At 43.7% G+C, this 57671-nt stretch carries 48 protein-coding genes, 5 tRNA genes and 3 rRNA genes (2 of these 56 cut by a window edge); 22 read left to right on the top strand and 34 right to left on the bottom strand.

The window, feature by feature from the left end; genetic code table 11:
- Positions 1–49 carry the 3' end of a DNA mismatch repair endonuclease MutH gene (mutH, locus tag OCU38_RS02475; RefSeq protein ID WP_390625233.1) on the top strand. It extends 629 nt beyond the left edge of the window, so only the last 49 of its 678 coding nucleotides appear in the window; the start codon falls outside the window, past its left edge; the stop codon is at positions 47–49.
- Between the two features lie 9 nt (positions 50–58).
- Here the strand turns inward: mutH and OCU38_RS02470 are convergent, their stop codons facing one another.
- Together OCU38_RS02470 and OCU38_RS02465 are read right to left on the bottom strand one after the other, a co-directional pair.
- Positions 59–370 carry a DUF6482 family protein gene (locus OCU38_RS02470; RefSeq protein ID WP_261823636.1) on the bottom strand — a complete coding sequence of 104 codons (312 nt, stop codon included), beginning with the start codon at positions 368–370 and terminating at the stop codon, positions 59–61.
- A 114-nt stretch (positions 371–484) separates the two neighbouring features.
- Positions 485–1396 carry a hydrogen peroxide-inducible genes activator gene (locus OCU38_RS02465; RefSeq protein WP_152822492.1) on the bottom strand — a complete coding sequence of 304 codons (912 nt, stop codon included), beginning with the start codon at positions 1394–1396 and terminating at the stop codon, positions 485–487.
- Positions 1397–1588: 192 nt separating this feature from the next.
- Here OCU38_RS02465 and OCU38_RS02460 point away from each other — a divergent pair, with 192 nt between their 5' ends.
- From OCU38_RS02460 to OCU38_RS02445, 4 genes are all read left to right on the top strand, one after another.
- Entirely contained in the window at positions 1589–2197 is a 609-nt protein-coding gene (locus OCU38_RS02460; RefSeq protein WP_023404762.1) for a peroxiredoxin C, read from the top strand.
- A 227-nt stretch (positions 2198–2424) separates the two neighbouring features.
- Positions 2425–4518: a polyphosphate kinase 1 gene (gene ppk1 / locus OCU38_RS02455; protein WP_261823635.1), complete on the top strand. Its 2094-nt coding sequence runs from the start codon at positions 2425–2427 to the stop codon at positions 4516–4518.
- Positions 4493–6046: an exopolyphosphatase gene (ppx, locus tag OCU38_RS02450; protein WP_261823634.1), complete on the top strand. Its 1554-nt coding sequence runs from the start codon at positions 4493–4495 to the stop codon at positions 6044–6046. The genes ppk1 and ppx overlap by 26 nt, the downstream gene beginning before the upstream one ends.
- A gap of 56 nt (positions 6047–6102) precedes the next feature.
- Complete coding sequence (locus OCU38_RS02445; RefSeq protein WP_261823633.1) at positions 6103–6849, top strand: copper homeostasis protein CutC; 747 nt, start codon at positions 6103–6105, stop codon at positions 6847–6849.
- Here OCU38_RS02445 and phoU read toward each other — a convergent pair.
- The 7 genes from phoU to phoB all read right to left on the bottom strand — a co-directional run bounded on the left by phoU (position 6846) and on the right by phoB (position 15443).
- Complete coding sequence (phoU, locus tag OCU38_RS02440) at positions 6846–7553, bottom strand: phosphate signaling complex protein PhoU (RefSeq protein ID WP_152822481.1); 708 nt, start codon at positions 7551–7553, stop codon at positions 6846–6848. The two genes, OCU38_RS02445 and phoU, sit on opposite strands and share 4 nt — an antisense overlap.
- A 15-nt stretch (positions 7554–7568) precedes the next feature.
- Positions 7569–8387 (bottom strand): phosphate ABC transporter ATP-binding protein PstB, encoded by an 819-nt coding sequence (gene pstB, locus OCU38_RS02435; RefSeq protein WP_152822479.1) that lies wholly within the window; start codon positions 8385–8387, stop codon positions 7569–7571.
- The gene (gene pstA / locus OCU38_RS02430; protein ID WP_449357635.1) at positions 8377–10074 is read right to left on the bottom strand and encodes a phosphate ABC transporter permease PstA; all 1698 of its coding nucleotides are present in this window, start codon (positions 10072–10074) and stop codon (positions 8377–8379) included. Before pstA ends, pstB begins: the two co-directional genes overlap by 11 nt.
- Positions 10071–12260, bottom strand: coding sequence for an ABC transporter permease subunit (locus OCU38_RS02425; protein ID WP_261823632.1), 2190 nt, complete (start codon positions 12258–12260; stop codon positions 10071–10073). Before OCU38_RS02425 ends, pstA begins: the two co-directional genes overlap by 4 nt.
- A gap of 190 nt (positions 12261–12450) precedes the next feature.
- A complete protein-coding gene (locus OCU38_RS02420) occupies positions 12451–13377 on the bottom strand; it encodes a PstS family phosphate ABC transporter substrate-binding protein (protein WP_390625250.1) in 927 nt (308 codons plus the stop codon).
- Between the two features lie 26 nt (positions 13378–13403).
- Positions 13404–14717, bottom strand: a complete 1314-nt coding sequence (phoR, locus tag OCU38_RS02415) for a phosphate regulon sensor histidine kinase PhoR (protein WP_152822473.1) — start codon at positions 14715–14717, stop codon at positions 13404–13406.
- A 36-nt stretch (positions 14718–14753) separates the two neighbouring features.
- Positions 14754–15443, bottom strand: a complete 690-nt coding sequence (phoB, locus tag OCU38_RS02410; RefSeq protein ID WP_152822470.1) for a phosphate regulon transcriptional regulator PhoB — start codon at positions 15441–15443, stop codon at positions 14754–14756.
- Between the two features lie 184 nt (positions 15444–15627).
- On the opposite strand from phoB, the gene rdgC reads away from it, so the two are divergent.
- The 5 genes from rdgC to OCU38_RS02385 all read left to right on the top strand — a co-directional run bounded on the left by rdgC (position 15628) and on the right by OCU38_RS02385 (position 19777).
- Positions 15628–16536 carry a recombination-associated protein RdgC gene (rdgC, locus tag OCU38_RS02405; RefSeq protein WP_261823630.1) on the top strand — a complete coding sequence of 303 codons (909 nt, stop codon included), beginning with the start codon at positions 15628–15630 and terminating at the stop codon, positions 16534–16536.
- Positions 16537–16675: 139 nt separating this feature from the next.
- The gene (gene trhP / locus OCU38_RS02400; RefSeq protein ID WP_152822464.1) at positions 16676–18049 is read left to right on the top strand and encodes a prephenate-dependent tRNA uridine(34) hydroxylase TrhP; all 1374 of its coding nucleotides are present in this window, start codon (positions 16676–16678) and stop codon (positions 18047–18049) included.
- Between the two features lie 3 nt (positions 18050–18052).
- A complete protein-coding gene (locus tag OCU38_RS02395) occupies positions 18053–18307 on the top strand; it encodes a YfhL family 4Fe-4S dicluster ferredoxin (protein ID WP_023404775.1) in 255 nt (84 codons plus the stop codon).
- Positions 18308–18467: 160 nt separating this feature from the next.
- Positions 18468–18923: a DUF6314 family protein gene (locus OCU38_RS02390; protein WP_261823629.1), complete on the top strand. Its 456-nt coding sequence runs from the start codon at positions 18468–18470 to the stop codon at positions 18921–18923.
- Between the two features lie 2 nt (positions 18924–18925).
- The gene (locus OCU38_RS02385; RefSeq protein WP_261823628.1) at positions 18926–19777 is read left to right on the top strand and encodes a DMT family transporter; all 852 of its coding nucleotides are present in this window, start codon (positions 18926–18928) and stop codon (positions 19775–19777) included.
- An 80-nt stretch (positions 19778–19857) separates the two neighbouring features.
- Here the strand turns inward: OCU38_RS02385 and OCU38_RS02380 are convergent, their stop codons facing one another.
- The 13 genes from OCU38_RS02380 to rluD all read right to left on the bottom strand — a co-directional run bounded on the left by OCU38_RS02380 (position 19858) and on the right by rluD (position 31356).
- Entirely contained in the window at positions 19858–20259 is a 402-nt protein-coding gene (locus OCU38_RS02380; RefSeq protein ID WP_261823627.1) for an ArsR/SmtB family transcription factor, read from the bottom strand.
- 3 nt (positions 20260–20262) lie between these two features.
- On the bottom strand, positions 20263–20535 hold the full coding sequence (locus OCU38_RS02375) for a hypothetical protein (protein ID WP_261823626.1): 273 nt from the start codon (positions 20533–20535) through the stop codon (positions 20263–20265).
- A 164-nt stretch (positions 20536–20699) separates the two neighbouring features.
- Positions 20700–20776 (bottom strand) — tRNA-Asp (locus OCU38_RS02370).
- Positions 20777–20860: 84 nt separating this feature from the next.
- Positions 20861–20976, bottom strand: a 5S ribosomal RNA gene (rrf, locus tag OCU38_RS02365).
- 124 nt (positions 20977–21100) lie between these two features.
- A 23S ribosomal RNA gene (locus OCU38_RS02360) occupies positions 21101–23988 on the bottom strand.
- Between the two features lie 439 nt (positions 23989–24427).
- Positions 24428–24503: transfer RNA gene (locus OCU38_RS02355), tRNA-Val, on the bottom strand.
- Between the two features lie 37 nt (positions 24504–24540).
- Positions 24541–24616, bottom strand: a tRNA-Ala gene (locus OCU38_RS02350).
- A 33-nt stretch (positions 24617–24649) separates the two neighbouring features.
- Positions 24650–24725, bottom strand: a tRNA-Lys gene (locus OCU38_RS02345).
- Between the two features lie 2 nt (positions 24726–24727).
- Positions 24728–24803, bottom strand: a tRNA-Glu gene (locus OCU38_RS02340).
- A 92-nt stretch (positions 24804–24895) separates the two neighbouring features.
- A 16S ribosomal RNA gene (locus OCU38_RS02335) occupies positions 24896–26448 on the bottom strand.
- The 16S, 23S and 5S rRNA genes sit together here with 5 tRNA genes alongside, the layout of an rRNA operon.
- A gap of 506 nt (positions 26449–26954) precedes the next feature.
- Positions 26955–29531, bottom strand: coding sequence for an ATP-dependent chaperone ClpB (clpB, locus tag OCU38_RS02330; protein ID WP_261823625.1), 2577 nt, complete (start codon positions 29529–29531; stop codon positions 26955–26957).
- A gap of 125 nt (positions 29532–29656) precedes the next feature.
- Positions 29657–30379, bottom strand: a complete 723-nt coding sequence (pgeF, locus tag OCU38_RS02325) for a peptidoglycan editing factor PgeF (RefSeq protein WP_261823624.1) — start codon at positions 30377–30379, stop codon at positions 29657–29659.
- A 2-nt stretch (positions 30380–30381) separates the two neighbouring features.
- Entirely contained in the window at positions 30382–31356 is a 975-nt protein-coding gene (gene rluD / locus OCU38_RS02320) for a 23S rRNA pseudouridine(1911/1915/1917) synthase RluD (RefSeq protein ID WP_261823623.1), read from the bottom strand.
- Between the two features lie 139 nt (positions 31357–31495).
- On the opposite strand from rluD, the gene bamD reads away from it, so the two are divergent.
- The 5 genes from bamD (at position 31496) to yjjX (ending at position 36270) form a co-directional block, all read left to right on the top strand.
- A complete protein-coding gene (bamD, locus tag OCU38_RS02315; protein WP_261823622.1) occupies positions 31496–32221 on the top strand; it encodes an outer membrane protein assembly factor BamD in 726 nt (241 codons plus the stop codon).
- Between the two features lie 89 nt (positions 32222–32310).
- A complete protein-coding gene (locus OCU38_RS02310) occupies positions 32311–33762 on the top strand; it encodes an MltF family protein (protein ID WP_261823621.1) in 1452 nt (483 codons plus the stop codon).
- Between the two features lie 303 nt (positions 33763–34065).
- Positions 34066–34413, top strand: coding sequence for a ribosome hibernation-promoting factor, HPF/YfiA family (hpf, locus tag OCU38_RS02305; RefSeq protein WP_261823620.1), 348 nt, complete (start codon positions 34066–34068; stop codon positions 34411–34413).
- Positions 34414–34545: 132 nt separating this feature from the next.
- On the top strand, positions 34546–35724 hold the full coding sequence (locus OCU38_RS02300) for a chorismate mutase (protein WP_261823619.1): 1179 nt from the start codon (positions 34546–34548) through the stop codon (positions 35722–35724).
- Positions 35725–36270, top strand: a complete 546-nt coding sequence (gene yjjX / locus OCU38_RS02295; RefSeq protein WP_261823618.1) for an inosine/xanthosine triphosphatase — start codon at positions 35725–35727, stop codon at positions 36268–36270.
- Positions 36271–36285: 15 nt separating this feature from the next.
- Here yjjX and trpR read toward each other — a convergent pair whose 3' ends face one another.
- Complete coding sequence (trpR, locus tag OCU38_RS02290; protein WP_261823617.1) at positions 36286–36582, bottom strand: trp operon repressor; 297 nt, start codon at positions 36580–36582, stop codon at positions 36286–36288.
- A 32-nt stretch (positions 36583–36614) separates the two neighbouring features.
- Positions 36615–38537, bottom strand: a complete 1923-nt coding sequence (gene sltY / locus OCU38_RS02285) for a murein transglycosylase (protein ID WP_261823616.1) — start codon at positions 38535–38537, stop codon at positions 36615–36617.
- 214 nt (positions 38538–38751) lie between these two features.
- Between sltY and ettA the strand changes: the two genes are divergently transcribed.
- Complete coding sequence (gene ettA / locus OCU38_RS02280) at positions 38752–40419, top strand: energy-dependent translational throttle protein EttA (RefSeq protein ID WP_261823615.1); 1668 nt, start codon at positions 38752–38754, stop codon at positions 40417–40419.
- Between the two features lie 92 nt (positions 40420–40511).
- Here ettA and tyrA read toward each other — a convergent pair whose 3' ends face one another.
- Positions 40512–41642 carry a bifunctional chorismate mutase/prephenate dehydrogenase gene (gene tyrA, locus OCU38_RS02275; protein WP_261823614.1) on the bottom strand — a complete coding sequence of 377 codons (1131 nt, stop codon included), beginning with the start codon at positions 41640–41642 and terminating at the stop codon, positions 40512–40514.
- A 15-nt stretch (positions 41643–41657) separates the two neighbouring features.
- Positions 41658–42728: a 3-deoxy-7-phosphoheptulonate synthase gene (locus tag OCU38_RS02270; protein ID WP_261823613.1), complete on the bottom strand. Its 1071-nt coding sequence runs from the start codon at positions 42726–42728 to the stop codon at positions 41658–41660.
- A gap of 264 nt (positions 42729–42992) precedes the next feature.
- On the opposite strand from OCU38_RS02270, the gene OCU38_RS02265 reads away from it, so the two are divergent.
- Entirely contained in the window at positions 42993–44678 is a 1686-nt protein-coding gene (locus OCU38_RS02265) for a sensor histidine kinase (protein WP_261823612.1), read from the top strand.
- Positions 44671–45396: a two-component system response regulator BtsR gene (gene btsR / locus OCU38_RS02260; RefSeq protein WP_261823611.1), complete on the top strand. Its 726-nt coding sequence runs from the start codon at positions 44671–44673 to the stop codon at positions 45394–45396. Before OCU38_RS02265 ends, btsR begins: the two co-directional genes overlap by 8 nt.
- Here btsR and nagZ read toward each other — a convergent pair.
- Positions 45370–46359, bottom strand: a complete 990-nt coding sequence (nagZ, locus tag OCU38_RS02255) for a beta-N-acetylhexosaminidase (RefSeq protein WP_261823610.1) — start codon at positions 46357–46359, stop codon at positions 45370–45372. The two genes, btsR and nagZ, sit on opposite strands and share 27 nt — an antisense overlap.
- 93 nt (positions 46360–46452) lie before the next feature.
- Between nagZ and OCU38_RS02250 the strand changes: the two genes are divergently transcribed.
- From OCU38_RS02250 to OCU38_RS02240, 3 genes are all read left to right on the top strand, one after another.
- Positions 46453–47571, top strand: a complete 1119-nt coding sequence (locus OCU38_RS02250; protein WP_261823609.1) for an anhydro-N-acetylmuramic acid kinase — start codon at positions 46453–46455, stop codon at positions 47569–47571.
- An 8-nt stretch (positions 47572–47579) separates the two neighbouring features.
- Positions 47580–48479 carry an N-acetylmuramic acid 6-phosphate etherase gene (gene murQ / locus OCU38_RS02245; protein ID WP_261823608.1) on the top strand — a complete coding sequence of 300 codons (900 nt, stop codon included), beginning with the start codon at positions 47580–47582 and terminating at the stop codon, positions 48477–48479.
- Between the two features lie 267 nt (positions 48480–48746).
- On the top strand, positions 48747–50261 hold the full coding sequence (locus tag OCU38_RS02240) for a hypothetical protein (RefSeq protein WP_261823607.1): 1515 nt from the start codon (positions 48747–48749) through the stop codon (positions 50259–50261).
- An 84-nt stretch (positions 50262–50345) separates the two neighbouring features.
- Here OCU38_RS02240 and OCU38_RS02235 read toward each other — a convergent pair whose 3' ends face one another.
- On the bottom strand, positions 50346–50690 hold the full coding sequence (locus OCU38_RS02235) for a DUF2799 domain-containing protein (protein ID WP_261823606.1): 345 nt from the start codon (positions 50688–50690) through the stop codon (positions 50346–50348).
- Positions 50691–50906: 216 nt separating this feature from the next.
- Here OCU38_RS02235 and OCU38_RS02230 point away from each other — a divergent pair, with 216 nt between their 5' ends.
- Positions 50907–52391: a carbon starvation CstA family protein gene (locus OCU38_RS02230; protein ID WP_261823605.1), complete on the top strand. Its 1485-nt coding sequence runs from the start codon at positions 50907–50909 to the stop codon at positions 52389–52391.
- Between the two features lie 91 nt (positions 52392–52482).
- Here the strand turns inward: OCU38_RS02230 and ispH are convergent, their stop codons facing one another.
- The 6 genes from ispH to tgt all read right to left on the bottom strand — a co-directional run.
- Positions 52483–53433: a 4-hydroxy-3-methylbut-2-enyl diphosphate reductase gene (ispH, locus tag OCU38_RS02225; RefSeq protein WP_261824219.1), complete on the bottom strand. Its 951-nt coding sequence runs from the start codon at positions 53431–53433 to the stop codon at positions 52483–52485.
- Between the two features lie 164 nt (positions 53434–53597).
- Positions 53598–54029: an FKBP-type peptidyl-prolyl cis-trans isomerase gene (fkpB, locus tag OCU38_RS02220; RefSeq protein ID WP_261823604.1), complete on the bottom strand. Its 432-nt coding sequence runs from the start codon at positions 54027–54029 to the stop codon at positions 53598–53600.
- A gap of 88 nt (positions 54030–54117) precedes the next feature.
- A complete protein-coding gene (secF, locus tag OCU38_RS02215) occupies positions 54118–55065 on the bottom strand; it encodes a protein translocase subunit SecF (RefSeq protein WP_261823603.1) in 948 nt (315 codons plus the stop codon).
- Between the two features lie 14 nt (positions 55066–55079).
- Positions 55080–56933 (bottom strand): protein translocase subunit SecD, encoded by a 1854-nt coding sequence (gene secD / locus OCU38_RS02210; RefSeq protein ID WP_261823602.1) that lies wholly within the window; start codon positions 56931–56933, stop codon positions 55080–55082.
- Between the two features lie 22 nt (positions 56934–56955).
- Positions 56956–57291, bottom strand: coding sequence for a preprotein translocase subunit YajC (gene yajC / locus OCU38_RS02205; RefSeq protein WP_261823601.1), 336 nt, complete (start codon positions 57289–57291; stop codon positions 56956–56958).
- A gap of 145 nt (positions 57292–57436) precedes the next feature.
- A protein-coding gene (gene tgt / locus OCU38_RS02200; RefSeq protein ID WP_261823600.1) for a tRNA guanosine(34) transglycosylase Tgt crosses the window boundary here: on the bottom strand, positions 57437–57671 show its final stretch. It continues 899 nt past the right edge of the window; the window shows 235 of its 1134 coding nt (coding positions 900–1134); the start codon falls outside the window, past its right edge; it ends in the stop codon at positions 57437–57439.

The following is a 57671-nucleotide window of genomic DNA, read 5'->3' as shown; positions in this document are numbered from 1 at the left end:
TAACTTTACCCACTCTATATTGCTAGAGCTGAATAATCTGGTTGAATAGAGATCAGTTTTAATAACTTTTTAATGATAATTCAATATCATAGTAAGGCTGTCCCTCTAAAGTACCGCACTCGTCATACGCGTTATGCAAACGTAAATAAGCACTGTCTAATCCCAACTTGATCAACTCTTCTTTAACCACTTCTAACGAGGCGAAAGACATTGGCTTATCGTCTTCACGAATCGGTTCAAGTTTATGTTTAAATTCAACCGCCAGTTGATAAGTAGACAGATCAGCACAGCCAATAACGAACACTTTTGGCACTTCCATATGCCGCTCGATATCAGCATGAATCCATTGGTCGAACTGATGTTTTTGCATGATAAACCCCCACTGCTCTTTTTCAGTAAAGACCACACACTTTATAGGATCAAATAAATAGTGGATCTTTCTGAAAAATAGCCGAGATATCAGCATTAGATATGGCGTGAATAATTACTTGTCTAAGAGCTTTTTTATCACTTGAGCCAATTGCATAAAGGTTTCGGTGCGGGTATTGCTTGGTCGCCAAACTAAGCCAATATCGCGATAAGCTTGTCGTCCAGGAGGATCAATCACTATTAAAGAGTGTTTGGCGAGTAAGCCGTGATCTATCGCCATTTGTGGGATAAATGTAGTGCCAAGTCCATTTGCCACCATCTGCACTAAAGTGTGTAAGCTGGTGGCGGTAAAAGGATTAATCTTACTTTTCTCAGTCAAGTTACACGCCGATACCGCATGATCGGTTAAGCAATGCTCTCTCTCTAATAGAAACACGGACTCATCAGGAAGATCGTCATAATGTAGCGGTATCTTAATACTGTTTACTTGCGACTCACTGATCACCATTTTAAATTGATCTCTGCCAACCACTTTGCTAGCTAAGTTACCAATATCCACAGGAAGCGCTAACACCAGCACATCTAGCTGACCATTTTGTAAGGCCGTTAATAAATTAGCTGTGGTATCTTCGCGCAGTAGCAAGGTGAGATCTGGAAAGCTCTCATTTACTTCCCGTACCAAGCCGCCCAACAAGAAAGGAGCAATAGTAGGGATCGCACCTAGCCTTAACTGCCCTTTCATTGCGCCGCCACAAGCCAGTTGCCCAAGAGCGGTAAGATCTTGGCTTTTGGTCAGCAGTTCACGACCTTGCTTGACCACCATGTCCCCCACATGGGTAAACACTAGCGCGCTTTTTTTATCTTGCTTCTCATATAAGGTACAGCCAAAGTGTTTTTCAAGATTTTGAATACCTTTACTTAACGTGGATTGGCTGACAAAACATTGCTGGGCTGCTTCGCCAAAGTGGCGTGTTTCATGCAAAGTGATCAAATAATGAAGCTGTTTTAAGCTGGGCCATTTATTCATGAAAAATTTTAAATTACCTATATAGAAGCATGACTTTGTGCGCGAGTTAACAATTTTTATACATCGCTTTTTTCGATTAACTCAATCTATTTAATTCGCTTTTTTCAATAGTATATTCTGTATTATAGTTTGTCTTGTAAAACATGGAACCGACCTGAAACTCAGGCACAATTACATATTTAGGAGCTCAAAATGGTATTAGTAGGCCGTCAAGCACCAGATTTCACAGCATCAGCTGTACTAGGCAACGGTGAAATCGTCGATAACTTTAACTTCGCAGAATTCACTAAAGGTAAGAAAGCGGTAGTTTTCTTCTACCCACTAGACTTCACTTTCGTATGTCCTTCAGAGTTGATCGCGTTCGACAACCGTTTCCAAGACTTCCAAGATAAAGGCGTTGAAGTAATCGGTGTATCTATCGATTCTCAGTTCTCTCACAACGCATGGCGTAACACTGCTATCGATGATGGCGGTATTGGTCAAGTTAAATACCCTCTTGTTGCTGATATCAAACATGAAATCTGCAAAGCATACGACGTTGAGCATCCAGAAGCTGGTGTTGCTTTCCGTGGTTCTTTCCTAATCGACGAAGATGGCCTAGTTCGCCACCAAGTAGTTAACGACCTTCCACTAGGCCGTAACATCGATGAAATGCTACGTATGGTTGACGCTCTAAACTTCCACCAAAAGAACGGGGAAGTTTGTCCAGCACAGTGGGAAGAAGGTAAAGCCGGTATGGACGCATCTCCAACAGGCGTTGCAGCATTCCTATCTGAACACGCTGAAGACCTAGGTAAATAATTTAAGTCTTACCACAGCAATAAAAAATTCTAAGCCAGTCAATGCTTTGCATTGACTGGCTTTTTTTGTTTGCTTTTCACTCAACCTGCTTCCTTTTTCACCGCAAGACATATTTATTTACAGCTTATGTGGTAATTGTCACACAAATGAAATCCAACGGTAATAATATTTTCGCTATCCAATGTTTGACATTTCCCCGCATTGTAATTTAGAAAAACGGAATAGCGATGAGCACAGAAAAAATATATGTAGAAAAAGAACTTAGCTGGCTTTCTTTCAATGAGCGCGTGCTGCAAGAAGCTGCGGACAAATCAGTACCATTGATCGAAAGAATCCGCTTCCTAGGTATATTCTCTAATAACCTAGATGAGTTCTACAAAGTGCGCTTCTCTGATGTAAAACGCCGGATTTTGATCAACCAAGAACACAAACGCCAAGACAAATCCAAACGTCTACTCAGCAAAATGCAAAGTAAAGCTATGAAACTCAATCAAAAGTTTGATGAGCTTTACGGCGAATTGCTACTAGAAATGGCACGCCGTCGAATCTTCTTGGTAAATGAATCTCAAATTGATCAAACTCAGCAACAATGGATCAAGAAGTTCTTTCGCAAAGAGGTGCTTCCTCATATCACTCCTATCGTGATGCACGAAGAAATCAACGTATTAGATTTCCTTAAAGATGAGTGCGCCTACCTTTGTGTTTCCCTAGTGAAGAACAATGTTTCTCAATATGCACTTTTAGAAATCCCAACCGACCATTTACCTCGATTTGTGATGGTTCCTGAGCAAAAAGGCAATCGTAGAAAAACCATTATCCTTCTCGACAACGTCATACGTCACTGCCTTGATGATATTTTTAGCAACTTCTTCGAATACGATGAAATCAACTGCTATTCAATGAAGATGACTCGTGATGCTGAATATGACTTAAGCTACGAAGTCGAACACAGTCTCTTAGAGCAAATGTCTGAAGGACTTAGCCAACGTCTTTCGGCTATGCCTGTTCGTTTTGTGTATGAAAAAACCATGCCCGCAGAAATGCTTGAGTTTTTATGCCGTAAACTAGAAATCTCTAACTACGATAGTTTAATTCCCGGTGGTCGTTACCATAACTTTAAAGACTTTATTGGCTTCCCTAATGTGGGGCGTGATTACTTAGAAAATAAACCACTTCCTCCACTAAAAGCGGCAGTATTTGAGAATTATCGCAACAGCTTTGATGCAATTCGTGCCGAGGATATTCTTCTTCATTATCCGTACCACACCTTTGATCATATCTCTGAGCTTGTTCGTGAAGCCTCTTTTGATCCCAAGGTCATTAGTATTAAGATCAATATCTATCGTGTTGCGAAAGGTTCAAGATTAATGAACTCACTTATCGATGCCGTCAACAACGGTAAGAGCGTAACGGTAGTGGTAGAGCTGCAAGCTCGCTTTGATGAAAAAGCCAATATCTTATGGTCAAAACGTTTAACTGACGCAGGTGTGCACGTTATCTTTGGTGCTCCGGGCCTTAAAATTCACTCTAAGTTATTGCTTATTAACCGTAGAGAAGGCGAAACCATCAAACGCTACGCGCATATTGGTACAGGTAACTTCCATGAAAAAACCGCGCGTATTTATACCGATTTCTCACTACTAACGGCTAAGCAAGAAATCACTGACGAAGTACGCCAAGTATTTGGCTACATTGAAAACCCTTATCGTCCAGTGAAATTTAAACAACTGATTGTTTCACCTAGAAACTCTCGTGAGCGTTTATACGAATTGATCGATGGCGAAATTGAGCACGCCAACGAAGGTCGCAAATCAGGCATTACTTTAAAAGTAAACAACTTGGTTGATAAAGGCTTGATCAACAAACTCTACCAAGCAAGTACCGCTGGCGTACCTGTGCGTATGATTATCCGCGGCATGTGTTCACTAGTCCCTGGCGTAGAAGGCGTGAGTGACAATATTCAGGTAATTAGCGTCATTGACCGATTCCTTGAACACCCACGAGTGCTTATTACCGAAAATGGTGGAGACCAGAAAGTCTACATCTCTTCTGCTGACTGGATGACTCGAAATATCGAGAACCGTATTGAGGTTGCTGCCCCAATCAATGATCCAGTATTAAAGCAGAGAATTATTGATATTATCGAGCTACAATTCACGGACACAGTTAAAGCTCGATGGATCGATAAAGAAATGTCGAATGCTTATGTGGCACGAGGTAATCGCCGTAAAGTTAGATCTCAAGTGGCGACCTACAATTACATTAAGCAAACAGAAAAACAGGTAAGAAAACTGAGTGAGCCAGCAATTGAAACAGCCTAACTCAATACAAAACAGTGAAGCTGCTCTAGAAGAAAAGGATATCGCCGCCATCGACCTTGGCTCTAACAGCTTCCATATGGTAGTTGCCAAGGTTGTTGGACAAGACTTGCAAATTGTCAGTCGCCACAAGCAGCGAGTTAAACTCGCCAGTGGATTGGATGAGCACAACCTCTTATCTGAAGAATCGATGCAACGTGGGCTAGATTGCCTAGCCATGTTTGCTGAACGACTGGAAGGCTTTAAAGTCAATAACGTTAGAATTGTGGCTACCCACACTTTGCGTATTGCCAAAAACGCCAACCAGTTTATTCAGCGAGCGCAGAAGGTGCTGCCCTTCCCTATCGAATTGATTCCTGGGGAAGAAGAAGCGCGTTTGATCTATCTTGGCGTTGCACACACTCAGCCGGTATCAAAGAACAAATTAGTGATTGATATCGGCGGTGGCAGCACCGAGCTTATCATTGGTGAAGGTTTTGACTCTGAACTAGTCAACAGCCAACAAATGGGGTGTGTTAGCTATGCTCATCGCTATTTTAGCGATGGCAAACTCACCAGCAAAAACTTCACTAAAGCCAATCTTGCCGCGCAACGTGAGCTGCAATTTTTAGCCAAGCAGTACAAACAGCGCGGCTGGGAATTAGCACTCGGCTCATCAGGCACAGTGAAAGCTATCCGCGAATGTTTGATTTCACTTGGTTTTGAAGATGGCATCGTCACTTGTAAACGACTGAAAAAGCTCATAGCTCACCTGTGCGAATTTAAACGAGTTGATAAGATTGTCATCAAAGGGATTTTAGAAGAGCGATTGTCTGTTCTTGCTCCCGGCGTTGCTATCTTGCAAGCGATATTAGAATCGTTAGATATTGACGAGTTGCATTATTCTCCCGGCGCTTTGCGAGAAGGCGTAATGTACGAAATGGAGAAAAAGTTTACTCACTCTGATATTCGTATGCGCACCGCAGAAAATCTGGCACTAAAACATCGAATCGATGTTGAACAAGCCAACCGAGTAAGAGCGCATGCTAAGCACTTCCTTAAACAAGTGATCAGCGACACCGATTTAGAGAAAAACAGTGAGTTAGTAAAACTGCTCAACTGGGCAGCACTGCTGCATGAAGTGGGTCTTAGCTTAAGTTATCGCGGTTATCATCGTCACTCTCATTATTTATTACAGCACACTAATATGCCGGGCTTTAACAGTGAGCAGCAACGACTGATCGCCACTTTAGCTCGTTATCAACGTAAAGCGTTAAAGCTGAACGAGATGCAAGAGTTTAGCCTGTATGCTAAAAATAACATTCTCGACCTGATTAAGATTTTACGATTAGCCATTGTCATCAATGTGTCTAGAAATGATGCCAAAGCGAACTTATGGCAATTGACCATTAAAGATGGCGAATGGATTTTGACGCACACCGCGCCAGAATACTTTGCTGAAAACAGCCTGCTTCTGTTAGGTTTAGAGCAAGAGCAGCTGTATTGGAAAAACGCAGGGTGGACATTAACCCTTCCTTTTTCGCATGAATAAGTAAAACAATAAAGGGCTCTGAGAGCCCTTTGTTTTTTCTATCATTTGGGGTTTTTATGCCGTATCAAATTGAAGTTTGTATCGACAATATTGAGTCACTCAGCACTGCAATAAAAGCAGGAGCCACTCGTATCGAGCTATGTTCGTCTTTAACTTTAGGAGGACTCACCCCAAGCTACGGCTTCATGCTACAAGCCAAGCAACGCGCTAGCATCCCTATTTATGCCATGATTAGACCGCGTCAGGGAGACTTTTTATTCTCTGAGGCAGAAGTGGCAATCATGCTAGAAGACATCAAAGCCGCTAAACGCGCCAAGCTAGATGGTGTAGTTATTGGCATTCTAACGGCGCAAGCTGAGGTGAATTACGAGGCGTGTCAGAAACTTATGGATGCGGCGACCGGTATGGGTGTGACTTTTCATCGAGCAATCGACCAGTGTAAGAATATCACACAGGCACTGGAAGATATTATCGAGCTAGGATGTGAGCGAGTGCTAACTTCAGGGCAAAAAAGCACAGCAGAACAAGGCGTTGCTACTCTAGCAAACATGCATCAACAAGCGGCAGGGCGCATTAACATCATGGCGGGAGCAGGCGTTAATGCCAGCAATGCCCAGTACATTATTGAGCAAAGCGGCGTCAATGAATTACACCTATCAGGCAAAAGTGTGCGCCCAAGTCACATGCTCCATATCCAAGATGAAGCGCAAATGGGCGCAAATACTATTGATGATTTTCAGATCCCAGTAACGGATTTTAATGCCATTCAGGCTATGAAGCAGGTGTTAGACAATATCCGCTAAACGGATTCACTGCCTTTGTATTTATCAATTTCTTCGTTGTCTGAGTGTCGAACGTCTTTGCCTTTAACGCAGTAAATAATGTATTCACAAATATTCTGACAGCGATCTCCCACTCGTTCAATTGCTCGCGCTGACCACATGACTTGCAAGATGGTTGGAATCATTTTCGGCTCATCCATCATGCTTTGCGTAAGCTGACGAATAATATTTTGATACTCTTCATTGACCCTATCATCCATATCATAGATGTGTGCGGCAGCGTCAATATCGAGGCGAGCAAAAGCATCTAACACCTGATGCAGCATACCTATCGCTAAGCGACACAGAGGCTCTAGTGAGTTTTGATAACGAGGATCAGAGCTTTTGTTCTCTAATGAGGTGCGAGCAAGGTGAGAAGCTACATCACCAATACGTTCAAGCTCGGTAATGGTTTTGATGATGCTCATAACCAGCCTTAAATCACCCGCCGTCGGCTGACGTCTGGCAATGATTCGAGTACAGGCTTCATCAATGATCACTTCCATTGAGTTTACGTTATGGTCTTCGGCAACCACTTTCTTTGCCAATTGATAATCTTGTTTAACCAAAGAACGTAACGCATACGCTAATTGCTGTTCAACCAAACCACCCATGGTTAAAACATGGCTACGAATAGCCTCAAGCTCTACGTTATATTGCCCTGATATATGGCGACCTGTGTGCATTTAGTTCAATACTCCTTAACCAATGCGACCTGTGATGTAATCTTCAGTTTTCTTCTCTTTTGGCGAAGTAAATACAGTGTCTGTATCTGCATATTCGACAATGCGCCCCATATGTACAAAAGCGGTAAAATCACTGACCCTTGCCGCCTGTTGCATGTTATGTGTCACGATAACCACGGTATATTTCGTTTTTAAATCGTTGATCAACTCTTCAATGGTTAGCGTTGAAATCGGGTCTAACGACGAAGTCGGTTCATCTAACAGTAGCACTTCAGGTTCAATGGCAATAGCTCTAGCAATCACCAGACGCTGCTGTTGACCTGCGGCAAGATTTACCGCACTTTCATGCAGACGATTTTTTACTTCGTCCCACAATCCTGCGCCACGTAATGCTCGCTCACAACAATCATCCAGCACTCGACTGTTGCGAATGCCTTGTAATCTAAGCCCAAAAATAACGTTTTCATAGACTGTTTTAGGGAAAGGATTTGGCTTTTGAAACACCATACCAATGCGTCGTCTCAGCGCAGAAACATCCACGTCTTCGCCATAAATATCATGCCCTAATAATCGAATAGCACCTTCAACCTTGCACCCCTCAACCAAATCATTCATACGATTGATTGAGCGCATAATGGTGGATTTACCACAACCCGATGGCCCTATAAAGGCGGTCACTTTGCCTTTTGGTATGCGCATTGAAATATCATGCAATACCTGTTTTTTACGATAATAGAGGTTGAGATTTTCTATCTCTATTGCCGTATTTTTCTCAGATAAGTTAGCAACATCAAGAGGTCGCAAGACATTTATGTTTGCAGAGCTAGAATACATGATCATCAAATCCTAAGTTTCGGTAGCTATTACGTAAAGAGTTCCTGATACGAATTGCGATTAAATTCAATCCGACAATGACGGTCACAAGTAGCATAGAGGTTGCGTATACCAACGACTTTGCCCCTTCTAAATTGGTTGTCTGGAAACCCGCATCATAAATATGAAAACCTAAATGCATGAACTTACGATCTAGGTGCATATACGGAAATTGTCCATCAATAGGTAAGTTTGGAGCCAGTTTCACTACCCCCACCAGCATTAATGGTGCAACCTCACCGGCCGCTCGCGCTACCGCTAAAATCAAAGCGGTTAAGACCGCTGGCATTGCCATAGGCAACACCACTTTAAAAATGGTTTCCGATTTAGTCGCGCCAAGTGCAAAGGCACCATCTCTGACCGATCTTGGTATGCGAGATAAGCCATCTTCAATGGTCACTACCACTACAGGTAACGTCAACATAGCTAAGGTTAAAGAGGCCCACAATAAACCGGGCGTACCAAAGGTAGGTGCAGGTAGGCTATCGGAATAAAAAATATCATCGATGCTGCCACCTAAGGTATAAACAAAGAAACCTAAACCAAATACCCCATACACAATAGACGGCACGCCAGCTAAGTTTTGCACCGTAATACGCATTAAACGTGTTATCCAATGTTTGTGTGCGTACTCATGTAAATACAACCCTGCCAGAACCCCCAAAGGCATGACCACTACCGACATCAAAATCACTAATAAGATAGTGCCAAATATGGCTGGGAAAACCCCGCCTTCAGAATTCGATTCTCTCGGCTCTGAAATCAGAAAATCAATCCCTTGTTTAAACCAATGCCCCAATTTATCCATTACCGTCATTTGGTTGGGATACCAAGCATCTAATATGGTGCCAAAGCTAATACGGTGCAGATCGTTATTCATATCTTTCACCAGTAGCGTTCGCTGTTCGATATGCTCACGGATCTGTTCGATATGCAGTTCTGCTTGTGTTCTATTGGCGCGTAATTGTTCTTCTATTGCTTCTAATTCGTCAATGCGCTGGTGATCGTTAGACCCGTCTTCCAACAGTCTACCTAGCACCATTTCTTTTCTTTTTATGCCTTTTGTTAAAGGCTCAACCGCATTCTCAAACAGAGCCTCTATCTTTTCATGCTCGGACTCGGTGAGCTTCAGCAATTGCTTAAGATCTTGTGATGAATGAATCGCTTGGGTTTTCCCCTCACTTTCAGAGGCAACGACTCGCCCAAAAAACTGCCCGCCACGTTTTCTTTCTATCACCAGCAAATCTGGCTCTGCGACAGGTTTAGCCCATGCATGAGTAAACTGAGATACAAACTCATGACCATACACATCACGATTGCCGACTTTAATGACTAAGCGTTCAAGCTCAGGCAAAGTTTCTTCTGCTAATTGATGGCGTAGCTTGCTTGGAATGGCTTGACGCTGCGTAATCGACAGTTGCTCCCAAGGCACATCTTGCCTTTGATACACCTGCCCAATTAAAGATTGTCCTGTCTCATTCTTCCACTCATACACCGTATGCGGCCAAAAATGCCCCATGCCCTTCCAGCCAATAAATAGCAGTACTGCCAGCATAGATAAGATACTGATAGTCACGGCCATTGATGTTAGCCAAATCCACGGCTTTCCCGATCTAAACCAATTAATCACTCGATTATTCCTGCCTATAAAGATCGATACTTATCGCGAAGTCGCTGGCGAACACTTTCGCCAACACTGTTCACAATAAAGGTAAACAAAAATAAAATTAACGCTGACAAAAACAGTAAGCGATAGTGAGAACTTCCAACCTTAGATTCAGGCAACTCGGTGGCAATGGTGGCCGTTAATGAACGTAACCCTTCAAAGACATTCCAGTCAGTAATCGGCGTGTTGCCTGTTACTGTTAGCACAATCATGGTTTCGCCCATTGCTCGTCCTAAACCCAACATAATGGCAGAGATAATCCCCGGACTGGCAGTGAGTAGCACCACTCGCGTTAGAGTTTGCCATTCAGTCGCCCCTAATGCCAACGCTCCGTTGGAAAGGTGTTTCGGCACCGAATAAATCGCATCTTCTGAAATGGTAAAAATTGTCGGGATAACCGCAAACCCCATCGCAATGCCCACCACTAACGTGTTGCGCTGCTGATAATCCCAGCCTTTGTCTGCAAGGAAGTAAATAAGCCCATGCTCAAACAATATTTTTTCTAGGTAAGGCGCAAAGTAAAACAAGCCTGCCCACACCAAAATAATAACAGGCAACAAGGTCATAAGGTGTAACCCTTTAGGAACTTGCGACTTCACTCGATTTGGCAACAATGCCCAAGCGCCTCCACAACCCAATGCCGTCAATGGAATGACTAGAATACTCAGCATAAAGGCGAGTAAGTTCCTTTCCATAATGGGCGCTAGCCAAACAGCGGCAAGAAAACCGATGACCAATGTTGGTAAAGCCTCCATTAACTCAATCGCAGGCTTGATGGTGTTACGCATTCTAGTGGACATAAAGTAGGCGGTATAAACCGCGCCTAACACCGCAATTGGGATAGAGAAGAACATCGCATACAGCGCAGCTTTTAAAGTGCCAAAGACTAATGGAATTAAGCTAAATTTAGGCTCTACGTCCTCTTCGGTTGATGAGGTTTGCCAAACATAATCAGGTGTTGAATAGCCCTCATACTGCACCTTTTGGGTCAGTTCTTTGAGTGAGATTTCAGGGTGTCTTGCTTCAATTTCAAATTTAGTGATTTTGTCTTTATAGACGTTGATTAAGTGTTTATCGTTGCGCGATAAAGAGCTCAATAGCGGCGGCGATTGGCCTTCAATCTTTAAAATTGCCGTTGGTCTAGTCGCATAGAACAGGCTATACATACCTTGTTTGTCAACAGTCCAGAAACCCTTAGTAGTATGCTCTGGGATAACAGACACAACCTCGCCGCTGCTAATGTATTTACGAGCCGATCTTAAGCGGCGCTCATTTTGGAAAGTGACAAACCAAAACTCAAGCTCATTGCGCGAGTTAGAGACTATCGCCCCTTTGTCACCATTTAAGAAGCTAAATGCACGATGAAAGCCATTTCTTAGCCTATCTTTATTTTGCGAGAATAAGGTGAAAGGTTCACTGCGCATACTGCGGGAGAAGATAGAGACGGCATCATCATCGAGTACCACGATATATAAGCCATTTTTTGCTACGAACACACCAGAGATATGGTCAAAGGTTGCGGGCAACTCCTTGATTTGATGCGTTGACTCCTCAGGCCCAATAACATAATCCAGAACTTCAACTTTGCTGTCGCTTGCTCGGGCAATGACCGCCCCTTCTTGTATTACCGTAAAGCCTAAATACTTGGTCTTGAAACCAGAGTCAGCAAACTCTAAAGCCGACAGTTCTTGGTTCACTTTTAAATTGGGCGTATAGATGGTTCTCATCTTAGAGTGCGAGATAATATATTCAGGCATCGCCACCTCTATATCACCACCAGCATCAATCATGGCAACCCAAGGACGAGGCGTATTAGTGGCAATGGCCACTGGATCTTTTTGGATTAAGGCTTGATTGAGAATCGCAAACTGATCTTTTAAAGAAAAGTAGATCACCTCACCTTTATTATTGATCGCAATGCCATTATTACCCGTGTTATCGATTTTAGTATCGATAAAAGAACCGCCATCAATCGGCAGTTGATACTCAGTTTGCTGGTAACTAGAGGTACTAAAGATTGGAATGGTTTCGGTGAAAAAATAGATAAGAATACCGAGCAGACCAACCAACATGCCTAAACCACTGGCTCTGACTAATCCCGCAATCAATTTATCTTTGAGTAGACGAGTTCTATTTGTCTCTCTTAACAATGATGTAGCCTTATTCATTTCATGTGATCTTCTTTGATCTTGAGACTGTAGCTAAAGTATCAGCTATCTTGATGATACCAATATCAAATTCACATTTGATAGTTGAGCGACGATAGATGCTACACCTTTTGAATCTTACCGCAATAATAGCCAAGCACTTAGCCTATTCGGCGCTCGACAAGTGACTAAAAACACAGCAATCCAAGCACTATTCCAGAGTTAAACCGACTTTAGCTAACTCTTTCTTGGCAAATCTGGCTGAAATTGGAATGTAGCCTTCACGAGCAACGGCATTTTGTCCCTGCTTAGAATAAATAAACCGTATAAATTCACGTTGTCTAATAGGCAACGGTTTATTCGGTTGCTTATTCACATACACATACAGCTTGCGACTCAGAGGGTATTTACCTGAAATAATATTCTCTGATGTTGGTCGTACATAGTTTTCATCATACTTGGCGATAGGCACTAAGCGAGTGCCCATGGCTTTAGAAGCAACACCTGAATAGCCAATCGATGACACAGACGATGCCACCGCCTGTACTACAGATGCGCCGCCTAATAATTCATTGACTGAGCTATTAAAGTCACCGCCACACAATACAGAGCTTTTAAATACCCCATACGTTCCTGAAACTGGGTTACGCCCAAATTTTTGAATCTTTAGCTTGCCCCAAGGTTGCAAAATACCAAGGTCACTCCAGGTTTCGATATGTCGATTAGTACCGCAAAAATAAGTCACAGAGAAAATTGCATCCAGCTCAACAAAGTTAAGCCCTTGAATCGGGTTATCTTGATGAACAAAAACGCCTAACGCATCCAAAGCCACCACTAATTCAGTCGGTGAATAACCATAGTTACGTTCAAATGCAGCCACTTCACTTGGCTGCATTTCACGACTCATTGGCCCAAACTGAGCCGTGCCTTCGGTCAAAGCAGGCACTGCTGTGGAACTGCCCGACGCTTGCACTTGCACATTTACGCTTGGGTATAACGCCGAAAACTCTTCCGCCCACGCCGTTACTATGCCCGCAAGGGAATCTGAACCCGCGGAAGACAAGTTGCCAGAAATCCCATGTACATGGCGATAGTCTGGCAATTGAACGGCTTTCGCTGTCCATGACAGCATAAGCATGGCAAGTACAACTAGTCGTGACGCTCTCACTGCTCGATTAACTCCCTAGTGATAAGGCGCTTAGGTAGCACGAAGGAGAATCGACTCCCTTTACCGACCTCACTTTGGATCTCCAATTGTGAATCATGGTGACTCAAAGTGTGTTTAACGATTGCTAGGCCTAAACCACTGCCACCAGTTTCTCTAGAACGGGCTTTATCAACGCGGTAGAAGCGCTCAGTCAGTCTGTGTAGGTGTTGAGGCTCAATACCATCACCAGTATCTGAAACTTGTAATGATGCCCCCAGAGGCGTCTCAGCCCAAGTGACATTTATGTGCGAACCTGCGGGGGTGTACTTCACAGCGTTATAAACCAAGTTAGAAATCGCACTGCGCATTTGATCTTCATCGCCAGTGATTTTCAGTGAAGTATCCACATCAAAGGTTAATTGATGCTCATTCTTACCACTTAATGCTTGCGCTTCTTTTTCTAAGATCTGCAACATCTTCGGCACATCAACAATGTCATCGCCCGCCCCCATAGGAGCCGCTTCAATCTTAGATAAAGTCAGCAGTTGATCAACAAGACTGTTCATGCGGTTAAGCTGTTCCGTCATCACGCCATGCGCTTTAGGCCACATTGGTCCTATTAACATATCGGGATCGGCCGTCATTTCTAGGTAGCCTTGTAGCACCGTCATCGGTGTACGTAACTCATGGGAAACGTTAGCAAAGAAGTTACGACGCATGCCCTCTAGCGTTTTAAGCTGTGATACATCACGGACTACCATCAGGTGTTCACCATCGGTATACGGCACAATACGTAGCTCTAAAATACGTTCCACATTCAGCGGTGAACGGATTTCTAACGGCTCAGAGAAGTCATTTCTATTGAGATATTTTATAAAATCAGGAGTGCGTAATAGGTTAGTGATTGGCAATTCACTGTCTTCAGGCCAGCGAAAGCCCAGCAACTGCTGCGCTAATCGGTTACACCAAACAATATTGCCTTCATCACGAAATACCACTACCGCATCCGGCAGTGATTCAGCGCCATTTCTAAAACGGCGGATAAGACCTGTGAGTTCTTTTCTCTTGCGACGTTGGCGCTGTTGCAATCGGTACATACCGTTGAACAACGGCTCCCAATTACCAGAGCTTGATGGTGGCGAAAGACGTTTATCGTTCCATAGCCATTGTGAGAATCGGATCTGATTATGCAGGTGCCATCCTAACTGCAACAAAGTTGCAATCAAAAGCATCCATGGCATGTAACCTACGAGCCATCCTAGTAATACCCAAGGGGTATAAAAAAAAGCCAGCTCTAAAGCCAGCCTTCTCCATGTCAGTTTTTCTACCATCTAACGGCAAACTCCAGAGTTCGATAAACCTGCTGGTTAGGCTTTAGTCGAGAATCGGTAACCTGCACCACGTACAGTTTGGACTAATTTATGATGCTCACTTGCTTCTAGGGCTTTACGTAAGCGACGAATATGAACATCAACTGTTCTGTCTTCTACATAAACGTTTGTACCCCAAACATGATTCAATAGCTGCTCACGACTGTACACACGCTCTTGGTGAGTCATGAAAAAGTGCAACATTTTAAATTCGGTTGGCCCCATATCTAGGGGTTGATCATTAGCGGTAACACGGTGTGATACAGGATCTAAGCGTAAACCACGTACATCAATCGCTTCTTCCGTTGACGTAGGAGATGCACGACGGATAACAGCTTTAAGACGAGCGATTAACTCTTTTGGTGAAAACGGCTTAGTAATGTAATCATCAGCGCCTACTTCAAGGCCTTTAACTTTGTCTTCTTCTTCACCACGAGCGGTCAACATAACCACCGGTATATTGCGAGTCATTTCATCACGTTTGAGATGTTTGATGAAATTAATACCGGTACCGCCAGGCAGCATCCAATCTAAAAGAATAAGATCTGGGAAAGGTTCTTTAAGCATACTGACAGCGGTGTCATAGTCTTCGGCTTCAACTGTCGTATAACCTTTTTGCTCCAGCACAAAACAAAGCATTTCACGGATCGGAGCCTCATCCTCTACTACTAGGATTCTTCTAGACATCTTGTTTCATAACCTCAACTGTTTGTAAACTCCGCATATTATCCAGTTAAATTATGACAGTTTTGTGGCGATTGAAAACAAAAAATCATAATAAATTCATTGAACAACATGAAATTTGTACTATGCACTATTGCAATGCTTCATTTATCATTAGATTTTCCCCATCGCAATTCAGGGACACAATATGTGGTTTAAGAACTGTCTAGTCTACCGCTTCAATCGTGAAGTAGAGATAGAAACGGAAACATTAGAAAAACAACTTAAAGAGTTTCAATTCAAGCCTTGTGGTAGTCAAGATAAGCAAAAGTTTGGTTGGTCATTCGCAATGCCAGGCCAAGATCAACTGCTGAGCCATGTCGCGCAAAATCGTATTTTGCTGTGTGCTAAAAAAGAAGAGAAGCTGCTGCCTGCCTCAGTGATCAATGACGCGGTCGCCAACAAAGTGGATCTTCTTGAGCAACAAGAAAATCGCCGCCTGAAAAAGACCGAGCGTGACACCATTAAAGATGAAGTATTAATGGACTTACTACCACGTGCTTTCACTCGTAGTCAGTTGACCTATTTGCTTGTTTCTATTGAAGATGGCGTGATCATTGTTGATTCCGCAAGCTCTAAAAAAGCCGAAGATGCATTAGCGCTACTGAGAAAAACTATCGGTAGTTTACCTGTTGTTCCTGCACTTCCAGAAAAAGCTGTTGAGCAGACCTTAACGGAATGGATCAAAGGTGAAAGCCAACCGACAGGCTTTGAAATCTTAGATGAAGCCGAACTCAAATCGCCATTAGAAGAAGGTGGCATCATCCGTTGTAAGCAACAAGATTTGCAAAGCGAAGAGATTTTAAATCACATCGAAGCCAATAAATTTGTCACTAAGCTGGCGCTAAACTGGCAAGAGCGCATCGAATTTGTACTGGCTGATGATGCAAGCTTAAAACGCTTAAAATTTGGTGAAGAGCTAAAAGACCAAAATGAAGATATTCCACGCGAAGATAAAGCTGCTCGTTTTGATGCGGATTTCTCTTTAATGAGCGGAGAATTATTAGCATTAGTGGGTAATCTGCACACCGAATTAGGTGGTTTAGAGAAAAATTAAGTGCTTTTGGCACTACAATTTGTGACATAGATACTTTTTTAGTGGCGATTATTACGGCAATCCCGTAAAATTCGCCCTCCTTATATCTCGGCACATGGTGGCGAGATCCTGACTTGAAATCAGAATAGAGTATAAAAACATGTTCAAACCAGAATTACTTTCTCCTGCCGGTAGCCTTAAAAACATGCGTTACGCCTTTGCCTATGGTGCAGATGCGGTTTACGCAGGCCAACCACGCTACAGCCTTCGTGTTCGTAACAACGAGTTCAACCACGAAAACCTGCAAATCGGTATCAACGAAGCTCATGCCCAAGGCAAGAAACTGTATGTGGTTTGTAACATTCAGCCCCATAACTCTAAGCTAAAAACCTTTATTCGCGATCTTAAACCGGTTGTAGAAATGGGCCCTGACGCATTGATCATGTCAGATCCTGGTCTCATCATGATGGTTCGCGAAGCTTTCCCTGATATTGCTATTCACCTATCAGTACAAGCCAACGCCGTAAACTGGGCGACCGTGAAATTCTGGTCAACTCAAGGCGTTGAACGTGTGATTCTTTCTCGTGAGCTTTCACTGGAAGAAATTGAAGAGATCCGCGAGCACTGCCCAGAAACTGAGCTCGAAATCTTTGTTCACGGCGCATTGTGCATGGCGTACTCAGGTCGCTGCTTACTGTCTGGTTACATGAATAAACGTGATCCTAACCAAGGCACTTGTACTAATGCTTGTCGTTGGGAATACAAAGCAGAAAAAGCCACTGAAGACGATGCTGGTCAAATCGTAGAGATTCAAGAAGCGGTAACTACGGAAAACCAAGAGCGTCCAGACAACACGCTAGGTCTTGGTAAACCAACAGATGAAGTGATCTTGCTATCAGAATCTCATCGTCCAGAAGAAAAAATGGCCGCGTTTGAAGATGAGCATGGTACTTACATCATGAACTCTAAAGATTTACGTGCTGTTCAACACGTAGAACGCCTAACTAAAATGGGTGTACATTCACTGAAAATTGAAGGCCGTACTAAGTCTTTCTATTACTGTGCACGTACCGCTCAGGTTTACCGTAAAGCCATCGACGATGCAGTAGAAGGCAAGCCATTTGATCCAAACCTACTAGGCACTCTAGAGAGTCTTGCTCACCGTGGTTACACAGAAGGTTTCCTACGTCGTCACACTCACGATGCTTACCAAAACTACGAATACGGTTACTCGGTTTCTGATTCTCAGCAGTTTGTGGGTGAATTCACAGGTAAACGTCGCGGCGACCTTGTTGAAGTTGAAGTGAAAAACAAATTCATGGTGGGTGATAGCCTAGAGCTAATGACTCCACAAGGTAACGTCGTATTTAACCTAGAAGTGATGGAAAACCGTAAATCAGAAACTATCGATGATGCGAAAGGTAACGGTCACTTTGTGTTTATTCCTGTTCCTGAAGATATGGATCTAGAGTTCGCTCTATTGATGCGTAACCTAAACCCAGGTCAAGATACTCGTAACCCATCAGGTAAGTAATCGATGGCACTACTGATACAAGATACATGCATTAATTGCGATATGTGCGAGCCTGAGTGCCCTAATAGCGCAATTAGTATGGGCGACTCAATCTATGAAATAGATCCTGACCTATGTACTGAGTGCAAAGGTCACTATGATACTCCCACGTGTCAGTCTGTTTGCCCTATTACTAAGTGTATAATTACCGACCCACTACGTGTCGAAACGGAAGACGAATTACTAGAGAAATTCGTCATTATCCAAGGTATCGCTTAGACCTAATAGTTGACCTACTTTAAATCCGATATTCAGTCATGATTATCGGATTTTTTATGGGCAGCGATTTATGGGAAGCAAAAACAAACTCAATCGATGAGTTATGTCTTATAGACTGAGATAAAACGTAAGCAACTGATTTTAATTATGAGTAATCAAGATGTTTGATCTTTGGCAAGAGCTGCAAAAAATTAATCACTACCACTATCAATCACAACCGGGAGCTAATTCCGTTATGGGTTGGGCGGGTGCAGGTAATGGTGATGTGACTTGTGAGCTCGAAGATCAGAATACACTCTATTTTAAAGAAGCAGGCCAATTTACCCTTCAGCAAAATGGCTATACCGTCGATACGCAAAATGAGTTTATTTGGCAGCGCTTAAATGAACATCAAATAAAACTGCTGCATAGCCGCTTTGGTCGTAACAATGCAGTTGAGCTGTTTGTCCTTAGCTACCATGCACAAACCCAGCAATGGATCAGTGATGCTGCCCATGTCTGCGCTGACGATCTTTATAGTGGCACAGTGCAATGGCAAGACAACGCAGTTGAATTTAGTTGGACCATCACTGGCCCACGCAAACAAGAAAATTTACATTATCGATATACGAGGTAGTTTTGATATATCTAATCGTTACCACGATCATCTGGTCGTTATCATTTAGCTTAATTGGCGTTTACTTAGCAGGACACGTGGATGCTTATGTATCGGTATGGATACGTATTGCGTTAGCCGCTATCGTATTTTTACCTTTTATTCGCCTTAAAGCGGTTAAGAAAAAAGAAGCACTACAACTGATGGGCATTGGCGGTGTACAGCTTGGCTTAATGTACATTTTTTACTACCAATCTTTCTTGCTCCTCACCGTACCCGAAGTGTTAGTGTTCACCGTATTTACGCCGATTTACGTCACCTTGATATACGACGCATTAAAGAAGCAGTTCAACCCTCTATACCTTTTAAGTGCCCTTGTAGCGGTACTTGGTGCCTTGGTAATTCGTTTTGATAACCTAACCGAAGACTACGTGATCGGTTTCTTTGTGGTGCAGTGCTCGAACCTCTGTTTTGCCTTTGGACAGGTTGCCTACAAATACTTCAAAGAAAGCCGCGAATACATGCCACAAAAAGACATTTTTGGTTGGTTCTATATTGGTGCATTGGTGGTGGTTAGTATCGCGTGGCTACTATGGGGTAAAGCCGAACTGCCAACCGATCCTGTACAAATTGGCGTATTGGTCTGGCTAGGTATTGGCGCATCAGGTTTAGGCTATTTCCTATGGAACAGAGGCGCAAGCCAAGTCGACCCCGGCTATCTAGCCATAATGAATAACGCCCTAATCCCAGCCGGACTCATCGTTAACGTTACTATCTGGAATCGCGATGTAGACATGACCCGCTTAGTGGTAGGCGGCGCAATCATTCTGCTGGCGCTGTTTATTCATTCCCGAATTAAGCGTGTTACTGAATAACTAATATTAGAGGCTAAGTGCTAGTTTAGTACTTAGTCTCAGCTTTGATGCAAAGCAGTGTTTAGGCTATTTAAACTCTATTAACCTATGACTGTATCTTTAACTTCAAGCCACTGCTCGCTGTTTGGACCAACAACACACTCTCCATTAACTCGCATCTCAAGTCGTAGCCGACATCGGCTTGTCACATCAAAGAATTGCTCTTTAGGCAGCTGTTTTACAGACTCAACAAGGGATTGCCAATACGCTAACTCTTGATTCGCTAAGGTATAATACACCCACTTACCGCACCTCTCTTGAGTCAATAAATTCGCCTTAAACAACATCTTCAGATTTCGAGATACGTTGTATTGGCTCTCTCCAGTAACATCCATCGCTTCAGCAACAGTCACTTTTTGATCAACATGGATAAGCAACCAAAACAGCTTCAAACGATTTGGCTCAGCTAACGCTTTTAATGCGTCTAGATATTGAATGTCCATTGATTACCTTTGTTTTTGTCGTAAGCCAACAAACATTATCGCAATACCAATTAAAAATACGACACCCGAGTGCATAGCATGAAAAGCCAACTCCCCTCTACTCGCCCCAGTAAACAAGGCATACCAGAAAAATGGACAGAATATCCCCAGCAGCGCAATGTTTCGTCCTGTACGCGTCTGATCTGAAATATCGCCCCCTTTAATCAAGGCGCGAAATACTTTAAACATATGACTGTACGCACACCACTTAGTCACGTTACTGAGTGCCACTTTCATCTCTAATCCTCATTAGACGTTTTATGAGTGGACACTTTACCTAATTCTAAAACAGATTCATAGATGCACAATTGTGCATGTGTGATTATTGTCGCAGTACTATTTGCTTGAGTTTCCTTAAGACGAAAAAAAGCCCTAGCATTTCTGCTAGGGCTTCTTATTAGTGGCGGAGTGGACGGGACTCGAACCCGCGACCCCCGGCGTGACAGGCCGGTATTCTAACCAACTGAACTACCACTCCGCACCAATTTGTTACTAAACAAGGTCTTATAAATGCCTTATCCAGTTTTTGTCTCTAGATATAAAATCTAAAAACGTAATTAAAGCCTGGCAATGTCCTACTCTCACATGGGGAAGCCCCACACTACCATCGGCGCTATTGTGTTTCACTTCTGAGTTCGGCATGGAATCAGGTGGGTCCACAATGCTATGGTCGCCAAGCAAAATTTGTTTTACTTCCAGCTTTAAAAAGCTAGAGGTAAATAATTCGGAAAACTGTATTTAAAAGTCTCTGTCACACATTCAAAGTTCTTACTTTGAGTCCACAAAACCCCTTGGGTGTTGTATGGTTAAGCCTCACGGGCAATTAGTACAGGTTAGCTCAATGCCTCACAGCACTTACACACCCTGCCTATCAACGTTCTAGTCTCGAACAACCCTTTAGGACACTTAAAGTGCCAGGGAAGACTCATCTCAGGGCTCGCTTCGCGCTTAGATGCTTTCAGCGCTTATCGATTCCGAACTTAGCTACCGGGCAATGCCATTGGCATGACAACCCGAACACCAGAGGTTCGTCCACTCCGGTCCTCTCGTACTAGGAGCAGCCCCCTTCAATCTTCCAACGCCCACGGCAGATAGGGACCGAACTGTCTCACGACGTTCTAAACCCAGCTCGCGTACCACTTTAAATGGCGAACAGCCATACCCTTGGGACCGACTTCAGCCCCAGGATGTGATGAGCCGACATCGAGGTGCCAAACACCGCCGTCGATATGAACTCTTGGGCGGTATCAGCCTGTTATCCCCGGAGTACCTTTTATCCGTTGAGCGATGGCCCTTCCATTCAGAACCACCGGATCACTATGACCTGCTTTCGCACCTGCTCGAATTGTCATTCTCGCAGTCAAGCGGGCTTATGCCATTGCACTAACCACACGATGTCCAACCGTGTTTAGCCCACCTTCGTGCTCCTCCGTTACTCTTTGGGAGGAGACCGCCCCAGTCAAACTACCCACCAGGCACTGTCCGCAATCCCGATTAGGGACCTACGTTAGAACATCAAGCATACAAGGGTGGTATTTCAAGATTGCCTCCACAAACACTGGCGTGCTTGTTTCAAAGGCTCCCACCTATCCTACACATGTAGGGTCAATGTTCAGTGCCAAGCTGTAGTAAAGGTTCACGGGGTCTTTCCGTCTAGCCGCGGGTACACTGCATCTTCACAGCGATTTCAATTTCACTGAGTCTCGGGTGGAGACAGCGTGGCCATCATTACGCCATTCGTGCAGGTCGGAACTTACCCGACAAGGAATTTCGCTACCTTAGGACCGTTATAGTTACGGCCGCCGTTTACCGGGGCTTCGATCAAGAGCTTCGACCTAAGTCTAACCCCATCAATTAACCTTCCGGCACCGGGCAGGCGTCACACCGTATACGTCATCTTACGATTTTGCACAGTGCTGTGTTTTTAATAAACAGTTGCAGCCACCTGGTATCTGCGACTCCTAGTAGCTCCATCCGCAAGGGACTTCACCGCCAAGAGCGTACCTTCTCCCGAAGTTACGGTACCATTTTGCCTAGTTCCTTCACCCGAGTTCTCTCAAGCGCCTTGGTATTCTCTACCCGACCACCTGTGTCGGTTTGGAGTACGATTCCTTATAATCTGAAGCTTAGAGGCTTTTCCTGGAAGCATGGCATCAATGACTTCACTGCACGTAGCAGCTCGACATCGTATCTCAGCGTTAAGAAAGTCCGGATTTACCTAAACTTTCCGCCTACATACTTGAACCTGGACAACCATCGCCAGGCCCACCTAGCCTTCTCCGTCCCCCCATCGCAATTATAAGAAGTACGGGAATATTAACCCGTTTCCCATCGACTACGCCTTTCGGCCTCGCCTTAGGGGTCGACTTACCCTGCCCCGATTAACGTTGGACAGGAACCCTTGGTCTTCCGGCGTGGGGGTTTTTCACCCCCATTATCGTTACTCATGTCAGCATTCGCACTTCTGATACCTCCAGCAGCCCTTACAGACCACCTTCAACGGCTTACAGAACGCTCCCCTACCCCGCACACAAAGTGTGCAGCCGCAGCTTCGGTGTATAGCTTAGCCCCGTTACATCTTCCGCGCAGGCCGACTCGACCAGTGAGCTATTACGCTTTCTTTAAATGATGGCTGCTTCTAAGCCAACATCCTGGCTGTCTAAGCCTTCCCACATCGTTTCCCACTTAGCTATACTTTGGGACCTTAGCTGGCGGTCTGGGTTGTTTCCCTCTCCACGACGGACGTTAGCACCCGCCGTGTGTCTCCCGGATAGTACTCAATGGTATTCGGAGTTTGCAAAGGGTTGGTAAGTCGGGATGACCCCCTAGCCTTAACAGTGCTCTACCCCCATTGGTATTCGTCCGAGGCGCTACCTAAATAGCTTTCGGGGAGAACCAGCTATCTCCAGGTTTGATTGGCCTTTCACCCCTAGCCACAAGTCATCCGCTAATTTTTCAACATTAGTCGGTTCGGTCCTCCAGTTGATGTTACTCAACCTTCAACCTGCCCATGGCTAGATCACCTGGTTTCGGGTCTAATTCTAGCAACTCGACGCCCAGTTAAGACTCGGTTTCCCTACGGCTCCCCTAATCGGTTAACCTTGCTACTAAAATTAAGTCGCTGACCCATTATACAAAAGGTACGCAGTCACTCTCGAAGAGCTCCTACTGCTTGTACGTACACGGTTTCAGGTTCTATTTCACTCCCCTCACAGGGGTTCTTTTCGCCTTTCCCTCACGGTACTGGTTCACTATCGGTCAGTCAGTAGTATTTAGCCTTGGAGGATGGTCCCCCCATGTTCAAACAGGATATCACGTGTCCCGCCTTACTCGATTTCACTTAAAATGACATGTCGACTACGGGGCTATCACCCTTTATTGCGGCACTTTCCAGAGCCTTCGTCTGTGTCATTAAAAGCTTAAGGGCTAATCCAATTTCGCTCGCCGCTACTTTCGGAATCTCGGTTGATTTCTCTTCCTCCGGGTACTTAGATGTTTCAGTTCCCCGGGTTTGCCTCATTAACCTATGTATTCAGTTAATGATACGTGCTTATGCACGTGGGTTTCCCCATTCAGAAATCCCAGACTCAAATGGTTATTACTACCTAATCTGGGCTTATCGCAAGTTATTACGTCTTTCATCGCCTCTGACTGCCAAGGCATCCACCGTGTACGCTTAGTCACTTAACCATACAACCCCAAAGGGTCTTGCTTACGCAATACGTTTGCTACAACGTAGTATGACGTTTCCAAGGTGCGTTATCTCTTTATTATGAGCGAGATAACATTCGATTTTGCCGGACTCAAATTTACACACCTACTTAAAGTAGATGTCCTTTTTTGTTCTACTTTTTTTAAAAAAAGTGGAAATAAAAAGGCAAGAACACTTGAATGTGTGTTGGTACCTACATCATAAAGATATAGGATTTGAGAACTTTTAAATTTGATAAGTAATAAATCAATTACTTATCGTCAGCTTTCCAAATTGTTAAAGAGCGAGATTTTTTAGCCATACAGCTATAAAACCATTTTCTAATCACTTTCGGTAAATCGCTTAGGCGACAAAAATCCCAACCAGTATCAATTTCTTGTTCTGGTTTGGAATAACTTTCCAAAAATAGTCAGAGAATGGTGGGCGATACTGGGCTCGAACCAGTGACCCCCTCCTTGTAAGGGAGGTGCTCTCCCAACTGAGCTAATCGCCCACATTTTATTGTTCAGTGGTATGAACATTTCTAAGAATGGTGGAGCTATGCGGGATCGAACCGCAGACCTCCTGCGTGCAAGGCAGGCGCTCTCCCAGCTGAGCTATAGCCCCATCTTAGATTCATTTTCTGCCAAAAGGAGAAAATGGTGGGTCGTGCAGGATTCGAACCTGCGACCAATTGATTAAAAGTCAACTGCTCTACCAGCTGAGCTAACGACCCAATGGTATCCCGTAGGGGAGTCGAACCCCTGTTACCGCCGTGAAAGGGCGGTGTCCTAGGCCTCTAGACGAACGGGACACTAAGTGAGATGTCTTGGGGGACATCTCGAATCTCTTTACTTTCTAAACCATATCAATCTGTGTGGACACTCATCGTGAATAATCATCGTATAAGGAGGTGATCCAGCCCCAGGTTCCCCTAGGGCTACCTTGTTACGACTTCACCCCAGTCATGAACCACAAAGTGGTGAGCGTCCTCCCGAAGGTTAAACTACCCACTTCTTTTGCAGCCCACTCCCATGGTGTGACGGGCGGTGTGTACAAGGCCCGGGAACGTATTCACCGTAGCATTCTGATCTACGATTACTAGCGATTCCGACTTCATGGAGTCGAGTTGCAGACTCCAATCCGGACTACGACGCACTTTTTGGGATTCGCTCACCATCGCTGGTTGGCCGCCCTCTGTATGCGCCATTGTAGCACGTGTGTAGCCCTACTCGTAAGGGCCATGATGACTTGACGTCGTCCCCACCTTCCTCCGGTTTATCACCGGCAGTCTCCCTGGAGTTCCCACCATTACGTGCTGGCAAACAAGGATAAGGGTTGCGCTCGTTGCGGGACTTAACCCAACATTTCACAACACGAGCTGACGACAGCCATGCAGCACCTGTCTCAGAGTTCCCGAAGGCACCAATTCATCTCTGAAAAGTTCTCTGGATGTCAAGAGTAGGTAAGGTTCTTCGCGTTGCATCGAATTAAACCACATGCTCCACCGCTTGTGCGGGCCCCCGTCAATTCATTTGAGTTTTAATCTTGCGACCGTACTCCCCAGGCGGTCTACTTAACGCGTTAGCTCCGAAAGCCACGGCTCAAGGCCACAACCTCCAAGTAGACATCGTTTACGGCGTGGACTACCAGGGTATCTAATCCTGTTTGCTCCCCACGCTTTCGCATCTGAGTGTCAGTATCTGTCCAGGGGGCCGCCTTCGCCACTGGTATTCCTTCAGATCTCTACGCATTTCACCGCTACACCTGAAATTCTACCCCCCTCTACAGTACTCTAGCCTGCCAGTTTCAAATGCGGTTCCGAGGTTGAGCCCCGGGCTTTCACATCTGACTTAACAAACCACCTGCATGCGCTTTACGCCCAGTAATTCCGATTAACGCTCGCACCCTCCGTATTACCGCGGCTGCTGGCACGGAGTTAGCCGGTGCTTCTTCTGTCGCTAACGTCAAACGATGAAGCTATTAACTTCAACGCCTTCCTCACGACTGAAAGTACTTTACAACCCGAAGGCCTTCTTCATACACGCGGCATGGCTGCATCAGGCTTGCGCCCATTGTGCAATATTCCCCACTGCTGCCTCCCGTAGGAGTCTGGACCGTGTCTCAGTTCCAGTGTGGCTGATCATCCTCTCAGACCAGCTAGGGATCGTCGCCTTGGTGAGCCATTACCTCACCAACTAGCTAATCCCACCTGGGCATATCCTGAAGCGAGAGGCCCGAAGGTCCCCCTCTTTGGTCCGTAGACATTATGCGGTATTAGCTATCGTTTCCAATAGTTATCCCCCACATCAGGGCAATTTCCCAGGCATTACTCACCCGTCCGCCGCTCGACGCCGTTATCGTTCCCCGAAGGTTCAGATAACTCGTTTCCGCTCGACTTGCATGTGTTAGGCCTGCCGCCAGCGTTCAATCTGAGCCATGATCAAACTCTTCAATTAAAGTTTTTTTGGCCGCTCTTGTAAAAAGGCGACCGGCTCAATGAATACTGACTTCAAAACTCTTTCTTTATAAATAAAGAAGTAATTTTAAAGCTATTACTATTCCAACAGAATAGTAATGAATTGACTGTGCCAATGATTAAAAATCATTGTATTGGTCACTCAGTTCATTGATAAATCTTTTCGATTATCATCAACGAGTGCCCACACAGATTGATAGGTTTAAATTGTTAAAGAGCGTTGCTTTCAAGGGTTACCCCCTTTGAGCGAGTGGTGTATTCTAATGAGATAATTACCAGTGTCAACCACTTTTTTATTAATCATTTCATCTTTTTAGCACCACTTGTTGTCAGCGAAGTTTATCGTGACAACGGAGGCGCATTATAAGAATAAAACGCCCCCTGACAACCCCTAAAATGCAGTTTTTTAAATAAAACTGTTTGGTTGGCTATTTTTCAGTCAAAGCAACCGTTTTCGTCGCTTTTATAAGCGAATAATAACCGTCATTAGCTTTGTTTCGCTACGATATCATCGCCTTCAACAGTTAACTCAATCACTTGTCCTGGTACAAATTTCCCAGAAAGTAGTGATTTAGCTAATGGATTTTCAACATATTGTTGGATTGCACGTTTTAGTGGTCTTGCCCCATAAACAGGATCAAAGCCAATTTGCGCAATTTTATCCAATGCTTCATCACTAATAGACATTGGGTAATCTTTCGCTTCCAAACGTTCTACCAATGCTTGCAACTGAATAGACGCAATATTGCGAATGTGTTTCTGTGCTAATGGGTGGAATACCACACTTTCATCCACTCGGTTTAGGAACTCAGGGCGGAAATGATTTTTCACCACATCCATCACTTGTTCTTTCATTTGAGCGTACGAGCTTTCACCAAATCCTGCATGGATTTCTGTTGAGCCCAAATTAGACGTCATGATCAATACGGTATTTCTAAAATCAACAGTGCGACCTTGTCCATCGGTTAAGCGTCCATCATCTAATACTTGTAATAAAATATTGAACACATCTGGATGCGCTTTCTCTACTTCATCAAGCAAGATAACAGAATATGGACGACGTCTTACAGCCTCAGTAAGGTAACCGCCTTCTTCATAACCAACATAGCCCGGAGGCGCGCCCACTAGTCGAGCCACAGAATGTTTTTCCATGAACTCTGACATATCAATGCGCACCATTGCCTCTTCACTATCAAATAGGAAGTGAGCCAATGTTTTACACAGTTCGGTTTTACCTACCCCAGTTGGACCTAAGAATAAGAAAGAACCAATCGGTTTGTTTGGATCGGACAATCCTGCTCGACTACGGCGAATGGCATCAGCCACAGCACTTACGGCTTCGTTTTGACCAATCACTTTTTGGTGTAGATCTTCTTCCATACGCAAAAGTTTGGATTTTTCTGCTTCCAACATTTTAGCAACTGGAATACCGGTTTGTTTGGATAGCACTTCGGCAATTTCGGCATCCCCTACTTTGTTTTTCAGTAAGGTCAGTTCTTTTTGCTCTGCGTCAGAGGCTAACTGCAACTGTTTTTCTAAATCCGGAATGCGACCGTATTGCAATTCAGACATACGATTCAGATCACCTGCTCGACGGGCAAATTCAATATCTAAACGAGCTTGCTCTAGTTCAGCTTTGATATCTTGCGTGCCAGATAGTGACGCTTTTTCTGCTGTCCATACTTCATCTAGCTCAGCATATTGGCGTTCTTTGTCTGATAACTCTTCGTTGATCAAGGCAACCCGTTTACGGCTGGCATCATCATCTTCTTTATTGAGCGCTTGTTGCTCCATTTTCAATTGGATGATTTTACGATCGAGTTTATCCATCGCTTCCGGTTTTGAATCGATCTGCATACGAATAGAAGACGCCGCTTCATCAATCAAATCGATGGCTTTATCAGGAAGCTGACGATCAGACACATAGCGATGTGACAAGGTGGCCGCCGCTACGATAGCCGGATCGGTAATATCAACATGGTGGTGAAGTTCATACTTCTCTTTTAAACCACGTAAAATAGCGATGGTGTCTTCAACACTAGGCTCATCCACCAGCACTTTTTGGAAACGACGTTCCAGTGCCGGATCTTTTTCGATGTATTGTCTATGTTCATCCAGTGTTGTTGCGCCCACGCAGTGTAAATCACCACGCGCTAGAGCTGGTTTTAGCATATTACCGGCATCCATTGCGCCGTCGCCTTTACCTGCGCCCACTACGGTGTGCATTTCATCAATGAACAAAATGATATTGCCATTTTCTTGGGCTAGTTCGTTAAGCACCGCTTTTAAACGTTCTTCAAATTCACCGCGATATTTAGCACCGGCAATCAATGCCCCCATATCTAAAGAAAGAACTCGACGTCCTTTTAGGCCTTCAGGGACTTCATCATTGATAATTCGTTGTGCTAAGCCTTCGACGATAGCGGTTTTACCCACACCGGGTTCACCGATAAGCACAGGGTTGTTTTTGGTTCTGCGTTGCAATACTTGAATGGTGCGACGAATCTCATCATCACGACCAATAACAGGGTCGAGTTTGCCCTGCTCTGCACGCTCAGTTAAATCAATAGTGTATTTGCTGAGTGCTTGTCTTTGATCTTCTGCACTAGGATCATCGACCTTTTGACCACCGGTGATCTTTTCGATGGCATCGATGATTTTCTTCTCGGTAACCCCTTGCGCTTTCAGCATTGGTCCAAGTTGGCTACTGTCGTTAATTGCGGCTTGTAAAAATAGCTCTGAGGAGATGTAGCTATCATTACGTTTTTGCGCAAATTTATCACACAGGTTAAGTAATTTAGTTAATGTCGCAGAAACCTGTACATCAGCGGCCATACCACTGACTTTGGGAAAGCTATCTAATTTATCGGACAGTTGAGCGCGCAGTTGAACAAGGTCAACTTTTAGCATAGTCAGAAGCGGTCTTACACTACCACCCTCTTGATCGAGCAAAGAGAATAAAAGGTGGCTAGGTTCTATATATTGATGATCTCGACCTACAGCCAAGGATTGGGCATCTGAGAGGGCGGCTTGAAATTTGCCGGTTAGTCGATCATAACGCATATTGGCCTCCTGAGAGCAATTGATGACTAGGGTACCAACCGTACGTATCGCTTTGTGATTGGTATACTAGTTATATGGGGGCTTGTAAGGCTAATTTCAAGTGCTACAGGAATTATGCAGGTAAACTATTCAATCCAAATAAAGCTAGATTGACGACCTGTTGAGGCTTGTCTGCGATAGGAAAAGAAACGCTCTTGATCTTGGTAAGTACATAAACCAGATAGCGAGATGTGATCGCAACCTGCTCTTTGTAATCGTAATTTAGCCAATAAAGGAAGATCGGCCATCCACTTACCCGGTTTGTGTTGATGAAACGCGACCGCATCATCGCTGTTTACTTGAATAAACTGCTCTCGGACTTCATCGCCCACTTCAAAAGCATCCAAACTAATGGCAGGACCAATCCAAGCGACTACGGGGCCAGAAAAGTGACTCAAGGTATTTTCTAAAATCCCTCCCACCAAGCCGCGCCAACCAGCATGTGTACTGGCTACTTTTGTTCCATCAGCACTGGCAAACAATACTGGCAGACAATCCGCAGTCATAACGCTACACACTACACCCGGCACTGAAGTTACGAGTGCGTCAGCTTCGATAGTTTCAGTCGTTGGCTCGGTTAACTCAACTACTGTAGTGGAGTGAGTTTGATTCATCCATACCGGAGGTGACGGCATATTGCTTAATTGAGCGAGATGATCGCGGTTTTTCTGCACCGTAACCGGATCATCATTAACATGCATCCCTAAATTGAGACTGGCAAAATCGCCCACAGAAAAACCACCTTTGCGAGTGGAGCTAATGGACTTTACGCAATTTGCTACGTTCCAATTGGGATGCAAGTAACTCATGATTAATATTCGTCTTCGTAGTTGTCGCGCATATCTTGGCGCAGCGCTTCAGCCATCTCAATCATGTCATCAGGAACAGGAGCATGAAATTGCATTTCTTCGCCTGTTGTTGGATGCACAAACTTCAGCATAACCGCGTGTAGAGCCTGACGATCAAAACTGCGGATCATAGTAGTCAGTTCTTCTGTTGCGCCTTTTGGAATACGTGCACGACCACCATAGGCGATATCACCTAGCAGTGGATGTTGTAAGTAAGACATGTGTACACGAATTTGGTGAGTACGGCCTGTTTCTAGACGTAGTCGAATACGTGTGTGCTCACGGAAACGCTCAGCAACACGATAGTGAGTGATTGCTGGCTTACCGAATTCACTGACTGCCATTAAGATGCGTTTGGTTGAGTGACGTCCGATAGCTTTATCAATCATGCCACCAGCGGTCATTTTACCAATCGCAATCGCTTCGTATTCACGAGTAATACGGCGTTTTTGCAAAGTACGCACTAAGCGAGTTTGCGTAGGGACATTTTTTGCCACTACCATCAAACCTGTGGTGTCTTTATCAAGACGATGCACGATACCCGCACGCGGTACTTCGGCAATCTGAGGGTAATGATGCAATAGTGCATTCAATACTGTGCCATCTGGAGTACCTGCTCCAGGGTGAACCACTAGGCCTCTAGGCTTATTGATCACTAACAGATCTTCATCTTCATAAACAATGTCTAAAGGTATGTCTTGGGCTTCCCATCGTTCTTCATCTTCGATTTCTGCCAAAACAACAATGTCCTCACCACCCATTACCCTAACGCGAGCTTTTGTGACAACGGCACCATCAACGCTGACTTTTCCGGCGAGTAACCATTCTTTTAAACGCGAACGGGAAAACTCATCGAACAATTCTGCGATGGCCTGGTCTAGGCGTTGACCTAGTTGACTCTCTTTTACGGTACTTTTTAATTCTATCTGCTGGGCCATATCTAACTTTTTAAAAAACAGTGGGACTAATGCTTGTTTATATGAAAAAATAAGCGTTTCCGTTATTGTATCTGCTTACTCGCCGATTGTAACGGCAACCTAGGAAATAATTTAATTGAGCATGGCTTCGCGTTTTAATATGAAACATCAAACTCTAGTCGGCCTTTTGTCTGCTATGTTGCTTTTCGGATGCAGCAGTAGCGATGAAATTGTACCCGATGTACCACCTTCACAATTGTATGCAGATGCTCAGACTTCACTCCGAGCTGGCTCTTGGTCGTCTGCTGTAGAAAAGCTAGAAGCTTTAGATTCTCGCTATCCATTTGGTCCGTATTCAGAACAAGTGCAACTTGATCTTATATATGCGTATTACAAAAATGATGAGCTTCCATTGGCTCTTGCTACCATCGAGCGTTTTATTCGCTTAAACCCAACCCATGAAAGATCTGACTGGGTTTTATATATGCGTGGTTTAACGCATATGGCGCAAGACAGAAACTTTTTGCATGATGTGTTTAACATCGATCGTTCTGATCGAGATCCTGAACCCGTCAAACAAGCATTTTCTGACTTCAAACGTTTATTGCAGCGTTACCCTACCAGTGCATATGCAGAAGATGCCGAGCAACGCATGATAGCGTTGAAAAAGCGTCTGGCTGACTATGACTATGCTTCTGCCGATTTTTACATCCGTCGTAAAGCATGGATTGCGGCCATCAACCGCTGTCAAGAATTGCAACGTAGCTACCCTGATACTGAGGCAGCACGTAAGTCTTTACGCTTACAACTTATCGCCTATCAAGAACTTAAATTAGATGATGCCGTGGCTCGAACTGAAAAACTCATTGAGCTAAATCCACTTTAAGTGTTAAATTTAAGAAGCGAGATGTTAAATATTTAACATCTCGCTGTGGTGCACGTGCCACTTTTTCATAAACCAACACGGAATGTTGTATGAAAAATCTTATGCTGGGGCTACTTGCCTCTGTCCTGCTGTCCTTACCGACACAGGCACTTGAACTGTCTCCAATCCAAAAGAACACCTATATTGGTGATTATAAAGTCATCAAAGAAAAAGGCGTGGTTCGCGCTTTAGTGGCTGCTGATCTTGGTTTTTACTATGTAGAAGGTGGCAGACCAAAAGGCATCATCGCCGAGCAATTACATCACTTTGAGCTTAGCTTGAAGAAAAAACATCCTTACATGCGGATTAAAATTATCCCTGTCACTCGAGATGCGCTGTTTGATGCGTTAAACGATGGTCAAGGCGATGTGGCGATTGCTAATCTCACCATTACTGAGCGGCGCAAAAAAGAAGTCGACTTCAGCACCCCTATCCTTACTGGGGTCAACGAACTGTTCCTTACTCATAATTCACAAGAACCCATTACTTCTGCTGAGCAAGTCAGTGGGATGGAAGTGTGGATCAGAGCAAGTTCTAGCTACTTTGAAAGTATCCAAGCGCTCAACAAGCAACTGTCTAGTAGTGGGCATATTCCTATACAAGTAAATTTTGTTCAAGAAAGCCTGCAAGACCTAGAATTAGTGGAATTGGTCAATCAAGGCTTAATTCCCGCCACCATTATTGATAGTCATAAAGCCAGCTTGTGGCTAAACGTGATGAAAAACATTCAAGTCCATGAAGAGTTCCCTGTACGCAGTGATGCACAAATTGCTTGGGCTTTACGTCATCACAACCCTGAATTTAAGCAAGTGATCAATAGCTACTTAAAAACAGCCAAACGAGGCACTTTGCTGGGCAATGTTATCTATAAGAAGTATCTGCAAGATACACGCTGGTTAACCCGCGCCTTAAACCCGAAAAAAATGGCTAAACTTGAAAGCTTATCTAACCTATTTGAGCATTATGGACAAGAATATCAAATTGATTGGGTGATGCTGTCGGCGCAAGCCTTTCAAGAATCAGGTCTAGACAATAGTAAAGTCTCACACCGAGGTGCGGTAGGCATTATGCAGGTACTGCCAGCTACTGCGAAAGACCCTTATATCAATATCCCTAACATTAAGCCGGTCGAAAATAATATTCATGCTGGAACCAAGTATCTAAGGTTTATCCACGATAGGTACTTTAGTGACCCTGATATCGATGAAAGTAATAAAGTTTACTTTAGCCTAGCGTCATACAATGCAGGCCCAGCCAAAATCCGTAGGATGAGAGCCTTAGCGCTAAAGCAGGGATACGATCACAATATCTGGTTTAATAATGTCGAAATCGTGGCAAGGCGAAACATAGGGCGTGAGCCTGTGCAGTATGTTGCCAATATAAATCGTTACTACACAATTTATAAGCAGCTTGGCGAGATCCAAAGTGAGCGTGAAGAATTGAATAATGATTTGAATAAACAGATTAGCCCAGTGCAATTGATCTTTGATGTCTCAGATTAAACAAAATCATGCAGTGCTAATACTGTACTAAGTTAAGCCAACGAGTCGGTAGCGATAAAAATAGAGCCATTACTCACTAAAAAAGGCGCAGCAAGTCCTAAACTCGCTGCGCCTTTATCCATTCAAATTTGACACTAAATACGAGTCTCGGCAAGGGTTTTCTTGCAAACATATGCAAATAATCACAAACATTATGTCTCCATTTTTGACTGGCTTTTAATGTGATCTAGATCACATATATTTTTTATCAAAGTCGTAATCTGAACCTAACGGAAGATGTTAGACACAGAGGAAACGACCTATATGAAAATGAACATTACTGGCAAAAACATTGAAATCACCTCTGCAATTCGCTCTCATATTGAAGAGAAATTTAAAAAACTAGAAAAATGGCAAGTCGACATTATTGGTTGCAATGCAAGCTTCCAAGAAGAGCCAAATAAGAACAAACGATTTGAAGCAGTCATCAGCGTACCAAAAGGACAATTAGTTGCTTCTGCCGTTCATGCCGATTTATATATCGCAGTGAATGAAGTTGAACAAAAACTTGAACGACAACTGAATAAACTTCGCCACAAACCTGACGCACGACGCGCAAGTCATTCCGATGCACCGGTTGAACCAGAAGAACCTGTGATTGAAGAAGTTTAATTAAGATCAATCTATAAACTAACTTATAAAAACAGCGCCCTTTCGGCGCTGTTTTTGCTTGACCCTAATTCCCGCCATAGCTTATTGTGATCTATAACTCTCTTTCGCAATCACCATTTAAAGGAATTAGAAATGGCTGAAACACCACTTTCTCTCGACGATATTCGCAATCGCCTCAATGCTCTTGACGATAAACTGCTAAGTTTGCTCTCCGAACGCCGTAATTTGAGCTTAGAAGTCGCGAAAAGCAAAGTGGAGACCTCTAAGCCCGTCAGAGATGCGGATAGAGAACAACAATTGTTGGTCAAACTAATCAATAACGGTAAAGAGAAATACCAACTGGATGCGGAATACATCACTAAAGTGTTCTACACCATCATCGAAGACTCAGTATTACTTCAGCAAGCCTACCTACAAAACTTGGTGAACCCTGCTCTGCAACGTAAGCCTCTGGCTCGCGTCGCTTTTCTTGGTGCTAAAGGTTCATACTCGCACTTAGCTAGTCAAGATTACTTTAGCCGTCGTAACACTGACCTTATTGAACTCAATTGTGAGTCTTTCAAAGAGGTGACTAAAACCGTTGAGTCTGGGCATGCTGACTATGGCGTACTGCCTATCGAGAACACCAGCTCTGGCTCTATCAACGAAGTGTATGACCTGTTGCAGCACACTACCCTATATATTGTAGGTGAACTCTCTCAGCCGATTGAGCACTGTTTGCTCTCGCCAGAAGAAGTGCGATTAGAAGACATAAAGACTATCTATTCTCACCCTCAGCCTCATCAGCAATGCAGTGACTTCTTAGGTCGTCTAAAAGGCACCAAATTAGAAACCTGTGCTAGCACCGCCGATGCAATGTTAAAAGTGAAAGAGCTTAATCGCCCTGACGCCGTGGCTATCGGTAATGCACTCAGTGGTAAGCTGTACGGCTTACAAAACGTGCAGGGAAATATTGCTAACCAAACCGAAAACCATACTCGCTTTATTGTGGTTGCGCGTAAGGCGTTCAGCGTTTCCGATCAAATTCCAGCCAAAACCACCTTAATTATGTCTACCTCTCAAGAGGCAGGCTCATTGGTAGAAACCTTATTGGTACTGCAACGCCACAACATCAATATTAAGAAGCTAGAGTCTCGTCCTATCATGGGCAATCCATGGGAAGAGATGTTCTATATGGATCTTGAAACTCACCTCGATTCACATGCGGCGCAATCGGCCATTAATGAATTGGTTACGATCACCCGTTACCTGAAAGTGCTAGGCTGTTATCCAAGCGAAAATATCAAGCCAACTCAGGTTAAAGTGCCTTAGATGAACAGCAGTATCAGCAAGGTTGTAGTGGCCTCTTTAAATCCGGCCAAGATTAAAGCAGTAGAAAGTGCTTTTAATGAAGTGTTTCCTGAGCAAGCATTCAGTTTTGTCGGCGTCAGTGTGGATAGCGGGGTTAGCGATCAGCCTATGTCCAACGCAGAGACAAAACGCGGCGCACAAACTCGGGTTGATAATGCCAAACAAGCTATTTGCGATGCGCAATTTTATGTGGGCTTAGAAGCAGGCATTGAAGATAACGCCACTTTTGCGTGGATGATTATTGAATCCAAGCAAGATATTGAATCTGAGAAAAAGCACGGTGAATCGCGCTCATCGAGCCTCATGCTACCTAGCAAGGTATTGGATTTGATCACGCAAGGTAAAGAGCTTGGGGATGCGATGGATGAAGTGTATAGCACCATCAATATCAAACAAAAAGGCGGCGCTATTGGAATACTGACCAATAACCGTTTGAGTCGCAGTAGTGTTTATCACCAAGCACTTATCTTGGCTCTTATTCCATTTAATAACGCAGACGCTTTTTAAGTTAACGTCTGCATTTTATTCGACAAAGGGTTTCAGAAGACGAGAAACAAGCTGTTGCTCCTCCTCTGAACGCCCTTTTAATTCGTTAGAACCCCGCGTTACCGTTGCAATCCCTACTCCAAGATCTTGACTGATCTGTCGCTGTGAACAGCTTTCGTTCAACAACTTGTGCAGTATCTTTGCTCTAGTGACTAATGCTTCTTTCTCGTCAGGCGTGAGCATCATGGATAATAATGTTTGATGCTCGCCCTGCTCTGCCGCTTTAGCTATGGTAACGAGTAGCTTTTGCCACTCTTGCTCTACTGGGTTCATAACGTATCTGCTTATCTTCTAACACTCTCTTATTAATACTTCATTTCAGACTCTAAGTCAGATAAAAATGGCCCCTTTTTGTTTAAGATATCGCGATAATAGACCTCAAACATCAGGATATTTTTGATGTAACCGCGAGTTTCAGCAAACGGAATCGATTCTATATAGGAATAGACATCCACTTTACCGCCGGTTCTTTCTCGCCATAGCTCCACTCTATTTGGACCTGCGTTATAAGCGCCAAATGCGAGCACTCGGTTACCATCGTAATCCTCTAGTAAGCCCGCTAAATACTGACTGCCAATCTCAATATTTTTACTCACATCAAACAATTCATCAGCACCGCTGTATTCAATGTTGTAATGCTTGGCTGTAGAGGCGGCCGTTTTGGGCATAATTTGCATTAAACCGCGAGCGCCTACTGGCGATTGAGCATCAATATCTAAACCACTTTCTTGTCGAGCTAATGCCATTAAAGTAATTGGATCTAAGTCGTGCTTTTTCGCATAAAAGTTAAACCACCATTGATGAGCAATTGGGAAACGCAGGCTGATATGATCCCACATTTTCGCTTCAATGGTCGCAATCACCGAAAGATGATTCCAGTGATGCTTAGCTGCATATTGCGCTAATAGTTTCTTTTGTGCGGAAGTTGAACGAGCTAATAGCCAGCGCCACTCGCGTTTAGCCGTGCTAATTTTATCTACCGCGATAAGCTCTTTCACGCGAGCTAACGACTCCGAAAACGGCTCAATAGAAGCCTCTGATTTAGTCGGCATTAAAGTGTTATATTGAATTGGCTGCTGTAAGTAATCAGCGGCTGCAATACTATAAAAGCTGCGATAACCAAGCAGTTTTTGCATGCGCGCTTTACCCTCTTTTACCTCACCTTGAGCAAGCTGTGCGCGCGCTTTCCAATACTGCCAACGCTTAGACTCTTTCTCTTTAGTTGGCATTTTGTCTATCCAAATATTGAGTCCATGCCAGTCTTGGTGCTGAATGGCTAAACGCGCTCTGCGCTGCAACCATTTTGGATTCGTGCTTTTTAGTAGTGTGTCATCACGCCACTTTGCCAGCTCGGCATCATCGGTGTTGATCAAGCTGTAAGCGATATAATCGGCGCTATCTTGATACTCTTTATCGGTAAACTTCTGTGCTTTGGCAACTTTATCTATCACTTTAATCGCCAGTTGCGGATTGGCTTGTTGATAGGTGATGCGCTTTAAGGTTGCTAAGGTCACTTTCTTATTAAGATCAGATTGTGCTTGAGATGTGGCAAATGCTTCTATTTGCGAAGTATCTTTATACAATTGATTAATGGCTTGCGCGTTTTCCTTAGCAGAATCGGATTCAGGTAAGTCTTGTAAGTAATTAAGCAAGCGTGCATTGCGGCTGACAAAAGCCAGTCCCATACGTTGCAAAATCACAGTATCTTTACGCAGACCCGCTTCATCCCATGCTTTAAATAGCTCATTACACTCTTTGGCAATGCTAGAACCTGTCATCCATATCTTTGAAGCACCTTTAAATGCATCCACCGTTTTGCCCATTTGATATTGAGCAAAGTAATAGCTGCATTGATAGCTCTGCATACGTGGCTTTTTAGGTTGAAAGCGGTAAAAGCCCTTCCAGTCTTCAGCTTTAACTAAGGCATCTAGATATGAGCCTCGGATTGACTGAGAAAATGGGTATTGGTGATGTGCTTTTATGTATTGCTCTACTTCGACTGGGGTGCGTTTGTCTAAGTCGAGCATATACATACGATAATCGAGATAAGGTGTCAGTGGGTAATCGTTCAGTTGCTCTCTTAATACCTGATATTCAGGAATATCCTTATTAGTGATGAGAGTTTGAGCCTGCTCGTAGGCTTCTCGTTGTTGCTCTAATGTCATTGCTGAAACAGAGATTGATACTATTCCAGCCCCAACTCCTAACCATTTAATAAATACTGACATGCGTCTCTCTTTGTGGCGATGCTTATGGTTTATTTGCTTATATTCATAATACGCAACAAATCATGATATTTGTAAGAATCAGGTAAATAACTATTTAGGGTTTCAACAAGTGAAGATTTTGCGCTCCACACGGTAACAAAAACGGTTTGCATAGTATAAAATAACCCTTTGTCTCTATGGTCTGTAGACCCATACAATAAAGGATCTCTAGGTAATGGCTGAATACGTCTATACCATGTCTCGGGTGAGCAAAGTCGTGCCACCAAAACGTCAAATCCTCAAAGATATTTCCCTAAGCTTTTTCCCTGGCGCAAAAATCGGCGTACTAGGTTTAAACGGTGCAGGTAAATCGACTCTATTACGCATCATGGCTGGTATCGATACTGATATCGACGGTGAAGCACGTCCACAACCGGGATTGAATGTAGGTTACCTGCCACAGGAACCAAAACTAGATGAGTCTAAAACCGTACGTGAAGTGGTTGAAGAAGCCGTTTCTGACGTTGCTGGTGCCATGAAACGTTTGGATGAAGTGTACGCAGCCTATGCTGAACCTGACGCTGATTTCGACGCGCTTGCAAAAGAGCAAGGCGATTTGGAAGCACTTATCCAAGCCAAAGACGGTCACAACCTTGAAAACTCTCTAGAGCGCGCTGCGGATGCATTGCGTCTACCTGAGTGGGACCAAAAAATTGAACACCTTTCTGGTGGTGAACGTCGCCGCGTAGCCATTTGTCGTCTGCTTCTAGAAAAACCAGACATGCTACTACTCGACGAACCAACCAACCACTTGGATGCAGAATCTGTAGCATGGCTTGAGCGCTTCCTAGTAGATTATACGGGAACTGTTGTGGCGATTACCCACGACCGTTACTTCCTAGATAACGCTGCTGGCTGGATTCTTGAACTTGACCGTGGTGAAGGTATTCCATGGGAAGGTAACTACACTTCTTGGCTTGAGCAAAAAGATGCGCGTCTACAACAAGAAGCGTCTCAAGAAAGTGCTCGTCAAAAAACCATCGAGAAAGAGCTGGAATGGGTTCGTCAAAACCCTAAAGGCCGTCAATCTAAATCTAAAGCTCGTATGGCTCGCTTTGAAGAACTGCAAAGTGGCGATCGTCAAAAGCGTAACGAAACTAACGAATTGTTCATCCCACCAGGTGAGCGTCTAGGTGATAAAGTGGTTGAGGTTAAGAACCTAACTAAATCATTTGATGGGCGTGTGCTTATCGATGACTTGTCATTTAGCATGCCTAAGGGTGCAATCGTCGGTATTATCGGTGCTAACGGCGCGGGTAAATCAACCCTATTTAAAATGCTAAGCGGCGCAGAACAGCCTGATTCAGGTACGGTTGAAATGGGTGATACGGTTAAACTGGCCTCTGTTGATCAGTTCCGTGACAGCATGGATGACAAGAAAACCGTCTTCCAAGAGATCTCTGAAGGTGCTGACATCATTAAGATCAACAACTTTGAAATTCCAGCACGTGCTTACTGCTCACGCTTTAACTTCAAAGGATCAGATCAACAGAAGATCATTGGTGAGCTTTCTGGTGGTGAACGTAACCGTGTGCACCTTGCTAAGCTACTTAAAACGGGTGGCAACGTATTGCTTCTCGATGAACCAACCAATGACCTTGACGTTGAAACGCTACGTGCACTAGAAGAGGCGCTACTTGAGTTCCCTGGCTGTGCCATGGTTATCTCGCATGACCGTTGGTTCCTTGACCGTATCGCCACTCACATCATTGATTACCGTGATGAAGGGCAAGTTAACTTCTACGAAGGTAACTACAACGAATACATGGAATGGTTGAAGAAGACTCTTGGTCCTGAAGCTGCTGAACCACATCGTATTAAATACAAGCGTGTAGCGAAGTAATTCGTATCGCAGAAAACTAAAAAGGTCGCTTCACATTGATTGTGAAGCGACCTTTTTTAATATCTAAACTCTTTTCTTATCTAAGCAATAGCTTAGCTGTCTCTTTGGATGGAATCATTCGCTTGTTTAAGCAACTTTTGACTCTCACTCATAAATTGCTGAGAGTAATCGCCAAACCAATCAGATACTGAATTAAACTGCTTAATAAACGCCGTTTTATCGTGCTTATCGAGTAGAGTCAGTGCTTCACCAAATCGAGAGTGGAAACGCTTTATCATCTCTATGTTTTCTTCGGAAGATAAAATGATATCACCGTACAGATCTGGGTCTTGGGCGAACAATCGACCGACCATCGCCAATTCTAAGCGGTAGATAGGCGAGCTCAGTTTAAGCAAAGTATCAATATTAGGATTTTCTTTACTCAAATGCAGACCGTAAGCAAACGAGGTAAAGTGGCGCAGTGCTTGAATCAACGTCATACCATGATCGTGATGCTCAGCTTCCATAGGACATAAACTTGCGCCCCAAATAGCAAACTGCTGCAGCAACCATAGGTAGTGCTCTTCGCCTCGCCCATCACAATGTACAATCACCTGTTTTGCCAAACTTGGTACGTCTGGGCCAAACATTGGGTGCAGACCAACCACTGGCCCGGCATGTACATCTAGCATCGCCTGCAATGGTTTTGCTTTGATGGAGGTGAAATCACACAAAATACAGTCTGCTGGTAAGTTATTTAACTTGCCAATCACCGCTTCTGTTTTATTGATTGGTACAGTAACAATCACAAGGCCAGCGTTTTTAAACAGCTCATCCGCTTCATGCCAATTTTTACTGCCTAACACTTTGACGCTATAACCAGAAAGATCAAACATCTTTCTGAACAAGCTACCGAGTTGGCCATTACCACCGATAATGACCACATCGCCTAAGTCAGGGTTTAAGCATTTAAACCCTGAGTCTTTTTCGCTAGCGTAGGACTCACGCATCACTCTGCGTAGGATATCTTCAATAAGTTGAGGCGGTATACCGCGTTTTTGAGCTTCTTCTCGACGAGACGCCAGCATTGCAGCTTCTCGGTCTGGCACGTAGATAGGCAGGCCATGTTCACTCTTGACCTCACCCACTTCTTCGACCAATTTTAGTCGTTGCTCAAGTAGATCAAGCATTTGCTTGTCTACTAAATCAATCTTATCTCTTAAACCCTGTAGTGCCTTTGCCATGTTTTTCTCTACTACTTACTTGATTCTATCTTTTAAAATTGGGATTAGCTCTTCGCGAGCTTTCAGCAATAGTGCCTCAGTTGAGTCCCAATTGATACATGCATCAGTAATGGAAACACCGTACTGCAGTTGATCTAACGGAATATCAGTGCCTTGATTGCCTTCATTGATGTTACTTTCAATCATCAAACCAATAATCGATTTGTTGCCTTCACGAATTTGTTGAATAGCGTCAGCGGCAACAAGAGGTTGGCGACGGTAGTCTTTACGTGAGTTTGCGTGGCTACAATCAATCATTAGTGCAGCATCAAGACCGGCTTTTGCTAGTTCTTCTTCACACTCACGAACAGACACTGAATCGTAGTTAGTTTGCTTACCACCACGTAAGATTACGTGTCCATCAGGGTTACCTTTCGTTGTCAGTAGTGCAACTTGTCCCGCGCGGTTAATACCGATGAAACGGTGACTAGAAGACGCCGCTTGCATTGCGTTGATTGCAGTTGAAAGGCTACCGTCAGTACCGTTTTTAAAGCCAACAGGCATTGAAAGACCACTGGCCATTTCACGGTGAGTTTGTGATTCAGTAGTACGAGCGCCAATTGCAGACCAGCTAAAGGTATCTGCTAGGTACTGAGGGCTGATTGGATCAAGCGCTTCAGTGGCCAATGGAATACCCATATCGGCTAATTCAACTAATAGTTTACGTGCAATATGTAGACCATGTTCAATATCAAAAGAACCATCCAAATGTGGGTCATTGATTAGCCCTTTCCAACCAACGGTTGTACGAGGTTTTTCAAAGTAAACACGCATAACCAATAGGATTTGGTCACCAACAACTTCAGACAATGCCTTCAAGCGCTTGGCGTATTCTTTAGCTGCTTCTACATCATGGATAGAACAAGGACCACATACCACTAATAGACGGTGATCTTTTTTATCAACGATGTTGGCGATAGTTTCACGAGATTGTTGAATAAACTGACGAGCAGTCTCACTCAAAGGGATCTTTGCTTTTAACTCGTTTGGAGTAATTAGAATCTGCTCTTGGCTGATATTAACGTTACTAAGTTCGCTGCGTTGCATAGTGTCACCGTAAATAATTTTGTACGTAATTTTTAAGATATGTTTCAACAATACCCGAAGATAAGATTAAAGCAAGACTTTTGTACGTTATTTATTACACTTGATGTAAACCTAAATTTACACCGCCATGCAAGTGTCTCTATTTTAAAAACTAAGTATGCTTTTCAGCAACAAGCCTAAAGCTAGTTTTCACAACCGTAATCAAATTATTAAATAAAATTACGTATAAACTTAGCCTATTAATACTTTGACATAACTCCCGCTATGGAACTTATCCTCTCTTTATTACAGCAGATGTGCGTTTACCTTATGGTTGCGTATACCTTGAGTAAAACACCGCTGGTTATTCCTTTACTCAATATTTCGGAAAGGTTTAGCCATAAACTCATTTGTTATGTCATGTTTTCCCTATTTTGTATTCTTGGCACCTACTTTGGATTACAAATTGGCGATGCGATAGCCAATACACGAGCCATTGGTGCGGTGCTTGGTGGAATATTTGGTGGCCCTATTGTCGGTTTGGCGGTTGGTTTAACGGGGGGGTTACATCGTTATTCGATGGGCGGATTTACCGACCTTGCTTGCGCCATCTCTACCACTACCGAAGGGTTAATTGGCGGAATAGTGCATATGTATATGTTGCGCCGAGGCAAGAGTGACCGTCTATTTAACGCGACCATCATCTTTAATGTCACCCTAGTCGCTGAAATTACGCAGATGGTCATTATTATTTTGGTTGCGACCCCCACTTCGCAAGCAGTGGCTTTAGTGGAGTCCATCGCGATACCTATGATTCTGGCGAACTCCTTAGGCGCGGCTTTCTTTATTAGTATTTTGCAAGATAGACGAGCCATTTTAGAAAAATACTCCTCTAGCTATTCGCGACGAGCTTTAAATATTGCCGAGCGCTGTGTCGGCGTGTTGTCTGAAGGACTCAATGCCGTGAGTGCGCAAAAAATTGCGTACATCATTCAAGATGAAACCAAAGTTGGCGCGGTGGCGATAACAGACAAAGAAAAGATACTCGCTTTTGAAGGTATGGGATCGGATCATCATAAGCCAAATACGCCTATCTCCTCTGAATACACTCTTACCTCAATCAAAGAACAACGTATTATCTATCTTGATGGTAGAAAAACGCCTTACCAATGCTCATTGTCGGCAGATTGCAAATTAGGCTCGGCATTAGTGATTCCTTTAATTGCCGCTGATAAGGTGATTGGCACCATCAAACTGTATGAGCCGCGAGTAAAACTGTTTTCTTCCATCAATACCACAATGGCAAAAGGTATCGCCGAGTTACTGTCTAGTCAGATCCTTTATAGTGAATATCAACAGAAAAAAATGTTGTTATCGCAAGCTGAGATCAAATTACTGCATGCACAAGTGAACCCTCACTTTCTATTCAATGCATTGAATACCATCAGTGCAATTACTCGCCGTAATCCTGACAAAGCACGTGAGTTAATCCAACATCTATCACAGTTTTTTCGTGGCAATCTGAAGCGAAATACCGAATTTGTTACTCTCCGAGAAGAACTCGCACACGTAAATTCTTACCTTACGATTGAAAAATCGCGTTTTGTTGATCGCTTAGAAGTTGATATCGATATTGCAGAGCACCTACTAGAACAAATGGTCCCCAGCTTTACCCTACAACCCTTAGTTGAAAATGCCATCAAGCATGGCGTGTCGAATCTTTTAGATTGTGGTGTTGTCCGCATCTATAGCAGTGAAGATAGCAAAGGTTATAAAATTACAGTGGAAGATAATGCGGGTCGTTATAAGCCTGATAGCAAAGATCAAACTGGTCTGGGAATGCATATTGCCGCGAAACGACTCTCCAATTATTTTGGCGAGCAGTATCAACTGGAAATTGAATGTGATCCGCAAAATTACACGCGGATGAGCTTTATTATTCCGAACTATAATGAGAACGACAATGCTTAAAGCCCTTGTAATTGATGATGAACTATTTGCTAGAGAAGACCTCATTGAACTTATCGAGCAAACTCAGCAGATCGAAGTGATTGATCAAGCAGGAAATGCGATTCAAGGGCTACAAAAAATCAATACCCTTAAACCTGATATTGTCTTTTTAGATATCCACATGCCACAAATATCCGGAATAGAGCTACTTAGCATGTTAGATCCGGAGACGATGCCGGCGGTGGTGTTTGTGACGGCTTATGACCAATACGCACTAAGAGCATTTGAAGAAAATGCCTTTGACTACCTGTTAAAACCCATCGATCCCGCAAGGCTCAATAAGACAATTTGTCGTCTTAATAAGCGATTCAAAAACAAGCAAGCGCCAATGGATTACTCCAATATCACACCTTGTTCTCTTGATCAGGTGCCTTGTTGTGGGCACAACCGTATTATGTTGGTGCCCACAGACAATATTGAAGTAGCCTATAGCGATTTAAGTGGTGTGAATATTCAAACAACCGAAAACACCACCAACAGCCAGTTAACTCTGAAAGTGCTCGAAGAGAAAACCCCTCTAATGCGCTGTCATCGTCAATATCTCGTCAGCCCAAAAGCCATAAGAGAAATCAAACTCTTAGAACAAGGCTTAGCTGAGATAATTACCATTAGTGGCTATCACGCCCCTGTGAGCCGCCGGTACTTAAAAGTACTAAAGGAGAAGCTCGGCTTTAGCTAATGCTGCGGTTGCTTCTTTCCATTCTCGACTAGACTGCAATTCATCCAAACTAAATGACTTTTTCTTAGACAGTTGCGCACCATTTAGCACTTGAGTAATCGGCAGAGTATCGATAATTTCAACGGCGCTATTGCGGTTATTACACATCAAGATCATGTCACAACCCGCTCTTAAACTTTGCATTGCCTTATCGACCGGCCCGCCCATAATCCCAGCACCTTCCATGTTTAAATCATCGGAAAATACTAAGCCTTGGAAAGCCAGTTGTTCACGCAATACCTTTTTCAGCCAATATTTAGAGCCACTGGCAGGCTTATCATCGTATTCTGGATATACCACATGCGCGGGCATCATGGCATCTAACAACCCTGCTTCAATCTGCGCGCGGAATATCGCCATATCGGTATCAAAAATAGTGTTTCTTGCATCAATTGGCGTCTCTTTGTGAGAGTCTGCAATGACACCACCATGTCCCGGAAAATGCTTACCTGTAGTAGCCATACCCGCTTGCTTCATACCTAACATATAGGCTGAACTGTGCTTGAGTATGGTTGCTTTATCTTCACCAAAGGCTCTAGAGCCTATCGCTAAACATTGATGTCCTTGATCGAGCACTGGGGCAAAACTAAGATCAATTCCGTGAGCCATAACCTCTGCTGCCATCAACCAACCCGCTTGTTTTGCTAGCTCATCACCATTTGCTTTAGAAGCAAAAGTTTGCGCAGCAGGGATACGGGTAAACCCCTCCTTGAATCGTTGAACACGTCCGCCTTCTTGGTCAACACCAATCAAAATAGGACGTTTTGCAGCAGCACGAATTGAATCAGTGAGTGCCTGTAATTGCTGATTATCATGGTAGTTTCGAGTAAATAGAATGACACCCCCTACCGTAGGATGTTGTAGGATTTCTCTTTCTTCGGCATCAATTTCATAGCTTTTAACATCTAGCCATAACGGACCCATTTTTCATCCTTATTCTCATATCTAATGTGGCTTTCACAGAGTATTCAGTTTATTGTATTTTGACAATCAAAGAACGGATCAAACATCTCAAATATGGACAAAAAAGAACTCTATATTGGCATTATGTCGGGGACGAGCTTAGATGGTGTCGATCTTGCCTTAGCCCACTTTGAACAAGGGGTGACTCACTGTCTCGAAACGTTTGAATACCCCTTACCTGATGAACTTAAACAACAAACCCTGCAAGTGTGTCAGGGGCAACTCACTACTTTGCAAACGCTCGGTGAACTCGATCACCGATTTGCAGCGCTGTATGCCGAAGCCAGTAACGCTTTCTTAGATCATTTAAACCTTCAAGCTAGTGATATCAAAGCTATAGGTTGTCATGGGCAAACTGTTTATCACCAACCAACGGGTGATACTCCTTTCACCACTCAAATCGGCGATGCCAATCTTATTGCAGTAAAAACAGGGATCACCACTGTTGCCGATTTTAGACGCAAAGATATGGCACTAGGCGGTCAAGGTGCGCCTCTGGTTCCGGCTTACCATCAAACACTTTTTCCTGCTTCTGACAGCTGTAAAATAGTGCTCAACATTGGAGGAATAGCCAATATTTCCGTGCTTCAAGCAAATGGTGAAGTGCTTGGCTATGATACCGGTCCGGGCAATATGTTGATGGATACTTGGGTAAAAAAATGCTGTAACTTGCCTTTTGATCATGATGGTCAATTTGCAAAAAGTGGGCACGTTAATAGCGCACTACTAGAGCTATTTATGCAAGATCCTTATCTTATGGAGCTGCCCCCTAAAAGCACAGGTCGAGAGCATTATAATTTGGCTTGGCTTGAGCAGATACTTGAGCAAATAGAGAGTTCGATACCCGCGGCAGATATACAAGCGAGCTTATTAGAGTTTACTGCGCAATCTATTGCCGATCAGTGCCATCTATATCAAAGCCCATACCAAGACCAGTTATTAGTGTGTGGTGGAGGGGCGCACAATCAAGCACTGCTTGAGCGCTTACAAGCACTGTTACCTAACTGGCAAGTGAATACAACTGACTCGCAAGGTATTAGTGGCGACTACATGGAAGCGTTAGCTTTTGCATGGCTCGCCTATCGACGTATCCATAACTTGCCAAGCAATTTACCTAAAGTCACAGGGGCAAGCAAAGCAACGTCACTGGGCATCATCTACAACGCAGAATAGGCATCAGCATGTCACAAAGCACATTAATCGATACTCTTGCTAAATTGGTTTCAGAAAATCGAAATCCGAATACCATGGATTTGGATACTCTCACAACTCTTGAAATCATCGAAAAAATGAATCAAGCCGATGCTGAAGTACCAGTAGCAATACAAAAAGAACTGCCTCAAATAGCCAAAGCGGTAGACGCTATTTGCCAAGCCTTTACCCAAGGTGGGCGCTTAATTTATGTGGGGGCTGGCACCAGTGGACGACTTGGCGTATTGGATGCTTCGGAATGTCCGCCCACCTTTAGCGTAGACAAAGAGATGGTTGTCGGCGTCATTGCCGGTGGCAAACAAGCGATGTTTGAAGCCCAAGAAGGCGCCGAAGATAGCTTCACTTTAGGTGAGCAAGATTTAACTGAGCTAAACCTAACCGCGCAAGATGTGGTGGTCGGGATTGCGGCAAGTGGCCGCACGCCGTATGTTATTGGCTGTTTAAAGTATGCCAACGCAATACACGCCACCAGCGTATCGATTTCATGTAATCCTGACTCAGAAATCGCATCAAATGCACAAATTGCCATCTCACCGATTGTCGGCCCTGAAATATTAACTGGCTCTACCCGTTTAAAAGCTGGAACGGCGCAGAAGTTGGTACTCAATATGCTCTCCACCGCCAGCATGGTCAAAATTGGCAAGGCTTATCAAAACCTCATGGTAGATGTAAAACCAACCAACAAGAAACTGGTTGCTAGAGCTATTCGCATAGTCATGCAGGCAACGGAATGCAGTGAGAGTCGTGCTGAAGAAGTATTAAAAGAAGCACAAATGAATGTGAAGCTAGCCATTATGATGCAACTGACAGGGCAAGAGAAAGCGCAAGCTGAAGCATTACTGAACAAACAAAAAGGCTTTATTCGTTAAATAACGGCTAAAAGAACCATAAAGAATACATGATTAACTATCCTGCTATGTTCCGCTAATGTCAGGATAGATTAATATTATGTAAATTCGCGAAGAAAAATAACTTCTCAATTTTAATTATTGCTTGATCTAGTTCACAAAAATAGACTTCGACACAACAAGCAAATACCAATGGCGAATGACTTTTCATATTAAAAAGCGCACATTGCTGCACTCACTTTAATTATTGAAATAGACGCCATTTAATTAGCAAATTGAAGAGGTTCTATGCAATTCAATACATCAAAACTGGCTTTGGCAACATTAGTAGCAAGTGCTATTGCGCTTAGCGGCTGTCATGATTCAAAACATCACGAAGCAACATCAGTCAAAGCTCCTGAAGATGGTGAGCTAGCAAGCCTATCTCTTAATAAAGACGAGACTGCTCGTAAGCAAGATTTAATGTTAATTGCAGGCCTAGATGCGGCTATGGCATCTGCCTATGCAAAAGACCCACAAGCCACTAAAGACATCTTAGAAAAAGCAGAACAAGAGCAACATGCTGATATTGCAACAGCATTCCCAGGTTCTACTGCAGGTCTTATTCCGTTTGCATTGCAAGCTGAACTGTCTTCAATTCAACACGCTATGGGTTGGCCTGAATACAATGAAACACTGAACTCTATTAAAGATTTCATGCAAGAGCTTAGCAGTGCTAAAGGCACTCCTGTATTTACATTAGGTGCAGACTTCCCGTACACCAAAAACTTAAATGGTGGTACATATGACTGGAATGAATTAGCCGTTCAAATTCACTACCTGAACACTCACCTTGATACTAAAATTACTTCTGACAATGGTACTAAGAAAACCATCCGTGAGAACCTACAAGACTATTACACTGGCGATATCAACGCTTCTGTATCGGCTATTCCGCCAATTCCGCAAACAGCGACCAATGGCGCAGCTACAGCAAAAACCGTTACCGCAACGGATCTAAAATCTCAGCTAGAAGCTAAATTCTACCTAGATGAACAAGATGCAAAACTGGTGGTTGAGAAAGCCAGCAAAGACCCTAAAATTGCCGCTAACATTCAAACCATGCTCGCTAAAGCAGACACAGATCTTATCTTCCACGGCACGAACCCTGCTGAGTTTGAATTTGTTTCTCCTGCGACAAACAACACTCCTGGATACATTCAAGACAACTGGACACCAGAGCTAAAAGCACGCTTTAAACGCATCTTTGGTGAAGTGATGTTCTTATACAACACGCCTGAGTTTGCTACTGAGTTTGATAATGGTAATAACATGGCAATGCTTGATAAAGCAACGCAAGGTCAGCCAGGTCCATTTAACACTTCAATGCCAGACAGCTACGCGCAATTAAAAGCCGATTCTCTAGCAACTACTGAAAATCACAAACTAAAAGTAGTGCTATCAGGCAGCAAATCTGGTTTTGACTACGGTATGGCGGCAGCGAAAGGCTCGCAACAAAAAGTAGTTATGACCGTTGAAGAAGATACATTACTGCATGCTGGTTTTGGTCAGGTACCATTGGTTGCGCATGAATTTAGCCACACTTGGGGCTACGCTCATGATCCAGTGAATGAAACTATGCTTAAACCTAATAACATCCCTTACTACATTCAGTTCATCATGGGTTACAACAAAGACCTAACTGCACTATGTGGTGATAGCGAATGTCATGCAAACAGTAAGAGTGACTTAGGTAATCCTAAGCTAACTTGGGGTAATGCAAATAGTATCCAAGTAGAATACTTTGGCTTTAACACCTTCTAAATCAGAAGCTGTATTTTAAGTGATAGCAAACGGGTAGTTCTTTGAACTACCCGTTTTTGTTGGCCTTTTTATGTAGCAAAAACACTACTTTTGTTCATCCCAACCGCGTTGCCATTCCATGCGAAACATTTGCGCATCTTCACTGCCTTCACAGACACCTTCGTAGTACTGACCTGATAAACCAATTTGATAAGCAAAGTTAGGGTTACAGTATTCTTTTATGCCTAAGCTATATCCCTCTTCATAAGCCCCCATATTAGCAGAGCCTAGTTCACTCAGTGCAGTGTACGAGCGCTGAGTTTTTCCTTTAATACCATCGGAGTATCCCACCCCCTTCCAATCCCCTTTTGCTACTAGTGCTTCATCACCACTAGCACAGGCAAATAACAACGGAACAATTAAAGGCAGAGCCCATTTAAATCCTTGCATTGTGACCTACTTAACATATTGTTTTTTATGAGCTTAGCACACCTAGATCACATTTTCGAAAACCCCAAAAAACAGCAAACCATTCAACTGGGTATTTCACCACTTAACTCGCTATTCGACCACTGACTTACTCACCTAAGGTAGTTGCTTAACGGATTTAATATTATGTAAATAGAAAATTTAGCGAATTAACCTTTAATAGAAGAGAATACAGATATGATGTGGTTTCTTACCTGTGTAGTAGCACTTGTTGCTGGCTACTTCATCTATGGCTCCATAGTTGAAAAAATTTTTGGCATTAATGAAAGTCGTCAAACTCCAGCAATAACTAAGCCGGATGGCGTGGACTTTGTTCCAATGCCAACTAAAAAAGTATACTTAGTACAGCTTTTAAATATTGCTGGTGTGGGTCCAATCTTTGGTCCTATCATGGGTGCTCTATACGGTCCTGCGGCTATGCTATGGATTGTATTGGGTTGTATTTTTGCTGGTGCTGTTCACGATTACTTCTCAGGAATGCTATCGGTACGTAACGGCGGCGCATCTGTACCAACATTGACGGGACGTTACCTAGGCACTGGCGCCAAGCACTTTATGAACATTTTTGCCATTGTCCTATTACTTCTTGTAGGTGTGGTATTTGTTTCTGCTCCAGCAGGCATGATCACTAACCTAATCAATGACAAAACAAGTTTAGATGTCAGCATGACAACTATGGTTGTTATCATCTTCATTTACTACATCATTGCGACTATCGTACCTGTCGATAAAATCATTGGTCGTTTCTACCCTCTATTTGGCGCACTGTTAATCTTCATGTCTGTGGGCTTAATTGGCGCAGTGGCAGTTTCAAGTGACTACTCAGTGTTAGGTAACTTCCAAGTCAGTGACATGTTCTCTAACATGAACCCACATGACCTACCTCTATGGCCTGCTCTATTTATTACCATCGCTTGTGGTGCTATCTCTGGTTTCCACGCCACACAATCACCATTGATGGCTCGTTGTATTGAAAACGAGAAAAACGGTCGCTTCGTATTTTATGGAGCAATGATTGGTGAAGGTATTATCGCGCTTATCTGGTGTGCTTTAGCCTTGTCATTCTTTGGCTCTGTTGACTCTTTATCTGACGTAGTGGCTAACGGCGGCCCTGGTAAAGTAGTTTATGACGCATCATTTGGTCTACTTGGTGTATTTGGTGGTGTGCTTGCATTCCTTGGCGTGGTTATTCTGCCAATTACCTCTGGTGATACCGCATTCCGTTCAAGCCGTTTGATCTTAGCTGAGTACTTCAATCTAGAACAACGCACTATGCGTAACCGCTTATTGATGGCTGTACCACTATTTATTGTCGGCGGTATCTTAACTCAAGTAGACTTCGGTGTAATTTGGCGCTACTTCGGTTTTGCTAACCAAACTACTGCGGTAATGATGCTTTGGACAGCTTCTGCTTACCTACTTCGTTACAACAAATTCCACTGGATCACTACTATTCCAGCGATGTTTATGACTACGGTTTGTATTACTTTCATCCTAAACAACTCAAAACTGGGCTTTGGTTTAGGTATGCAAACCTCTACCATCATCGGTGTTATCGCGATGCTAGGTATCACAGCAACTGTCATTAAAATTTCAAAAGGCAAAGGTGAAAACGATTTGCTAGATGAAGAAAAACCTAAAGTGGAAACTAAACACGCATAACATATTGCTTAGAATCCCCCACTAAAAAACGGGCTGCCAATATTGGCAGCCCGTTTTTTTATTCTGTAAAGCGAAGGTTATTCAGTCAAAATTATAGATTTTTAACCTGCAACTCTTTTGGCACTTCAAAGAACATATTCTCTTCACGACCAGAGAGTTCAGTGACTTGATTGCAATCAGACAAAGTTTTTATTTTTTCTAAGATAGTGTTTACCAACTCTTCTGGAGCGGATGCACCAGCGGTCATGCCTACCTTATTCTTACTTTTAAACCAATCAGCGTTCAGATCTTCTGGGCAATCAGTTAAGTAAGCAGGAGTACCTAGCTTTTCTGCCAACTCTTTTAATCGTGTTGAGTTAGATGAGTTTTTAGAGCCAACGACTATCATTACGTCCACTTCATTTGCCATAGTTCGCACCGCATCTTGGCGGTTTTGCGTAGCGTAGCAAATGTCATCTTTACGTGGCCCTTGGATACTCGGGAAAACCTGACGCAGGCGATCAATCACATCCGCGGTTTCGTCCACCGACAAAGTGGTTTGGCTAACATAATGCAGATTTGATGGGTCTTTGATGATAGGTAGCAATGCATCAACATCTTCAGCTTTCTCAACCAAATACATGCCGCCTTCGCTGCTTGCATACTGCCCCATAGTGCCTTCAACTTCAGGATGGCCTGTATGCCCGATCAATACCACCTCGATATGTCTGCGGCTTGCTCTAGCCACTTCCATATGCACTTTGGTCACCAATGGACAAGTTGCATCAAATACGGTCAAATCACGCTGTTTGGCTTCTTTACGCACCGCTTGTGATACGCCATGCGCAGAAAAGATAACAATGTTGTCATCAGGCACTTCACTCAGTTCTTCAACAAAAATTGCGCCGCGAGCTTTCAGCCCTTCAACTACAAAACGGTTATGCACAACTTCGTGTCGAACATAGATAGGAGGCTGGTACATCTCAAGCGCTCGTTCAACGATGCTGATAGCTCGGTCAACACCGGCACAAAAACCACGCGGGTTAGCTAATAGAATTTCCATTGTCATATCTTTCATTAGTGAAGGCCTTGTTACTCAGTCAATGAGCAACCTCAAATCGCGCTCATTGTACCGACATTATTGACGAAAGCTCAAGACAGTAATGACCATAAATAATGCATGGCTATTAATAGGGTAAGCTGTAAATTCGAGAAAACGATTTAAGATCAATCGATTGAAACTATTTCAACATCAAAGGTAACATCACGCCCTGCTAGAGGATGATTGAAATCAACGGTGACTGAGTCCCCTGCAATCTCGGTAATGATGCCAGGAATTTCGACGCCATCAGGCCCATTGAATGCCATAATGGTGCCTACTTCAACTTGAGCTTCACCGACAAATTTAGCACGATCCATATGATGAATGTTGTCAGGATTTGGTAAACCAAAAGCGTCTACCGCTTTTAGCTCAACACTATTTTTGTCTCCCGCTTTTAGCCCCAGCAAGCACGCTTCAAAGTTGTCACTCAAGCTACCGTCACCAATCACCAGTTTCGCTGGTTTGCCCATTTGATAAGTACTGTCTGCTACCGAACCATCTTCAAGTTTGATTGCGAAATGCATAGTGACTGCACTGTCTTTTGTAATTACTGACATAGTGTTTCCTTACAACTTTAAGCCAAAAACAAAAACGGCCAACACATCGTTGACCGTTTAAAAAGACTACTAGAAATAAGACAAAGGCTTAAGGCATTTCGTCAAATTCTGCGCCTTCCTTCTCAACTTTAGGTGGCATCAAGTGCTCACGAGATACACCCAGTTTCAATGCTAAGTTTGATGCTACGTAGATAGATGAATATGTACCTACTGTGATACCCAATAGCAATGCAGTTGCGAAGCCATGGATATTTGCACCACCCTTAGTAAATAGGGCAATAACTACGAATAAAGTTGTACCAGAAGTAATCAAGGTACGGCTCAAGGTTTGAGTGATCGCGCCATTGATAATCTCAACTGCACCACCTTTACGTACTCGACGGAAGTTCTCACGAATCCGGTCAAATACAACGATGGTATCGTTGAGCGAGTAACCGACAACCGTTAGCAATGCCGCCACGATAGTCAAGTCTACCTCGATTTGCATGATAGAGAAGATGCCGATGGTAATGATAACATCGTGCGCAAGTGCCAATACCGCACCAGCTGCTAAACGCCATTCAAAACGCACAGAAACATACAACAAGATACAAATCAGAGATACGATGATCGCTAGACCACCCGCCTCTGCAAGTTCATCCCCAACGTTAGGACCAACAAACTCAACACGACGCATCTCTACAGATTCACCAGTACCTTCTTCCAATGCTTGGATGATTTGTAGGCCTAGTTTTTCACCTTGTAGACCTTCATGAGGACGTAGACGAACCATAACATCACGGGCAGAACCAAAGTTCTGTACCGTTGCATCGCCAAAACCTCTATCGCTCAATGAAGTACGAATTTCTTCTAGGTTGGCAGGGTTCTCAAAACCCACTTCAATCAGCGTACCACCGGTAAAATCTAGACCCCAGTTCAACCAGTTAGTTGAAATGGTGTAGATTGAAGCTGCAATCATTAGTAATGAAAAAACAACCGCGCCTTTTGACCAGCGCATAAAGTCGATCGTTCCTTCACTTTTCAATATTTGAAACATGGAAATACCTTCAATTAGATCGACAGTTTAGTAACACGTTTACCGCCATACAGCAGGTTAACTACACAACGTGTACCAATAATCGCAGTAAACATTGAAGTTAAAATACCGATAGACAGTGTTACAGCAAAGCCTTTAATCGCACCTGTACCGACAGCAAACAGAATGATTGCTGTTAATAAAGTTGTGATGTTAGCATCCGCAATCGTACTAAAGGCATTGGCGTAACCTTGGTGAATCGCTTGTTGAGGACTGCGTCCTTCTCTTAGCTCTTCACGTATACGCTCAAAGATCAGTACGTTCGCATCAACGGCCATACCAACGGTCAATACGATACCGGCAATACCCGGCAGCGTCATTGTCGCACCTGGAATCATCGACATAATACCAATGATCAACACAAGGTTTGCCATTAGTGCCATGTTGGCAATAAAACCAAACTTACGGTAGTAAACCAGTGTGAATAGCATTACCGCTAACATGCCCCACATACAAGCTTGAACACCTTTATCGATATTCTGCTGACCCATTGATGGACCAATTGTACGTTCTTCTACAATCGAGATTGGCGCAATCAAGGCACCAGCACGAAGTAGCAAGGCTAAGTTATGAGCTTCAGCAGCAGAGTCGATACCTGTAATACGGAAGCTACGACCTAGAGCAGACTGAATGGTCGCTTGGTTGATCACTTCTTCGTGTTTATTAAGAATCACTTTGCCTTCTGGAGTACGCTTACCACTGTCTTTGTACTCAGCAAATACGGTTGCCATCAGCTTGCCAATGTTTTGGCGAGAGAATGCAGCCATCTTGCTACCACCTTCGCTATCTAGCGAGATGTTAACTTGAGGACGACCATATTCATCGGCGCTAGAGCTTGCATCAGTGATGCTTGAACCGCCAAGAATAACGCGTTTTTTCAGTACCGCTGGGCGACCATCACGATCAAACTTAACTTCACTGCCCGCAGGAACACGACCGTTTGCCGCAGCAGACAAATCAGCCTGCATATCAACTTCACGGAATTCTAGAGTTGCAGTAGCACCTAAGATTTCTTTAGCGCGAGCTGTGTCTTGAACACCTGGTAATTCAACCACGATGCGGCTTGCACCTTGACGTTGAACCAAAGGTTCAGCAACACCCAGTTCGTTTACACGGTTACGCAAAATCGTAATGTTTTGCTCAACAGCGTAGTTGCGAATTTCAGTAAGACGAGCCTCTGTAAAGGTAGCACTTAGTACAAAACGACCGTCGCTGTCTGAATCAGCAAACAACATATCTGGGTGTTTTGATTTTAGAAGGCTTTCTGCTTGAGACAGTTGCTCAGCATTGCGCAATGTAACTTCTACAGAGTCTTTACCTGCATGAATAGCACGGTAACGAATTTTCTCTTCACGTAGCTCACTACGGAAGGCTTCTTCCTGCTGTGAGATAAGCTTGTTCATTGCAGAGTCCATGTCCACTTCCATTAAGAAGTGCACACCACCGCGCAAGTCAAGACCAAGCTTCATTGGCGCAGCGCCAATGCTTTCTAACCAGCTAGGAGTTGAAGCGGCAAGGTTAAGTGCAACAATTGCATCTGAACCTAGTGCTTCAGAAATAACATCACGAGCACCAATTTGGGTGTCAGTGTCATTAAAGCGAACTAGAATTGAGCCATTTTCTAACGAAACAGACTTGTGAGATAGATTCTCTTTATCAAGAGCATTGGTGATAGTATCCATGGTCGCCATATCAACAGAAGCACCACGTGCTCCTGTGATTTGTATGGCTGGATCTTCACCGTAAAGATTCGGAAGGGCATACAGTGCCGCTACTAGAATGGCCATTAAGACCATCAAGTACTTCCATAACGGATAACGGTTTAACACAGCGAGGATCCTCTAGCTGTTTTTAAAGAGATTTCAGCGTACCTTTAGGTAACACTGCAGTAACGAAGTCTTTCTTGATAACAACTACATTGTTAGCATTTAGTTCGATAGAGATAAAATCGTTGTCTTCTGAAACAGAAGAGATCTTACCTACTAAACCACCACTAGTAAGAACTTCGTCGCCTTTAGTCATAGAAGCAAGAAGGTTTTTATGCTCTTTTGCGCGCTTAGACTGTGGACGGTAAATCATGAAGTAGAAAATAACTGCGAACATACCAAGCATGATCAGCATTTCGAAACCACCGCCTTGAGCAGCACCTTCAGTCGCTGCGTGAGCTTGAGAAATAAATAAACTCATTAAAAATCCTCTTTAAAAATATTCGTTAATTTAAGTTATAACACTAAATGTGGCCTCACCGCCCCTTTTTCAAGGGTTGAGCGATAAAGCCGCATATTGGTCGCTGTAATTTGTATTATTACATGACCAGTTTAATTATTTATTATTATGCGTCAGCTTTTAGCATCGGCGGCACGTCTCTATCACGACGAGCATAAAACTCTTCTACGAAAGCGTCGAATCTATCTTCGTCAATGGCTTTACGGATGCTTTCCATTAAACGCTGATAATAACGAAGGTTATGAATGGTATTTAGGCGAGCGCCTAAGATTTCATTACAACGATCTAGATGATGCAAATACGATTTAGAATAGTTGCGACAAGTGTAACAGTCACACTCA

Origin of the sequence: Vibrio neonatus (assembly GCF_024346975.1) — a bacterium.
In the GTDB taxonomy this organism is placed as follows: Bacteria; Pseudomonadota; Gammaproteobacteria; order Enterobacterales; family Vibrionaceae; genus Vibrio; species Vibrio neonatus.
The sequence above is the reverse complement of the archived record's forward strand: the minus strand, read 5'-3'. Positions and strand labels throughout refer to the sequence as shown.

Coding starts and splice junctions, on each gene's coding strand:
- trhP (WP_152822464.1), top strand. CDS start 16,676: ATGTTCAAACCAGAATTACTTTCTCCTGCCGGTAGCCTTAAAAACATG.
- OCU38_RS02300 (WP_261823619.1), top strand. CDS start 34,546: ATGGCTGAAACACCACTTTCTCTCGACGATATTCGCAATCGCCTCAAT.
- OCU38_RS02230 (WP_261823605.1), top strand. CDS start 50,907: ATGATGTGGTTTCTTACCTGTGTAGTAGCACTTGTTGCTGGCTACTTC.
- OCU38_RS02310 (WP_261823621.1), top strand. CDS start 32,311: ATGAAAAATCTTATGCTGGGGCTACTTGCCTCTGTCCTGCTGTCCTTA.
- ispH (WP_261824219.1), bottom strand. CDS start 53,433: ATGGAAATTCTATTAGCTAACCCGCGTGGTTTTTGTGCCGGTGTTGAC.
- sltY (WP_261823616.1), bottom strand. CDS start 38,537: ATGTCAGTATTTATTAAATGGTTAGGAGTTGGGGCTGGAATAGTATCA.
- OCU38_RS02425 (WP_261823632.1), bottom strand. CDS start 12,260: ATGAATAAGGCTACATCATTGTTAAGAGAGACAAATAGAACTCGTCTA.
- OCU38_RS02250 (WP_261823609.1), top strand. CDS start 46,453: ATGGACAAAAAAGAACTCTATATTGGCATTATGTCGGGGACGAGCTTA.
- bamD (WP_261823622.1), top strand. CDS start 31,496: ATGAAACATCAAACTCTAGTCGGCCTTTTGTCTGCTATGTTGCTTTTC.
- phoB (WP_152822470.1), bottom strand. CDS start 15,443: ATGTCTAGAAGAATCCTAGTAGTAGAGGATGAGGCTCCGATCCGTGAA.
- hpf (WP_261823620.1), top strand. CDS start 34,066: ATGAAAATGAACATTACTGGCAAAAACATTGAAATCACCTCTGCAATT.
- phoR (WP_152822473.1), bottom strand. CDS start 14,717: ATGGTAGAAAAACTGACATGGAGAAGGCTGGCTTTAGAGCTGGCTTTT.
- secF (WP_261823603.1), bottom strand. CDS start 55,065: ATGTTTCAAATATTGAAAAGTGAAGGAACGATCGACTTTATGCGCTGG.
- OCU38_RS02380 (WP_261823627.1), bottom strand. CDS start 20,259: ATGGACATTCAATATCTAGACGCATTAAAAGCGTTAGCTGAGCCAAAT.
- rdgC (WP_261823630.1), top strand. CDS start 15,628: ATGTGGTTTAAGAACTGTCTAGTCTACCGCTTCAATCGTGAAGTAGAG.
- btsR (WP_261823611.1), top strand. CDS start 44,671: ATGCTTAAAGCCCTTGTAATTGATGATGAACTATTTGCTAGAGAAGAC.
- OCU38_RS02375 (WP_261823626.1), bottom strand. CDS start 20,535: ATGAAAGTGGCACTCAGTAACGTGACTAAGTGGTGTGCGTACAGTCAT.
- ppk1 (WP_261823635.1), top strand. CDS start 2,425: ATGAGCACAGAAAAAATATATGTAGAAAAAGAACTTAGCTGGCTTTCT.
- phoU (WP_152822481.1), bottom strand. CDS start 7,553: ATGCACACAGGTCGCCATATATCAGGGCAATATAACGTAGAGCTTGAG.
- rluD (WP_261823623.1), bottom strand. CDS start 31,356: ATGGCCCAGCAGATAGAATTAAAAAGTACCGTAAAAGAGAGTCAACTA.
- fkpB (WP_261823604.1), bottom strand. CDS start 54,029: ATGTCAGTAATTACAAAAGACAGTGCAGTCACTATGCATTTCGCAATC.
- tyrA (WP_261823614.1), bottom strand. CDS start 41,642: ATGGCAAAGGCACTACAGGGTTTAAGAGATAAGATTGATTTAGTAGAC.
- OCU38_RS02470 (WP_261823636.1), bottom strand. CDS start 370: ATGCAAAAACATCAGTTCGACCAATGGATTCATGCTGATATCGAGCGG.
- OCU38_RS02240 (WP_261823607.1), top strand. CDS start 48,747: ATGCAATTCAATACATCAAAACTGGCTTTGGCAACATTAGTAGCAAGT.
- OCU38_RS02265 (WP_261823612.1), top strand. CDS start 42,993: ATGGAACTTATCCTCTCTTTATTACAGCAGATGTGCGTTTACCTTATG.
- clpB (WP_261823625.1), bottom strand. CDS start 29,531: ATGCGTTATGATCGACTAACCGGCAAATTTCAAGCCGCCCTCTCAGAT.
- trpR (WP_261823617.1), bottom strand. CDS start 36,582: ATGAACCCAGTAGAGCAAGAGTGGCAAAAGCTACTCGTTACCATAGCT.
- nagZ (WP_261823610.1), bottom strand. CDS start 46,359: ATGGGTCCGTTATGGCTAGATGTTAAAAGCTATGAAATTGATGCCGAA.
- OCU38_RS02390 (WP_261823629.1), top strand. CDS start 18,468: ATGTTTGATCTTTGGCAAGAGCTGCAAAAAATTAATCACTACCACTAT.
- murQ (WP_261823608.1), top strand. CDS start 47,580: ATGTCACAAAGCACATTAATCGATACTCTTGCTAAATTGGTTTCAGAA.
- pstB (WP_152822479.1), bottom strand. CDS start 8,387: ATGTATTCTAGCTCTGCAAACATAAATGTCTTGCGACCTCTTGATGTT.
- yajC (WP_261823601.1), bottom strand. CDS start 57,291: ATGAGTTTATTTATTTCTCAAGCTCACGCAGCGACTGAAGGTGCTGCT.
- ettA (WP_261823615.1), top strand. CDS start 38,752: ATGGCTGAATACGTCTATACCATGTCTCGGGTGAGCAAAGTCGTGCCA.
- OCU38_RS02445 (WP_261823633.1), top strand. CDS start 6,103: ATGCCGTATCAAATTGAAGTTTGTATCGACAATATTGAGTCACTCAGC.
- OCU38_RS02465 (WP_152822492.1), bottom strand. CDS start 1,396: ATGAATAAATGGCCCAGCTTAAAACAGCTTCATTATTTGATCACTTTG.
- pgeF (WP_261823624.1), bottom strand. CDS start 30,379: ATGAGTTACTTGCATCCCAATTGGAACGTAGCAAATTGCGTAAAGTCC.
- OCU38_RS02395 (WP_023404775.1), top strand. CDS start 18,053: ATGGCACTACTGATACAAGATACATGCATTAATTGCGATATGTGCGAG.
- OCU38_RS02235 (WP_261823606.1), bottom strand. CDS start 50,690: ATGCAAGGATTTAAATGGGCTCTGCCTTTAATTGTTCCGTTGTTATTT.
- OCU38_RS02420 (WP_390625250.1), bottom strand. CDS start 13,377: ATGCTTATGCTGTCATGGACAGCGAAAGCCGTTCAATTGCCAGACTAT.
- OCU38_RS02270 (WP_261823613.1), bottom strand. CDS start 42,728: ATGCAACGCAGCGAACTTAGTAACGTTAATATCAGCCAAGAGCAGATT.
- yjjX (WP_261823618.1), top strand. CDS start 35,725: ATGAACAGCAGTATCAGCAAGGTTGTAGTGGCCTCTTTAAATCCGGCC.
- OCU38_RS02460 (WP_023404762.1), top strand. CDS start 1,589: ATGGTATTAGTAGGCCGTCAAGCACCAGATTTCACAGCATCAGCTGTA.